Source organism: Streptomyces sp. DSM 118878 (genome assembly GCF_052936595.1).
In genome coordinates this window covers 5,842,146-5,899,816 of record NZ_CP193622.1, presented here as the reverse complement: position 1 = coordinate 5,899,816, position 57,671 = coordinate 5,842,146, and the positions used below count along the sequence as shown (strand labels likewise).

The following is a 57,671-nucleotide window of genomic DNA, read 5'->3' as shown; positions in this document are numbered from 1 at the left end:
CCGCCGAGCGTGTCGATGAGCTTCTTGAAGCCCGAGAAGTCGACTTCCAGGTAGTGGTCCATCCTGATGCCGGACATCTTCTCGACCGTCTTGACGGCGCATACGGGGCCGCCGACCTCGTAGGCCGTGTTGAACATCTGGCGCTGCGCGCCGGGCTCGGTCCCGCCGTCCTCGGTCGCGCAGTCGGGCCGCGATATCAGGGTGTCGCGGGGGATCGAGACGACACTGGCCTTCTTGTGGCCCTTGTACACGTGCACGATCATCGCGGTGTCCGAGCGGGCGGTGCCCTCGTCCTTGCCGTACTTGGCGTTGTCGCCGGAGCGCGAGTCGGAGCCGAGCACGAGGATGTCCTGGGAGCCGTTGTCGACGTCCGCGGGCCGGTCCTTGAGCGCGCTGTTGATGTCGACGCCCTTGAGGTTGCCGTTGAGCTTGAAGTACACGAAGCCGAGACCGGTGCCCCCGACGACGGCCACTCCCGCGGCGGTCCATGCCGTGACGACGAGCGCCTTCCTGCCCGTGCTGCGCGGCTTGCGGCGGCGGCCGCGCTTGCCACGCCTCGGCGCGTCGGCGGCCCTTCTCTCGTCGGTCATGCGCCCCTCAGTCCTCGTCGGTCGATTACCCCCTGCTTTCAGGGTCTGGCGTGGCTTTCCGTCACTTCTCAGACGTGAAATCCGAGAGAAGGGTTGCACGCCACCCTGTGTGCGCCCCGGGGTCCGGCCACTACACAGAGTTCGGGCCGTCCCCGATTTCTGGCCTCTCACCTGCGCTTTCACGCAGAGAAGCGCTACCGGCAGTGACCGTGAGAACGTACAGGGTGTGTGGTCAAGGTCTCGGCAAACGGAAGGGGCCGGTCCCGTCGGATGACGGGACCGGCCCCTTCCGGTCACTCTTCTCCAGGCTCGGACTTCAGGTCCGGACGGCGATCAGTCGTTGCCGTTGCCCGGCGCCGGCGTCGTCTTCTGGATCTGAAGCAGGAACTCGGCGTTCGACTTCGTCTGCTTCATCTTGTCCAGGAGCAGCTCGATCGCCTGCTGCTGGTCGAGCGCGTGCAGCACGCGGCGCAGCTTCCAGGTGATGGCGAGCTCGTCGCTGCCGAGCAGGATCTCTTCCTTGCGGGTGCTGGACGAGTCCACGTCCACCGCCGGGAAGATCCGCTTGTCGGAGAGCTTGCGGTCCAGCTTGAGTTCGAGGTTGCCGGTGCCCTTGAACTCCTCGAAGATCACCTCGTCCATGCGCGAGCCGGTGTCGACCAGCGCGGTGGCCATGATGGTCAGCGAGCCGCCGTCCTCGATGTTGCGCGCGGCACCGAAGAAGCGCTTCGGCGGGTACAGCGCGGTCGAGTCGACACCACCGGACAGGATGCGGCCGGAGGCCGGGGCCGCGAGGTTGTACGCACGGCCGAGGCGGGTGATCGAGTCGAGCAGCACGACGACGTCGTGGCCCAGCTCCACCAGGCGCTTGGCACGCTCGATGGCGAGCTCGGCGACCGTGGTGTGGTCCTCGGCGGGACGGTCGAAGGTCGAGGAGATGACCTCGCCCTTCACCGACCGCTGCATGTCGGTGACCTCTTCCGGACGCTCGTCGACCAGGACGACCATCAGGTGGCACTCGGGGTTGTTGACCGTGATCGCGTTGGCGATCGCCTGCATGATCATGGTCTTGCCGGTCTTCGGCGGGGCCACGATCAAACCGCGCTGGCCCTTACCGATGGGCGCCACGAGGTCGATGATGCGGGTGGTCAGCACGCCCGGGTCGGTCTCCAGGCGGAGCCGGTCCTGCGGGTACAGGGGCGTCAGCTTGCTGAACTCCGGTCGCCCGCGGCCGGATTCGGCCGCCATGCCGTTCGCCGAGTCCAGGCGCACGAGCGCGTTGAACTTCTCGCGGCGCTCGCCGTCCTTGGGCTGACGGACCGCACCGGTGACGTGGTCACCCTTGCGCAGGCCGTTCTTGCGGACCTGGGCGAGGGAGACGTACACGTCGTTGGGGCCGGGGAGGTAGCCCGACGTACGGATGAACGCGTAGTTGTCGAGGATGTCCAGGATGCCCGCGACGGGGATCAGGACGTCGTCCTCGGAGACCTGCGGCTCGTTGCCGAAGCCCTGCTCGTCGCGGCCACGACGCCCACGGCGGTCGCGGTAGCGCCCGCGGCGGCCGCGGCGGCCACCCTCGAAGTCGTCGTCGTCCTGCGGACCGTTGTCACGCTGACGGTCCTGGCGGTCCTGACGGTCCTGGCGCCCACCGCCCTGCTGGCGGTCCTGACGCTCCTGGCGGTCCTGACGGCCGCCGCCCTGCTGGTCGTCGCCCTTGTTGCCGCGGCGGTCGCGGTCACGGCCGCGGCCCTGGCGGTCACGGCGCTCACGGCGGCCGTCGGCGTCGCCACCGGCGTTGTCGCCGCCCTTGTCGCCGCCCTTGTCGTTCCTGGCCTCGGAGGCGTCGCCCTTGGCCTCGGCCTTGGGCTCGGTCCTCGCCTCGGCGGTGACGGTCTCGGGGCTGCCCGCGTCGGCCGTGGCGCGGCGCCGGCGGCGCTCACCGGCGGGCTGCTCGTCTCCCGCACGCTCGGCCTCACCGGCGCGGACGGGGCCACCGGCCGGCTGGCCGGGGATGTCGATCTGCTGCTGAGCGGCGGCCTTGCCGGCCTTGCCGCCATCCGCCTTGTCCGGCTTGCCCGCCTTGGCGGTGCTCTCCGCGGCGTCCTCGTCCGTACGGGTCTTCGAGGTGGCCCGGCGCTTGGGCTTGGTCTCGCCCGCCTCGGCGGCGGGCGCGGCGCTCTTCGCCGGGGCTCCGCCCCCGGCCTGCGCCTCCTTGATGACCTCGATCAGCTGGCTCTTGCGCATGCGCCCGGTGCCCTTGATTCCAAGGCCCGATGCGACCTGCTGCAGTTCCGCCAGCACCATGCCATCGAGGCCGGTGCCGCGGCGCCGCCGGGACCCGGCCGAAGCACCGGTGGCAGGCGCCGCGGAGGCGTCCGTGGCGGGCGTGTCGGCAGTCACGCCCATCAGATCGGTGGTGTCGCTCACGAAGGGTCCTTCCCTGGAGCGGACGTCGGCCTGTCTGGCTCGGCGACCGGTTGTGCTGTCCGGCGATCGGTCCTGGCTGTGTGCTGTGGACCGTGCCGTGGCGGTGGTCCGCCTAAGCGGCGGAAGAATTCATTGGTGATGGCGATTCCCGGCGCGGTGTCACTGAAGTGCGGTGTCACCCGGCTCGGTCACGCCGGTTCCGGAGCGTGCTCAGGACTGCTCAGCGCGGGGCACGAAGCAGTTTGGGAGGCTCCCGGAAGAATGGTTGTCCCGGACGGGGACACAAAGCACCTCGCCATGGTGAGGTCGGGTGCAGACTTGAGATTAACACTACCGGATCCAACAAACATTCCCCCTCTCGGAATCGGGACACCCCGAAACCCTGTATTCACTGCCTCACGGCGCAAGCGGCAGCACACTCGCCCCGGCGGCGTCGAGTTCCAGACGGTTGGCCGCCCAGCCCTCTCCCGCCAGGCGCGCGACCTTGTCGGCCGCACTCTCTTCGGCCAGCGCGAGGACCGTGGGGCCCGCGCCGGAGATCACCGCGGGCACGCCGTCGGCGCGCAGCCGCTCCACCAGGGCGGTGCTCTCCGGCATGGCCGGGGCACGGTACTCCTGGTGCAGTCGGTCCTCGGTGGCGGGGAGCAGCAGCTCGGGGCGCCTGGTCAGGGCCTCTACGAGCAGGGCCGCCCGGCCCGCGTTGGTGGCCGCGTCGACGTGCGGGACGGTGTGCGGGAGCAGTCCGCGCGCCGTCTCGGTGAGGACGGGCTTCCCTGGTACGAAAACCACCGGAACGATGGAACCGGCCGGTTCCATCCTGATCGCGCGGGCCGCTCCCCCGTCCATCCAGGACAGGGTGAATCCGCCGAGCAGACACGCGGCGACGTTGTCGGGGTGGCCCTCGATCTCGGTGGCGAGTTCGAGCAGGGCCGTGTCGTCCAGCCTGGCTTCGCCGCCTATCGTCACGGCGCGCGCGGCGACGATGCCGGCGCAGATGGCGGCGGAGGACGAGCCGAGCCCCCGGCCGTGCGGGATGCGGTTGGCGCAGACGATCTCCAGGCCGCGCGGCTGCCCGCCCAGCAGGTCGAAGGCGGTGCGCAGGGACCGTACGAGCAGGTGGGACTCGTCGCGCGGCAGGGTGTCGCTGCCCTCCCCCGCGATGTCGATGTTCAAGCCGGAGTCGGCCACCCGGACGACCACGTCGTCGTACAGACCCAGCGACAGGCCCAGGGCGTCGAAGCCCGGACCGAGGTTGGCGCTGGTGGCGGGGACGCGCACCCGGACGGCGGCGGCGCGGAACGCTGGACCGGCCATCGCTCGATGACTCTCCTTGAGCTGCGTGTTTTTCAGGCTGCGTAGTTTGCTACGTGCCACATTTTGTTACGTGCCACATATACAGAACACCCGGAGGCCGCGCACAACGGCGGCGCCCCGACCCGCACAACGGCGGCACCGCGGCATATGCGGCGGGGTGGGTTCGGTACAGCCTATCGAAGGAAGGTTCTGTGGCGACATAGGGCGCACAGGAGGCGCACGATGCGTGTCGTGGGCCCCCCGTGCCACCCCCGTGACGGTTACGCCAGGCCGAGGCGCTCGGCGGCGGCGGCCGAGTCGACCGGGACGGTGACCGGCTGCGGAGCACCGGCGACGGCCCAGTCGGGGTCCTTGAGGCCGTTGCCCGTGACCGTGCAGACGATCCTCTGCCCCTTGTCGACCTTGCCCTGCTCGACGGCCTTCAGCAGACCGGCGACCGAGGCGGCCGACGCGGGCTCCACGAAGACGCCCTCCTGCGAGGCCAACAGCTTGTAGGCGCGCAGGATCTCACGGTCCGTCACCTCGTCGATGAAGCCGCCGGACTCGTCGCGCGCGTCGAGCGCGTGCTGCCAGGACGCGGGGTTGCCGATGCGAATCGCGGTGGCGATCGTCGAGGGGTCCTTGACGATCTCGCCGCGCACGATGGGCGCGGAACCGGAGGCCTGGAAGCCCCACATCCGGGGGGTGCGCGTCGACACGGAGTCGGCGGCGTACTCCTTGTAGCCCTTCCAGTACGCGGTGATGTTGCCCGCGTTGCCGACGGGAAGGACGTGGATGTCGGGGGCGTCGCCGAGGGCGTCCACGATCTCGAACGAGGCGGTCTTCTGGCCCTCGATGCGGAACGGGTTGACCGAATTGACCAGCGCCACCGGGTAGTTCTCGGAGAGGGCGCGGGCCAGGTTCAGGCAGTCGTCGAAGTTGCCGTCGACCTGGAGGATCTTCGAGCCGTAGACCAGCGCCTGGCCCATCTTGCCGAGCGCGATCTTGCCCTGCGGCACCAGGACCGCGCAGACCATGCCCGCGCGCACGGCGTAGGCGGCCGCGGAGGCCGACGTGTTGCCGGTGGAGGCGCAGATGACCGCCTTCGCGCCCTCCTCCTTGGCCTTGGTGATGGCCATGGTCATGCCGCGGTCCTTGAAGGACCCCGTGGGGTTGGCGCCCTCGACCTTGAGGTGGACCTCGCAGCCGGTGCGCTCGGAGAGCACCTGCGCGGGCACGAGCGGTGTGCCGCCCTCGCCAAGCGTCACGACCGGCGTGGTGGCCGAGACCGGAAGCCGGTCCCGGTACTCCTCGATGATTCCGCGCCACTGGTGGGTCATTACTGCCTACTCCCCTTCAACCCGCATGATGCTGGCGACACCACGCACGGTGTCGAGTCTGCGCAGCGCGTCGACGGTGCCGGTGAGGGCGGCGTCGGGCGCGCGATGGGTGACGACGACGAGGGAGGCCTCGCCGTCCTTGCCCGTCTGACGGACCGTATCGATCGATACGCCGTGCTCGGCGAAGACCGTCGCGACCTGGGCGAGCACGCCCGGCTTGTCGGCCACGTCGAGGCTGATGTGATAGCGCGTGACGACCTCGCCCATGGAACCCACGGGCAGTTGCGTGTACGCGGACTCGCCGGGTCCGGTGGACTCGGCGAGCTTGTTGCGGCAGACGGCGACGAGGTCGCCGAGGACGGCCGAAGCGGTGGGCGAGCCACCGGCGCCGGGCCCGTAGAACATGAGCTGCCCGGCGGCCTCGGCCTCGACGAAGACGGCGTTGTAGGCCTCGCGCACGGACGCCAGCGGATGGCTGAGCGGAATCATCGCGGGGTGCACGCGCGCGGTGACGGACCCGCCGTCGGCCGCCCGTTCGCAAATGGCAAGGAGCTTGATGGTGCACCCCATCCGTTTCGCGGAGGCGAAGTCGGCGGCGGTCACCTCGGTCATGCCCTCGCGGTACACGTCGTCGAGGCGCACGCGCGTGTGGAAGGCGATCCCGGCGAGGATGGCGGCCTTGGCCGCGGCGTCGAAGCCCTCGACGTCGGCGGTGGGGTCGGCCTCGGCATAACCGAGCGCGGTGGCCTCGTCGAGGGCTTCCTGGTAGCCGGCCCCCGTCGTGTCCATGGCGTCGAGGATGAAGTTGGTCGTCCCGTTCACGATCCCGAGTACGCGGTTGACCTTGTCCCCGGCCATCGACTCGCGCAGCGGCCGGATGAGCGGGATGGCACCGGCGACGGCGGCCTCGTAGTACAGGTCACGGCCGTGCTCGACGGCGGCGGCGTGCAGCGCGGCGCCGTCCTGCGCGATCAGCGCCTTGTTCGCCGAGACGACGGAGGCGCCGTGCTCGAAGGCGGTCGTGATCAGCGCGCGGGCGGGCTCGATGCCCCCGATGACCTCCACCACGACGTCGATGTCCCCGCGCTTGACGAGCGCGGTGGCGTCGGTGGTGACGAGTGAGGGATCGATTCCCTCACGCACCCTGGAGGGGCGTCGGACGGCGACCCCGGCGAGCTCCACCGGGGCGCCGATCCTCGCTGTGAGGTCGTCGGCGTGCGTCGTCATGATGCGCGCCACCTCTGAGCCGACGACCCCACAGCCCAGCAGCGCCACCTTCAGCGGACGCGTACGCATCATCCGACCTCACTTCTCATACATCTACGATGGGACCAGTCTCACCCACCGGAATGGACTTTCAGACCATTGTCCGAATCATGAGACATGGATTTCATTATCCGATGCCACACGGCACCGGAGCCAGAACCTTCATGCGGCACCGGGGCCAGCACCTTGATGTCACCCGACGTCGAGACGCAGCAGGTCCTCCTCCGTCTCGCGGCGGACGATCACCCGCGCGGCGCCGTCGTTCACGGCGACGACCGGCGGGCGGAGCGCGTGGTTGTAGTTGCTCGCCATCGAGCGGCAGTACGCACCGGTGGCGGGCACGGCGATCAGATCTCCGGGCGCCAGGTCCGCCGGCAGGAAGGCGTCGCGTACGACGATGTCACCACTCTCGCAGTGCTTGCCCACCACGCGCACCAGCATGGGCTCGGCGTCGGAGGAGCGGGAGACCAGGGCGACGGTGTACTCGGCGTCGTACAGCGCGGTACGGATGTTGTCGGACATGCCGCCGTCGACGGAGACGTAGGTCCGCAGCCCTTCGAGGGGCTTGACGGTCCCGACCTCGTACAGCGTGAAGGCGGTGGGCCCGACGATGGCGCGCCCCGGCTCGACGGAGATACGAGGCGTACGGAGATCGGCGGCGGCGCACTCCCGCGTGACGATCTCGTTCAGCGCCTTGGCGATCTCGTGCGGCTCGCGGGGGTCGTCGTCGGAGGTGTACGCGATGCCGAGGCCGCCGCCGAGGTCGATCTCGGGCAGCTCGACGCCGTGCTCGTCGCGCACCTCGGCCAGCAACTGCACGACGCGCCGGGCGGACACCTCGAACCCGGCCATGTCGAAGATCTGCGACCCGATGTGCGAGTGAATGCCGATGAGCTCAAGACCGTCCAGCTTCAGGGCCCTCCGCACGGCCTCGGCGGCCTGCCCGCCGGCCAGCGCGATCCCGAACTTCTGGTCCTCGTGCGCGGTGGCGATGAACTCGTGGGTGTGCGCCTCGACGCCCACGGTCACGCGGATCTGCACGGGCTGACGCTTGCCGAGCCGCTCGGCGATGTGCGAGACGCGGGCGATCTCCTGGAAGGAGTCGAGCACGATGCGCCCGACTCCGGCTTCGACGGCGCGCTCGATCTCGGCCGGGGTCTTGTTGTTCCCGTGGAAGGCGATGCGCTCGGCGGGCATGCCGGCGGCGAGGGCGGTGGTGAGCTCCCCGCCGCTGCACACATCGAGGTTGAGCCCCTCCTCGTGCAGCCACCGCACGACGGCCCGGGACAGGAAGGCCTTACCGGCGTAGAAGACATCGGCCTCACTGCCGAAGGCGTCGCGCCAGGCCCGGCAGCGGGCGCGGAAGTCGGCCTCGTCGACGAAGTACGCCGGCGTACCGAACTCCTCGGCGAGCCGCGTCACCTCGATCCCGCCCGTGCTGACGACACCCTCGGCGCCACGGGCGACCGTACGGGACCAGACCTTGGGGTCCAGGGCGTTGAGATCGGCGGGCGGCGCGCTGTAGTGCCCCTCGGGCAGCACGTCGGCGTGGCGGGGTCCGGCGGGGTGTGCGGAACGGCTCATGACTCGCGTGTCTCGTCTCTCACGGGGTGGCACCCGCCTCTCGGGGGTGTCACAGGTATTCGGGTGCGCTGATGCCGAGCAGGGACAGGCCACCGGCGAGCACCGTCCCGGCGGCTTCGGCGAGCGCGAGCCGGGCGCGGTGGGCGGCCACGGGTTTCTCCTCACCGCGCGGCAGGACGACGTGCTGATACGCGAGCAGTGCGTCAGCGACCACGACAAGCTGCCGGGCCACCCGATCAGGCGCCCGGTGCCGCGCGGCGGCGGCGAGGACGGGGGGGTAGCCCGCCAGGGCGGTCAGTAGGGGGGCGGGGTGCGGGGTGGGGAGTGGGGGTGTGCCGCTGGGGCTGGGGTCGCCGGGGGCGGGGTGCGGGTCACCGGGGCTGGGGTCGCCGGGGGCGGGGGTGAAGCCGAGGGCGGTGGCGTTGCGGGTGAGGGCGCGGCAGCGGGCGTGGGCGTACTGGACGCGGAAGAGGGGGTTGCCCTCCCGCTGCACGAGGTGCTCGTCGCCGCCGTGCTCGGGGGCGATGCGGGCGCGGTCGTGCGGGGCGGGGTGCAGCAGGGCCCAGCGGGCGGCGTCACGGCCGAGCCGGAGGGGGTCGCCGGGGGCGGGGACGGGCCGCAGGGTGACCTGGGCCGACTGAACGGCCGGCTGGAGCTGGGGGGTGGGCGAGGCGGCCGGGGGGCGGCCGGGGGCGTCGGCGCGCACCCCGAGGACGTCCACCCACGCCGCCTCGGGCGCGGCGTCGCACGTGACGCGGACGGGGATGCCTTGGCTGCGCAGAATCCGCCGGGCACTGTCGGCGACGACGAGGGCGCGGACTTCGTGCGGTACGTGGATGTGGACGAGCTGCCCGGAGTCGCGGGGGGCGTGCCCGTAGCGGAGGCCGCTCTCGCTGATCTCCCGCACGAGGGCTTCGGAGGGCGCACCGGCGAGCGTGACGTTGAGGAAGCCGGGCCCAGTGACGTCGACCCCGGCGATGCCCGGCTGGGCGGCGATCCACGGCGACAACGCTTCGGCCACGTCCCGGGGCCGCATCCCCGCATCGCGGGCGACCCGCAGGGCAACGCTGGTGGCGTAGTCCCCGCACCCACCTGGCCGAGGCCGCTCGACCCGCACACTCCCGACATCCTCCGGCACGCGCACCCTGAGCTCCCCGGCATCAACGGCGGCACGCATGGCGCGCAGCACGGTGCGGGAGAGCTCGACGGGGGTCACGGGCCAAGCGTATGGGAGGAGGGGGGTGGGTCCGCGAATTGGTTTAGGACCGGGTCCGGGATGTGGACGGGGCGGACGGGAAGCGGACCGGATGTGGACGAACCCATTGGCCGACGAACACCCAACCCCGGCCCCCACCGCGACGACCCCCGACCCACGACCCCCGACCCACGCCAAGACGAGGTACACACATCCGCATCCCACAAAAATCCCGCCCGCCGCCCAGCGAGACGCTCGTGACCTGGGGTTCCCTGACGACGGTCCGGGACTTTCCCGCAATCCACCGCTGACCGACCGACGACGGGGGCGAGCGAGGCGGATCACCCCCGGGCACTGGCCCGGTCAGCCACCGGCCTGAGCGGCACGTTCCGCACGATCCGCACGCTCGGCGGGCTCGGCACACTCGGCGCGCTCAGCAAGTTCCACTTCAGCCTCGGCCCCGGCCTCGCTGGCCTTGCCGACTCCCCCGCGCCCACGCCCGAGCTCGACCAACTGTCGTACGACCGCCACGAGTTCGTTCGGCTCGAAGGGCTTGGCGAGGAAGGCGTCGACACCCACCTCAAGCCCGTTCTCCACCTCGTACTGAGTACAGGCGCTGATGACGACGATGGGCAGATGCCGCGTGCGGGCATCGGAACGAAGAAGGGCGGCGGTCCGCAGCCCATCGAGCCGGGGCATGACGACATCGAGAGTGACGAGGTCGGGCTGCACCTGCTGCACGACGTCAAGGCACTCGGCACCGTCAGCCGCGGTCACGACCTCGAAGCCCTCCAGCTCGAGATTGACCCTGATCAGTTGCCGAATGACCTTGTTGTCGTCCACAACAAGCACTCGGCCGGGCATGCCTGGCACAACTCGAGAGTAGGTCCGCCCGCACCACCGCGTCCCGGTTTTCCCTACTTCCCACGCCGGAGGGCACCCGCCGAAGCCCCGCCGCGTGGCCCACGGCTCACGGAAATACCTGTTCACGAGAGGCTCCGGAGAACTGGTAGGGTTCTACCCATCGCCGCGCAGCGGATCGATACGCCCCCGTAGCTCAGGGGATAGAGCAACGGCCTCCGGAGCCGTGTGCGCAGGTTCGAATCCTGCCGGGGGCACCTTGCATGAGGTGCCCAAAGACCCCGTCACCAGCGGAAACGCTGAGGCCGGGGTCTTCGCGTATGTGCAGGCGGATGCAGCCCGGAGCGACCGTATGTCGGCGTCTGTGGACGAGGCGTGGACGGGATCTTGGGGCATCGCCGCAGGTGAGTCACGCTCGCGGCGGTCGGTCTGGTCAAGCAGCCGTCTGCCAGACACGAACCTGCGGTGTCAGAGGCGTGCGCTTGGATGAGCGGGTGACCGTTCAAGACGTTGCTCGGCAGCTGCCCGAGATAGCCGTCCTCCGTGAGCATTGCCGTTCCATGGCCACTGTGGAGGCGGTCCTGAGCCCTGAGTGGGCCGACCGGTACCACTCCTTCAACGACCACTGGTCCGAGAAGGAATCGATGGCCTCGATGCGCAACGGATCGGGTGACGAGTACTCCATCGTTTTCTCGGCCGCGGGCGCCTACATCCGTGGATTCGATCATGAATCGCCCATGAGCCCCTATGCAGAGGACGGGCCATGGCCGGGAGTGCTCGACGAAGTACCGGATGCCTTCCGGCCGTGCGTCGAGGAGCCCGCGTTCTCGGATGAGGACGGAATGCCTGTTGTCACTGCGTGCATATGGCGAGAGACGGGAGACGATGCCTGGAAAACAGGGACGATCGACTTCCCTGAGCGAGCAACGGACGATCCGGACGGCGCCGGGTACCTCTTCCAACTTCTGATCGATCGCTCACCGGAGGCGTTCCAGCGGTGGGCCGAGGACTACTACGAAGTCCCCGTCGACCTGGAGGCCGTTCGTCACGTCTTCTCCTCGCGTCCTCTGACCGAAGAGGTGGTAAGCGCGTTGAACTCAGAAATCGCTCTGGCAGATCTCGTAGAGGACATAGCGGAGATCGGCTATCTGACGAGCTGAGATAGCCAGCAATGACGAGGCCCCTGGACGCGATGCCAGGGGCCTCGGATGCGGGCAAGCGTGTCACTCGTACTCGCGAAGCAAGTCCTCGATACGCCGGTTGGCGACGTCCTGCCGTCCGTCGAGGCACTTCGCGTAGCGGGTCAGAAGGACCTCCACACTGTTGCCTGCGCGCTCGGCCACCTCGGTGGGGTCAACGCCGGCGTTGAGCCACGTCGACAGCGCCGAGTGACGGAGGTCGTACGGCCGACTCGCGAGCGGCGAGGACGCGGCGGCCGGCGGGAGCGCGAGGAGCCGCGCCTCCTGCCACACGCGGTAGTAGGTCGAGGACGGAACGACCGAACCCTTCTCGCTGAAGAACAGCCGTCCGTCGTCAGCCGTACCAAAGGTGGCCAGATGCTCGCGGAGCACGGCGACGAGGTGAGGCGGGATCGGCACCCGCCTCACGTCCTCGGTCGGTCGGTTCTTCAGCCCGCGGTCGTCATGGGTCTCCCCCGAGTCGGTCCACTGCTTGCCGACCGACGGGCGGGTCCGGTGGAGCAGGGCCGAGCCCCAACCCCGTTCGGGAAGGATCAGGTCCGTCTCGACGAGGCCAACCGCTTCCGCCGGCCGGAGACCGCCGAAGTACATGGCGGCGAACAGACCCACGAGACGACGGCCGCGGGCACGCCGGTATCCGCCCACATAGGAGACGGCCGCCAGGAGGTTGCGAGCCTGCTCCGGGTTGGCGACGACGCGCGGGTCCACCTGGTTGGACACCTTCGGTTTCTGCCAGCGGACCGCCGTGACGGGGTTCTCCCGCAGCTCCCCCAGGTCGACCGCGTAGTTCGCGGCGTTGACCAGCGTCCGACGCTTACGCCGCACGGTTTCCGCCGCGGCTGCCGTGCCGTCGAGCTTGAGTTTCAGCGAGTCGAGGACCGCGCGGGCCGTGGCGGGCTCAGCGAGGTCGGCGAGCGGTCGAGAGGCCTTGGACACCCAGTGGAGAACGTTCCGCACGTCGTCCGGGACTTCCCGATCGTCGGGCCCCGGCAAGACGAAGGCCCAGTTGCGGAGCGCCTTGCGGATCGCCTCATCGGACGGACGTCCGGCGCGGTCGTCGAGGAGCTCCACCGTCACGCTGGTGAGCGATTCGTTGATGCCGTCCCGTGTGTTGGGGGCGGCATGAGGCCACTTCATGGCGAGGTACCTGAGGGCGAAGGCGTACCACGACACGGCCGACTTCTTCTCTTCCATCGAGGCCGGAAGGCCCGACTCAGTGTCGAACTCCTCGCCATCGCGCATCGCCCGCATCAGCTTCGTGCGGTAGTGGTCGGCGAGCGCCTTGGTGCGGAAGGACTCGGAGAAGACATTGCCGACCACGGACCAGCGGACGCCGTACGAAGGCGTTTTGGTGTCCCGTTTTCGGACGCCCCAGACCTTCACGTCGAGGGACTTCACGCCGCCGCCTCCATTTGTCGCAGCCACGTGGCGAAGTCGCTCCGCCAGATCCGGAGCTCTCCGTTGGGGAGCTTGAACGCCTCAGGCCCCAACCCCAGCTCCCGCCAGCGGTAGAAGGTCCGTCGAGAGACACCACCCAGTTCGTCGAGCACCTGGCGGACAGTCATCAGCTCGTCGTGGCGGTGGTCCATGTCGGTTCTCCTTCCGTTCCGATGGCAGGTTCGAGAGACGCGGTGAGCCAGCTCTCCGCAGCACTGAGGCCGGTGCCGGCGAACACCCAGTGGGCGAGGACGAGCGTGCTGTCGCCGTCCTGCGGGACGGGCGGAGCCGTCTGGGCCCGTCGCCAGTCGGCGCGGGCGGTGCGGAGAGCGCCGAGGGTGGTGGAGTAGCGGCGGGACTTGGTGGAGAAGTGGCCGCGGAAGCCGAGCATGTGAGCCCAGGCACGCAGGCGGAGGTGTTCGAGGTCCTTGCGTGCTCCGAGGGCCCAAGCGGTTCGGATCAGGCGGCGGGCGTGCTCGCTGATGTCGAGCTGGGCCAGCTCGGCGGCAAACTTCAGCGGCCGGTCCAGAGCTCCCGTCGCGGTCTCGGCGCCCTTGGTGGCGTACTTGGCGATGTAGGCCGCTACGGCCCGCTCGGTCAGCTCCTGGCCGCCAGCGAAGTCAGCCGAGCGGATCGTACGGACGTCGAGCTGACGCCCGAAAGCGAAGGTGTGGGACCGGCCGTCGACGACCGGCCCGTCGACGCGTGCGGCGGTCGCGGCCGCGTGGATGGCGTCGGTAAGTAACTCGGCGGTGGCCCAGCCGGGCGGCGGGGTGTCGCCGCTTTCCGGGCCATCGAGGCGGATGACCGCGTGGAAGTGGACGGCCCCGCGCTTTTGGTACTCGGCGACCTTGGCGAAGGAAATACGCGCGTGGTCCTTGAAGGTGCGCTGGGTGAGACCGGCGCGCTTGGCGACCTCCCGGCGGAGGTAGATCGAGAAGCGCCGCCACAGGGCCCCGGCATGCGCGTTCCAGAGCACAACCGCCTCGTAGTCGTAGCGGTCCGGATCGAGGGGGGTGCCGAGGGCGTCGTCGTCCTGGTCGTGGTGGGTGCCGCAGCGGCAGGGGCGGCCGTCAGTGCGGCGGTTGTGGACCGGGCCGAAGCCCGGGGCGGTGAAGGTGGCGAAGACACGCGGGTGCGTGGCGACCTGGCCGGGGGTGCCCTTGCCGCCGCGCAGTCCGGCGGTGATCAGGTGGTAGGTGTCACGGCGGTAGACCTCGGCACAGGCCGCGCACCGGGTGGCCCGGCGGTTGTTGCAGCGGACCAGGAGATGACCGGCGGGCAGGGCGGCCGAGTCGAGGTGGTGCAGGACGCTGCCGATCTCGCCCGTACGGGTGTCGACGTCGTATTCGGTGCGGTGGCCGTCGAGGCGGACGGGGTGGGTGCAGCCGCCCAGGCCGGAGAGTTGGCGGGCCAGTTCGGGCAGGGTGCCGAGGGAGGCCAGCGTGGAGAGTTCCGCCAGCGGGGGCGGAGTCTGCCGGGTGATGATGGGACTTCCTTTCGACTGTTTCGGCGGTGGGAAGGGACGGCCCCGGGGCGGCGGGATGCTTGGCGGCTTGTTGCCGCCCCGGTGGCCGGTCAGCGCCTGGTGGCGCCGGTGACGAGGGAGCGCAGGACCACGGCGGCGATGGCCACGGACACGGCCGTGACGGCGACCGCGGCCAGGAGCGCGGTGAGGACGACGCCGACGACGACCACCGCGGCGACCGCACCCACATAGGGGGTGAGCGGGCGGCCGGCGGACGGCACCGGAGCCTGCACCTGGTGCTGCGCGGTGACGGCCGTGGGCGCGTGCGGGGATTCGGGCAACTGCGGGCGGAACAACACGGCGTACCTCCTGGTCACTTGTCGGTGCCGTCGACGACGTCGACCCCGGTGCGGGTGCCGGTCTCGATGGCGGGGGCGAGGAAGGTGTGCGAGAGCCAGAAGCCGAACAGGGCGATCACGACGGCGACCCAGAGGCGGACACCGAGGAACTTGATCGCGGCCCAGGCGACGACGCCCAGGACGAAGACGAGCGGGAGCGAGACGGTCATGGCGTTCTCCTCAGCGGATCAGCGGACGCGGCAGCGGTGGGTGCGGGCGGCCAGCTCGGCGGCGGTGCGGCTGTCGTAGTCGGCGGAGAAGCCACAGCGCGGAGCCGTGCACACGGCGGCGTGCTTCTCACGGCCCCGGCCGTCGTAGTACGTGCCGACCTGGACGGGGCCGATGCGGACGACACGGCGGAAACGCGGGTTGGCGGGCATCAGGGCAGCTCCTTCGAGTCGGGGTGGTTCTCGCCGGTGAAGTCGGCGACGTGGTCGAGCAGCCACTGCCGGATCTCCTCGCCCTCGTACTCGTCGGCGGTGATGATCACGGGTTCGGCGATGAGCATTGCTTCGGTGAGGCGGTTCTGGCGGGTCAGCTCGGCGGCGCGGTTGAGGGCGCGGCGCGTGGACGGACGCATGGGCGGAAGTACTCCCGGTTCAGGTGAGTTGGGCGGCGATGGCTTCGGCGAGCGGTAGGGGGACGCCGAGTCGAGCGCGAAGGGTCAGGGTGTCGATGGGGGTTCCGGTCCGGGCGCGGTGGTCGTCGGCGACCTTGCGGGCGTGGGTGACGAGGGCCGGCGGAACGGGAGTGGCGGGCGACGGAGCAGGTTCGGGTGCCGCTTCGACGGCGGGCAGCTCAGGCTTCGGAGCCGGAGCCGGAGCCGGGGCCGCTTCAGGCTCTGCGGTCGAGCCGTGGACGAGGAGCGTGCCGCCGAGGAAGGCGACCGCGGGCCATCCGGCGACGAGGATCCGCAGCCAGGCCGGTACGGCGCCCGGGTCGAGCAGGCCGGCCGTGGCGATGTTGGCGCCGAGCGACGCGGTCAGCGCGACGAGGAACCAGCACCACCCGGCCGCCTTCGACCCACCAGAGCGCAGTCGTCGCCAGGCCGCCACCAACAGCAGGTCGACGGAGACCGGGTAGGCCCACGCCTTCCAGCCGTCCTGTCCGGCGGCTGCGGCCAGGTCGTGCAGGTGGGCGAAGGACAGCGCGGCGGCGATCAGGGCTTGGACGAGTACGGCGTCGAGGCGGACGGGCAGGGAACGCACGGCGCCACTCCTTCCGGTTACGGGCATGGCGGGGTAGGGACTTGGCGCGGTACGGCCACGCCGGCCGATGGGTTGCGTACGGCTACTCGGTCACCGGGCGGGGAACGGTCGCCGTCCCCGACGCCTCTACGGGCACGGGCGGGACGTACGACCGGAAGGGCGTGAGCGCCGGTATGTCCGGGGCGAGGTGCGCCGATTCCCGGCAGGTGGCCGCAGCGTCGGCGAGGGACAAGTACGGGGTGCGGATGCGGGACCAGCCGCCGGAGGTGTCGCCGACGACGGCGAGGCCGGGCAGTTCGGGGGCGATGGAACAGGCAGCGTCGACCGCTTCGGGCGCGATGTCGCCGAGCGCCATCTTGGCGGAGGCTTCGTCGTTCACGCGGTGACAGACCCGCCCGGTGAGCTGGGCCCGGAGCATGGTCGCGCCCTTGCCGAGTTCGGCGCCGAAGCGCTGTCCGCACACTTCGAGGTAGATGCCGGCCGCGCGGCCGAGCTGGGCGAGGCGGATGAGCTGGGTGACCATCTCGTCCCGTCGTTCCTCGTCCTTGCGGGTGGCGACGAGGAAGAGTTCCGCCACCTCGTCGACGAACAGCACGATGGGAACGGGACGTTCACCGTCGGGCAGGCCCCAGATGTCCGAGGTGATCTCCTCGTCCCGGGTGCCGGGCGCGATGCCTTGCCGGGCCTTGATCAGGTCGTATCGATCCTCCATTTCCTTGACCAGGACCGGCAGCAGCTCGGCCGCCTCGTCCGGGTCGGTCGCCAGCGCGGAGAGCCGCGAGGCGAAGGGCGCCAGCTCGACACCGCGCTTGCAGTCGATGCCGACGAGGGCAACGGGTTGCGCCGCGAGGCTGGTGATGAGGTGGCGCAGGTACATGGACTTGCCGGACAGCGTTGCGCCGAGGACGAGTTCATGCGGTACGGCACGGTAGTCGCGGACGAACGCGGTCGCGTCCTCCCGCAGGGCCACCGGCACCCGCAGAAGCCCACTGTCGACGCGGCGCGGCATGCGCACCTTGCGTAAGACGTCGTAGCCGACGAGCCGGAGTTCGACGACACCGGGCTTGACGTCCCGCACGTACACGGCGTGAACACCCCAGGCGTGCCGGAGCCGTTCGGCCGAGGCGGCCACGTCCGCCGGTTCCTGCCCGGGGGCGAGCCGCAGCCTTACGCGGAGGCCCGTCGAGTTGGGCCGGATCACTCCGCGGCGCGGGGGAACCGGCCGAATCTCCCGCCGAGTGGTGGCCCGGACGGCCAGCGCCCGCCAGCGGGACGGCTCGACGGTCAGCCCACACGCGTCCATGGTCGAGGAGTACGAGGCCACCAGCCGGGCCACCGAGAGCGGCAGCCCGACCGTGGACCAGTACGCTGCCGGGTGGGCGTGCCGGGCGTAGGCCGCGCCGCCTATCGCAGCGAGCGGTCCGCCCAGTTCGGCCAACGTCACCAGGTCGGTCACGTCGATCAGCCCGCCTGAGCCATCTGGAACGCGCCGGCCATGACGGCCGTGGCGCGGTAGGCGATGCCGTGACGCTCCCGCCCGTTGAACACGCTCTGCCAGGGCCGGGCGACGAGCCCCGGCAGCGAGACCGGGGCACCGACGGTCAGGCCGTCCGTCACACCGCTCTCGGGGATGGTGACCTGGATCAGCGACGACTCACCCTCGTCGATGTAGACGACGCCGATGGTCATCAGCGCCTCACCGCTCACGGCGTCCTTGGCGATCTCGCCGGTCTGCCGGTCGCGCACCTTCGGCGCCGGCGCTTCGGTGAGCAGGATCGTGGCGGTCGAGGCATCAACACGGATCACACGCACAGAGGTTTCTCCTTCTGAGTCGATCAACTCGCCACCTGACAAGTTGACTTAGCAAGTTCGAAGTTAAGGATGCCAAGTTGACTTGTCAAGCTTGATTCACAAGTGATTTGAGGCCCCGTCAGGTGGCTCAGTTCAGGCGGTAGGTGTCTTCCAGTTCATGCCCGTCGGCGGGAAGCAGCACGTCAGTGACTTGCAGTGCCCGCCCGGAGGCATCGCAGGCGATGACGAGGACGCTCAGGACAGGGACATCATCAGGCAGTCCCCCGAGCAACTCGGCTTCAGCGGCATCGGCCAAACGTGCGGACACCCGCTCCGTCACGTGGTCGAAGCGGACCTTCTTGCGCGCCTCCAAGTGCTCGCGCACGCCGGAGGTCAGCGCGTCCTCGTCAGCCAGGTCGGTACCGTCGACAAGGTCGGCAGGGAAGTACGACGAGGTCAGCTCGACCGGTTCGCCGTCCTCTTCCACCACGAACCGGCGCCTGAGCACCTTGGCCCCCTTGGGCAGCCCCAGAGCCGAGGCCACGCGCGCCGGCACGGCCACTTGACCGACGTCGACCAGGCGCCCAGGGGTCCGCGACTCATCGCGCGCCAGAGCTTCGAGCCCGCGTCGATCCTTCTCTTCGACGACCGCAGGGCGCCCGCGCACGATCGTTCCGTACCCCTGCCGAGACTCCAGCCAGCCGTCCCGCTTCAGCAGCTCCAAGGCCCGCACGACCGTGGGGCGGGACATCCCGAACGACTGCACCAGCTGGTTCTCGCTGGGGACCCGCGTGCCAGGCGCGTACGTCCCGTCCTCAATGCGACGTTGAATCGTCTGCGCGAGGCGCACGTACTTGGGTGCCTCCACTTCATACGCCATGAACGCCGCCGCCTGTCAGGATTGGCCAAGTCAACCGGTCAACCAGACTAGCGACATTCCTACTGTGACAGTAGAAGCAGGGCATCCCTCCCTCAGGAAGGCCAGGCATCGGCCACCACGAAGGAGACCACCGTTCCACCGAAGCGACTGGGCCCGGAGTGCCACGACTCGGCGATGGAGTCGACGAGGAGCAGCCCGCGCCCGTGCGCGTCATTGGCGTCCGGCCGGCGAAGACGCACGCTCGCCGGGAATCCGGGGTTGTGCACCTCCACACGGAGTGAGGTTCCCTCCCGGAACCACTCCACGCGTACGACCCATCCCTCGTCCGACCGCCCGTAGAGGATCGCGTTGGTGACCAGTTCCGAAATCATCAGCGTGCAGTCGTCGACCGAACAGGCCGGGTTGTAGGGGGCGATGAACTTCCGGAACCAGCGCCGGGCCCGCGGTACGGACTCCGCAGTGGGGTGCAAGTTCATCGCTCCCAATCGCGGCGAGTCCTCGCAGGGATAGCGGTCGATCGTGTAGGTCATCCGCGCTCACTCCTTGCCGCTGCCGTCGCAGTCGAGGCAGCGCCGCTTCGATGTGGCACGGGTGCGGTCGTTGGCCGTCGAGAGCGCCAGCGCCGTACGGGAGCCGACGCGCTTCCATCCGCGCCCTCTGCATCCCCGGCAGTTGCTGAGCGTCCCCTCGTCCGGCCGCTGACTCGTCACGCCATGCCCCCTCTCCTCCAAGTGGCCTTAGCCACTTTGTGGATAGTGGCATTGGCCACTCTGGGTATGCAAGCGGTTCAGCGGAACCACCGCTCACTTCAGGTCAGCGGGTAACCCTGCTCGAAGGCCCAGCGGTGCGGCGGATAGGTGGCTTCGGCGAACTCCAGCGGCCGGTCCTGGAGGTCGTAGACGACGTGGTGGACGATCAGCACCGCCGACCCCGGGGCGAGGCGGAGTTCCTCCGCTTCCTCGTCCGTGGCCTGCCGCGCACACATGCGGTCCTCGGCGTAACTCCCCTGTCGACCGGTCATGTTCTCGACGTACATAAGAGTCCCCTCCTGGATGCGCTCGGCATCCAGGAGCTTGGGCGCCCGCTGGCCGACGTCCGGCGCGAACCACGAGGTGGACAGGTTGATCGGCCCATCCTGGTTGTTCGTCACGCGACGCCGGTGGACAGCCCGGCGGTCCTTGACCAGCCCCAGCGCTTCGGCCACATGGTCCGGCGCATCCAGCCAGCCGGCCGACGTGATCACCGCGTATTCACCGGCGGTGTAGATCTTGCCCGTCTGCCGTGCCCGTCCGTACAACTCCCTTGCACGTCGGTTCACTTCGAGGCTGCGCACGTAGGTACCCGAACCCTGACGCTTCTCGACCAGGCCCTGATGACTCAGTGCCTCCAGGGACCGGGCGGCCGTCGGCCGGGAAACGGACCAGTCGGCCGCCAGCTGCCGCTCCGAAGGAACCTCGTCCCCCGGCCGCAGATCACCACGCAGGATCTGGTCACGGATGTAATGAGCGATCTGGAGATACTTCGGCTGAGTCTCCTCGATCTGCGGCATGTCCCCTCCTGGGTCGACAAGTGGCTATAGCCTCTGGCCACTATAGGGTGAGTGGTCAACCCCGGAACCCGTAGGCTGAAGGCATGACGCGGTTGATCGTCGCAGCGGGAGGCGGAGGCGACACGGTCGCCGCCGCGATGCTTGACGCGGGTCTCTACGGCGAAGAGGACCGGGCGGTGATCCTCACGTACGCGTGGGACCGCCTGCTGATCGACCCGGTACCGGGACCGCGGGGAGCCGACAACTTCACCGGCCTTCTCCCGATGACTCCCGCTGTACGGCGGGTACCAGCAGAGGCTCGCCCTGTCGCTCCAGCAGGCTCGACCCTCCCCAGACTCGCGGCAGAGCTCCCACACACCTTCGCCCTGCTCGACCCGCACCACGGCGTGGAAGGCGTCACCCACCAACTCGAAGAACTCATCAGCCACTTGTCCCCCACGTCGATCGATCTCCTGGACGTGGGCGGCGACATCCTGGCCCGGGGCGACGAGCCCACGCTGAAAAGCCCCCTGGCCGACGCGCTCACCCTCGCGGCATGCTGCCAGGTCAACACCCCCGTCCGGCTCCTGGTCGCTGGCCCCGGGCTCGACGGCGAACTCCCCCCAGACGACTTCCGCGACCTACTCGGCCCCCTCGTCCACACCTTCACCGCAGCAGATGTGGACAGACTCGGCCCGGTCCTGGACTGGCACCCCTCCGAAGCGACCGGGATGCTCGCAGCCACCGCCCGAGGTGTCCGCGGAACCTGCGAGATCCGAGACGCCGGCCTGCCCGTCCACCTCACGGACGAGAGCCCGACGGTCCACGAAGTCGACCTGGACGACGCTGTCAGCCGCAACCAGCTCGCCCGCGCCATCATGACGACCGAGACACTCGACGAGGTCGAGGCCCACAGCCGCGAGGTCTGCGGCTACTCGGAAATCGACTACGAACGCAACAAGGCCACATGGCTCAAGGACCAGCCGCCGGCGGACCTGAACCCGGACACCGTCCTGGCCCAACTCGCAGTGTTCGAGGCGGAAGCCACCAGCCGCGGAATGACCCACACGACGTTCCGCCGCATCACCGAAGCCCTCAATTACAGCGGCACCCAACGCGAGAGCCTGCGTGAACTGCTGATCAGTAACCGTCCGGAGCAGTACGAGGCACCCTTGTGGCGCATGGCCAACTGAGCTGAGTAACAACCTTCTTTACGGGTTCAAGGCGGCTCGCTTCGCTCACCGCGCGGCGGCGGGCGCTGCGCGGGCCGCCGCTCCTGCCTCCGTCCCGCTCCGGCCCGCGCTTCGCCCGCCGCCGCTACGTTCCACAGCACCGAGCTGTAAGCACATGCACCGTCCCTCCTTGGGGCTCCGCCCCAAACCCCGGCCCTCCCTTTGGGGAGGCAGGGCGCATGTGCACACAGTGCGGATTTCGTCGGGGTGGACGGTGGGTGAGTCGCGGGCCACTCCCCATCGGCCGGCCACCCGGAGGGCATACCCAGAACCTCCGAGGGGCGCCAAGGCCAAGCCCAAAGGGTCACGTCGTGAGCCTTGGCGCCCCTCGGAGAACCCGGGTGTGGCAGAGCTGCCCGACCGACGGGGAGCACCCCGCTCAGGAACGCTGTGAGACCAGGCGTAGCTGGCACTGCCACTGTCGTGCGCGGCACAACGGCTGACCGTACAGGTGAGATCCCGTAGATTTAGCCCAGTTTCCAGGTCGCCTGCCACTCCGCAGGCGATGACGTAACGCTAGGAACGTGGTTCAGTGACCGAAGACGAGATGCGTTCAGCCGCGCGCTACCTGCGCACGTCGTTGGACGTCCCCCTGAGCCTGAGCGAGCTCGAGAACTACCTCGCCAGGGGCGCTGACCTGCTGCGCGGATCGGTCGACCAGGCGGACTTCAAGGCCTACATCTTCCCGCTGATGTTCTTCAAGCGGATCAGCGACGTTTACCTCGAGGAGTACGCCGCAGCCCTCGACGAGTCCGACGGCGACCACGAGTATGCCTCCTTCGCCGAAAACCACCGTTTCACTATCCCCGACGCATGCCTGTGGGACGACGTGCGGGAGCGCACCGAGAACATCGGACAGGCCCTGCAGACCGCGTTCCGCGAGATCGAGAGGGCCAATCCCGACACGCTCTATGGCATCTTCGGCAACGCCGGGTGGACCAATAAGGACAAGCTCTCCGACGCCAAGCTCGCCGATCTGATTGAGCACTTCTCTACCCGTACGCTGTCCAACGCGGCCGTGGCGCCGGACGTGTTCGGCAATGCTTACGAGTATCTGATTAAACGGTTTGCTGACCAGTCCAACAAGAAGGCCGGCGAGTACTACACTCCCCGTTCCGTGGTTGGCCTGCTGGTCAATATCCTCGACCCGGGCGAAGGCGAGACGATCTACGACCCTGCTTGCGGGACAGGCGGCATGCTTATCGAGGTCATCCAACACATCAAGGCAGCCGGCGGCAGCCCCAAGACCCTCTGGGGCAAGCTCTACGGCCAAGAGAAGGTCCTGGCCACTTCTGCGATCGCACGCATGAACCTCCTGCTGCACGGCGTGGAGGATTTTAACATCGCTCGCGAGGACACCTTGCGAGCCCCGGCCTTCTACACCGGAAACCACCTGGCCAAGTTCGACTGCGTCATCGCCAACCCACCTTTTTCGCTTGAAAAATGGGGCGAAACCGAGTGGACCTCAGACCCCTGGGGGCGAAACCTCCTTGGCGGGGTCCCGCCGAAGAAATATGCCGACTGGGCCTGGGTGCAACACATGATCACCTCCGCCAGCCCTAAGACGGGGCGCGTCGCGGTTGTGCTGCCCCAGGGCGCGCTGATCCGACAGCAGGGAGCCGAAGCCAAGATTCGCTCCCACATCCTGAAGTCCGACGTCGTCGACGCCGTCATCAGCCTAGCCCCGAAACTGTTCTATGGCACCGGCCTGGCCGCGTGCGTACTGACCCTCAAGCTCAACAAAGAGCCCCGGGAGCAGGGCAAGGTCCTGTTCATCAACGCCGAAGATTTGCACAAGAAGGGCCGCAATCAGAACACACTCGAGCCCCAGCACGCTGACGAGATCCTGGCCGCCTACGAGCTCTACCGCGACCGCGAAGGACGCTCCCGCGTCGTCGACCTCCATGAGATCAAGGCCAACGACTACAACCTCAACAGCCACCTGTACGTCGCTCCCTCTGACGACGGTGTGAAGATCACGCTTGCCGAGGCTCTGGCCAACCTTGAAGCCGCTCAGGTAAGGGCTCATCAGACGAGTGCGGCCCTGGAGGTCGAGCTGGCCAAGTGGGGTCTGGGCCAGGACCAGATCAAGGAGGTAGGCGCATGAGAGTCCGCATCACCCAGCAGGAGCTGGAGTCCTATCTGTGGGGTGCCGCGACGGTACTGCGTGGACTCATTGACGCTGGCGACTACAAGCAGTACATCTTCCCGCTCGTCTTCCTCAAGCGGATTAGCGACGTGTATGACGAAGAGCACGCTGCCGCGATGGAGACCTACGACGACGAAGAACTCGCCAACCTGCCGGAGAACCACCGCTTCGTCGTCCCCAACGGCTGCCACTGGGACGACATCCGCGAGACCAGCATCAACATCGGCACAACGCTCCTGAAAGCGATGCGCGCGATCGAGTCCGCCAACCCCGATACCCTGCCTGGCGTGTTCGGCGACGGCGACTGGGGCAACAAGAATCTCCTGCCTGACTCCACCCTGAGCGACCTCATCGAGCACTTCTCCACCAAGACGCTCTCCATCGCGGCCCTGCCTGAAGACGAGCTCGGCAACGGGTACGAGTACCTCATCAAGAAGTTCGCCGACGACTCCGGCCACACCGCCCAGGAGTTCTACACCAACCGCACCCTGGTGCACCTGATGACGCTCATGCTTGAGCCTCAGCCCGGGGAGTCGGTCTACGACCCGACCTGCGGCACGGGCGGAATGCTCATCTCCACCGCCGCAGAGGTCAAGCGCCAGGGCAAGGAGTGGCGAAACTTGCGCTTGTACGGGCAGGAGCTCAACTACGGGACCTCCGCCATCGCCCGCATGAACCTGTTCCTGCACGGCATCACCGACAGCCGCATCGCGCACGGCGACACGCTCAGCAAGCCTGCCTTCCTCGACGCCCAAGGCGGCCTGCAGACCTTCGACGTCGTCCTGGCCAACCCGCCCTACTCCATCAAGGCATGGAACCGTGATGCGTTCACCAAGGACCCTTACGGACGCAGCGATTGGGGTGTACCGCCCCAGAACGCCGCGGACTACGCCTTCATCCAACACATCGCCAAGAGCCTCGACACAAAGACCGGGCGCGCTGCGATTTTGCTGCCCCACGGTGTCCTGCACCGAGTAGCTGAAGCACGCGTGCGCCAGGCAATGATTGAGTCCGATCTGGTTGAAGCCGTCATCGGTCTCGCGCATGGCCTCTTCTACAACTCTGGGATGGAGGCGATTATCCTCGTACTCAACCGCAACAAGCCCGTAATGCGGCAGCGCAAGGTGTTGTTTGTCGACGCCAAGAGGGAGTATTACCGAAGCGGAGCACAATCATTCCTCGGAGAGGGACATCAGAAGAAAATTCTGGAGGCCTACCGAGCGTTCAGAGATTCGCCGGGGTTTACTGCGGTTGCAAGTCTTGACGAGATTGCGGCGAAGCGGAACACCCTCTCAATTGCCGCGCATGTAGTCGGAGATGGGCGTGAAATCCTCGGAGGAACCACTGAGAGTATTACGGTAGCTACTGAGGCATGGCGACTCACTACGGCAGCAACCGAAAGCGCGATCAGTGAGGTTTTGGAGAAGATTTCTACTGGGGTGACCGAGTGACTTTGCTTCTGGACAAGCCCTCCTGGAAGCGCGTCCGACTTGGCGACGTGGTCAGGCGCTCTCGTAAGCAGGTCGACCCGCTCGAAGCTGGCACCGATCGCTACGTCGCTGGGGGACACATCGATAGCGACGCGGTCACCGTTGAGCGCTGGGGTGACCCGAGTGATGGGCAGATGGGTTCGACCTTCCGATACGCATTTGAGCCCGGGCAGATTCTCTTCGTATCTGCTCGGCCGTATCTACGGAAGATGGGAGTCGTCAACTTCTCGGGAGTGGTCGCTGATAAGACGTACGTTCTCGACGCAGTACCCGAGAATGGGCTGCTTCAAGAGTTTCTTCCTTTCATCCTCTCTTCTGATCGATTTGTCGATTACGCAACGTCGGAGGCGACGGGGTCAATGAACCCCCGACTTCTGTGGGGTCCTTTCCAGAGGTATGAGTTCGACCTCCCGTCCCTCGATGAGCAAGAGCGAATCGCTGACCTGCTCTGGGCCATCGAGCGCCACCGCCAAGCGGTCACAGGATTGGATGATCCCTTGTTGAGTTGCCAAGCGCCCCTACTGGAGGTGGAGGCTGAGTCGTACCTGACTGTCGACGACGTCGTGCTTACAGCCCGGAGCGGAGCAACGCCCTCGCGGTCGAACAAAGAGTTCTACGGTGGGGACATCCCGTGGCTCAAGTCCGGGGAAGTAGTCGGCGATGCTATTTCGACAACGGAAGAGTTCATCACTGAGGCCGGCCTTGCGGGCTCATCCACGTGGCTCGTGCCGGAGGGCGCAGTTGTCGTTGCAATGTATGGCGACGGTAAGACTAGGGGGCAGGTCGGGCGTCTAGCAGCCCCGATGAGCACAAACCAGGCAGTTCTTGCACTCGTTGCCGATGCATCCAAGGCTGATCCTGATTTTCTCTATTACTGGCTGCGCTCTCGGCAGGAGGAACTTCGAGGGAAGGGCGCGGGCGCCGCACAGAAGAACCTCTCGAAACAGCTTGTTGTAACAGAGCCGTTCCCGGATCTCCCGGTAGCCGAACAAGCAGCCGCAGTCGAACAGGTCATTGAAATTGACCGGGTCCGGAACCGGGTCATTGATGAATCCAAGGCACTCAGCACGCTGCGTTCTTCAGTACTAGCAGAGATCTTCGGAGGCAACTGATGGCTCGGTTCAACGAAGCCAACTCGGTGCGTGATTTCGTTCGAGATAGAGTGGCCTCGCAGGGTATTCGGTTCGTCCCAGGCGTCGAGCTCCCGCGTACCGCGGGCGAGGTGATACTGGAGGACGCGGTAAAGGCTGCGCTCGTGCGACTTAACCCGGAAATCGCCGCAGCCCAAGACAAGGCCGACGAGGTCATCTACGCCCTACGCGCGAATTTAATCTCTGCCCGCACGACCCCGCACCCGGTTGTGCTGAACGAAGCGTTCATGGCGTGGCTGACCGGACAGAAGTCGATGCCCTTTGGCCCCAGCGGCGAGCACACCACGGTTCGGCTAATCGACTTTGACGACCCGTCGGCGAACGAGTGGGTGATCTCTACGGAGGTCACCATGCGGCAGGGCAGGGTCGAGAAGAGGTTCGACCTGGTGCTGTGGTGCAACGGTTTCCCGCTTGTCGTTGGTGAGGCCAAGTCGCCCACGCGGCCGGCCTACACGTGGATCGACGGCGCCGCCCAGATCCACGACGACTATGAGCAGAGCGTTCCGGCGTTCTTCGTGCCGAATGTGTTCTCCTTCGCCAGTGAGGGCAAGGAATTCCGATACGGCACCGTGGGCATGCCCGTGGAGCTGTGGGGGCCCTGGCGGGATGAGACTAAGGAGAACGACGTCCCGGCCAAGCAGGGCCTGGCTGTCGTGCGCGAGGCTGTCAAGGGGGTGCTCGATCCGGCCACGGTGCTGGACTTCATGCGGTTCTTCACGCTGTTCGCCACCGATTCCAAACACCGCAAGATCAAGCTGGTTGCCCGCTTCCAGCAGCTGCAGGCGACCAACCTTATCGTCGAGCGCGTCCTGGGGGGCACCGAGAAGCAGGGCCTGATCTGGCATTTCCAGGGCTCGGGCAAGTCCCTGCTAATGGTTTTTTCCTCGCTCAAGCTGCGCGCCATGGCACGCTTGGCCAGCCCGACGATTCTGATCGTGGTCGACCGCATCGACCTTGACACCCAGATCACCGGGACCTTCAACGCTTCGGACGTGCCGGGCCTGGTATCCACCGACTCCCGTGAGCATCTGCAGGAGCTCCTGACCGCGGGCGCCCGGAAGATCATCATCACGACGATACACAAGTTCGGCGAAGCCGATGGCCTCCTGGATCCGCGCCGGAACATCATCGTGATGGTTGACGAGGCCCACCGCTCCCAGGAAGGTGACTACGGTGCCAAAATGCGCGCAGCTCTGCCCAACGCGTTTCTGTTCGGCCTGACCGGTACCCCGATCAACAAGCGTGACCGCAACACCTTCAGGTGGTTCGGTTCGGCCAACGACGAAGGTGGCTACTTGTCGCGGTACTCCTTCCACGACTCCATCCGCGACGGCGCGACCTTGCCATTGCACTTCGAGCCGAGGCTGTCGAGCATCCTGATCGACCAGGACGCCGTCGACGAGGCCTTCGACGAGCTAGCACAGACCAACGACCTGGGCGAGAACGAGAAGATCAAGCTGTCCAAAAAGGCGGCCTCGATCGAGGTTCTCATCAAGGCTCCCGAGCGTATCCGACAGATCGCTGAGGACATCGCGCAGCACTTCACCACGAAGGTGGAACCGGAGGGATTCAAGGCGCAGGTTGTGGCCTACGACAAGACCTCCTGCGTGGCCTATAAGGACGAGCTTGACAAGATCCTGGACCCGGATGCCTCCACGATCGTGATGTCCAAGACTCGCACAGACCCAGCTGACTGGACCAAGTGGACCCCGGATGCCAGCGAACAGGAACGTATTTTGGCCCGGTTCAACGACCCGGCCGACCCGCTTAAGATCCTGATCGTCACGGCCAAACTTCTGACCGGATTCGACGCCCCGATTCTGCAGTGTCAATACCTGGACAAGCCTCTCAAGGACCACACTCTACTGCAGGCCATCTGCCGTACGAATCGCGTCTACCCGCCGAACAAGACCTATGGTCTGGTTGTCGACTACCTGGGCCTGTTTGACGACGTCGCTAAGTCCCTCGCCTTCGACGAGGCGTCGGTGAAGAACGTCATCTCCAATATCGAACGACTCAAAGCCCAGCTGGAGCCGGCCATGAAGGCCGCCCTAGCCTTCTTCCCCGGTGTGGATCGCAGTGTGGGTGGATATGAGGGGCTGATCCAGGCGCAGTCCGCAATCGCGGACAAGGAGATCAAGGACGCCTTCGGCCTGGCCTACAGCACCGCCTCTCAGCTATGGGAGACCCTCAGCCCCGACCCGATGTTGAGCGAGTACCGCGACGACTACCGGTGGCTGACCGATGTGTATCAGTCGGTGCGCCCCTCGGACATCTCCGGCCGACTGGTCTGGCATGCCTTGGGTGCCAAGACCATCAAGCTGATAAACGAGCACGTCCAGGTCGAGGTCCCCGATAGTAGCGAGACCATCGTCCTGGACGCGACCACGATCGAAGACCTAATGCGTACCGGGAATATCGACCAGGTCGACCCGGAAAATGTCGAGAAGTTCATCACCGGGCGCATCGCCCGGCACCTGAACAACCCGAAGTTCGTCGCCTTGGGACAGCGTCTGAACGACCTGCGCGTGAAGTATGCCGACGCCCAGCAGGCCAGCTTGGATTTCCTGCGCGACCTACTCAGGCTCGCTCGCGACACCGTGGCAGCCGAGAAGGAGATCGCCGACGTCCCCCGTGAGGAAAGAGGCAAGGCCGCCTTGACCGAACTGTTCGAGGCCCTCAGGGCTGACCAGACCCCGGCCATCGTGGAGAACATCGTGGCCCGGATCGACGAGGTCGTGCGCGCGGTGCGGTTCGAAGGATGGCAGGGCACTCGGGCTGGCGACCAGGAAGTGCGCCAAGCCCTACGTAAGACGCTGTACGTGCAGTTCAAGATCCGCAACGACGGTGTCTTCCAGCAGGCCCTGGAGTACATCCGCGAGTACTACTGATATGCAGTGGCCTGCTCCAGGGTGTTCAGGGCTCGCCGGGCTCAGCGACAGTACAAGCAATGAGGTACAGCAGCTTGCGTCACCTGCGAGTCACTTCCAGGAGCAACGCTGACTGTGCTGCATGTGGACCAGCCGTGGACGGCTTGCCCGGCAGCGTCCGCTGATAGCACCGTGACCAGGAGCAAGAGCAATCATGTGAGCGGCCTCCGGAGCCGTGTGCGCAGGTTCGAATCCTGCCGGGGGCACCTTGTATGAGGTGCCCGAAGACCCCGCCATCAGCGGTTTCGCTGAGGACGGGGTCTTGGCGTATGTGGGGGTAGATGCGAACGTCGCGTGACCCGCCGCTCTTCTCGGCGCCCTCACTGTGGGTCAGCGGTTCCCCGCTTCCCGTTCTGCCATCCTCTGGAATTCGCCCAAGTCGTAGTTGGCCAGCGTCTTGTCCAGGTTTGTCAGTGCTCCCAGGTGTTCCACGAAGCCCCGCGGGTCGTATTCGATTTGCAGGGTCACTCGGCTTTCCGTGTCGCTGAGGCGGTGGAACGTGACCACGCCCGCGTGGTGGACCCCCTCCGTCGTGCGCCACGCGATGCGTTCCCGGGGAATCACCTCGGTCAGTTCCGCCACGAACTCCTTGTCCGCCCCGGGAAGTGACACCTGCCATGCGAAGGTCGACTCGTCCACGCGCTGCACGTGCTTCACGTGGCTCAGGAAAGCCGGCCAGCGTTCCACGTTCTCCCACAGGGACCAACTCACCGCCACGGGTGCCTTGATGTCCACGGCTTCCAGCAGTGAGGACGACATCACGTCTCTCCCTTCGTTTCGTTGTTCGTTGGCTTTGCTCAGTCGGTGCTTCGTTGGCCGGGTACCCCCGGGGCCGGAGTTCATCGGTGCGTCCGCCACTGGCCGTGCCGTGCGCGTCACAAAACTGCCCCGTGGCCCCCTGCGTCCGGCATGCTGGCCAGGTCAGGCCGTCGGTCGGCGGCGGCTGCCGTAATGGAAGGAGGGCGCGCTCGTGGGCGACTGGATACGTTGCAACCACCCCGCACCCGATGCCGGGACCCGTCTGCTCGTCTACCCTCACGCCGGCGGTTCCGTCAGCGCCTATCACGGGCTCTCGGCTGCCGTGTCGGGGATCGTCGAGCCGCTGGTCGTGCAGTATCCGGGCCGGCAGGACCGGTACGGCGAGCCGTTCGCCGCGGGGGCGGACGAGATCGTCGACGCCGTGCTCGACGAGTTGCCTGGGGGGCCCGACGCCCAGCCGACCGCCCTGTTCGGGCACAGCATGGGGGCGCTCCTCGCGTTCGAGACCGCGCGGCGCATGGAGGCCGCGGGGCAGCCGCCCGTGGCGCTGATCGTGTCCGGGCGCATGGCGCCCTCGCTGCCGCGCATGGCGGCGGGCAAGAAGCGGGTGCGCGACATGACCGACGACGAGCTCGTCGCGGACATGCGCAAGCTCTCCGGCACCGCCGAGGAGCTCTTCGCCTCCCCCGAGCTGCTCTCCCTCTTCCTGCCTCCGATGCGGGCCGACTATCAGATCGTGGACGAGTATGTGTACCGCGGCGGGGAGCCGCTCCGGTGTCCTCTCGTCGTGCTCACCGGCGACAGCGATCCGCGCGTCACCGTCGAGGGCGCACGGGCCTGGGAGAGCGAGACCCGGGGCGGGTTCTCCTGCCATGTCCTGGCCGGGGGGCACTTCTTCCTCGACGCGCACATGCCGTACGTCGCCGGAGTCATCGCCTCCGCGATCCCCGGCCGTAGGGCGGCCGTCACCACTTTCTGACCGCCTCCCCTGTTCCGCCCGCTCTCCGTCTACTCCGCCTCGAGCTCCGCCAGCAAGGCGTCCAGCGAGTCCTCCGCCGCGTCCTGCTCCCTGGAAGCGACAATGCGCTTCGCCAGTTCCTGGAGGGGCAGCTCCTCCAGGAACACGGTGATCGGCACGTCGATGGCGAAGTCGTCCCGCAGCCTGCCGACCAGGTGGACCGCGGTGAGCGAGTCGCCGCCCGCCGCGAAGTACGTGGTGTCGGGGCCCACCGGGCCTTCCAGGCCCAGGGCCTCCGCGAGCAGCGCCACGACGCCGGCCGTCAGATCGGGGTCGTCGTCGGTGGTGGTGGCGGCTGCCGGGGCCGTCTCCAGTTGGGTCGGCTGGGTCGGCGTGTGCGTCAGCGTCAGTGCGCCGAAGCTCTCCCCCGCGAACGGGTACGTCGGCAGGCTCACCCGGCGGCCCTCGCCCTCGCCCGGGTTTTCCGGCCACGGGGCCGAGCCGCCCTTCAGCCACAGTTCCCCGAGGCCGCGCAGGCTGTCCAGGTCCGGGCCCTCGCCGCCGTCGCTCCACGCCTGGCCCTCCGCCAGCGCGGTCAGGCGGTCGGCCGCCTCCGCCGGGTCCGACGCCAGGACGTAGGCGCGTACGTCCATGGGGGTGCGGCCCATGCGCAGGGTGTACGCGGTGTCCGCCAGGGAGGGGGCCTCCGGAGCCCGCAGCGCCTTCGCGAGGCGTGCCGCCAGCGCCCTCAAGGCCGTCTCCGTACGGGCCGACAGGGGCAGGATCTCGGCGCCGGCAGTCGGCGTCGCCGTCGCCCTCGCCGACAGCGAACGTGTGGGCGCCTCCTCCAGGACCACGTGGACGTTCGTACCGCCGATGCCCAGTGAGCTCACTCCCGCGCGGCGCGGGCCCTCGGGCGGGAGCGGCCACGGGGTCGCGCGGTCCACCACGTGGAACGGCGAGGCGTCCAGGCTCAGGTCGGGATGCGGGCGCGAGACGTTGACCGTGGGGGCCAGCGTGGCGTGCTCCAGCATCAGGACCGCCTTGATGAGCGACGCCACTCCCGCCGCCGCGTCGAGGTGACCGATGTTCGACTTGACCGAGCCGATGCCCGTGCCCGCGGGTGGGGCCGACGCGAACGCCGCTGTCGCCGCCGCCAGTTCGATGCGGTCGCCCAGTTCCGTCGCCGTGCCGTGCGTCTCCACGTACTGGGCCGCGGACGGGGCGAGGCCCGCCGCCGCCCATGCCTCGACGATCGCCGCCGTCTGCTGTTCGACGCCGGGCGCGGTGAAACCGACCTTCGTTGCGCCGTCGTTGGTCAGCGCGCTGCCGCGTACGACCGCGCGGATCGGGTCGCCGTCGGCCAGCGCGTCGGAGAGGCGGCGCAACACGACCACGCCCACGCCGCTGCCGGGCACGGTGCCGCCCGCCCGCTCGTCGAAGGGGCGGCAGCGGCCGTCCGCCGAGAAGATGCCGCCCGTGTGGTGGACGTAGCCCTGCCTGCGGATCGTGTCGATGCTGACGCCGCCCGCGAGCGCGGTGTCACACTCGCCGAGGAGCAGCGCCTGCGCGGCGAGGTGGACTGCGGTGAGCGAGGTCGAGCAGGCCGTCTGGACGGTCAGGCTCGGTCCCTCCAGGCCCAGGCGGTAGGAGATCCAGGGGGCGAGGAACTCGCGGTCGGTCAGGATGCGGATCTGCATCGCGCCGATGGACGCGGCGAGGCGGCGGTCCGTGTGCGCGGCCAGCATGTGCTCGGTGGGGCTGCCGCCGACGTACACGCCGGTACGGACGGGCACCGCGAGCGGGTCGTGGCCCGCGTCCTCCAGCGCGGCCCAGGCGGTCTCCAGGAGGACGCGGTGCTGGGGGTCGAGGGCGGCGGCCTCCGTGCGGTTGAAGCCGAACAGTTCGGCGTCGAAGCGGTCCGCGTCGGCGAGGTATCCCTTGGCGGGGACGTGCTGGGCGCCGCGCAGCTCCGCGGGGTCCGCGCCGTCGGCCAGGAGTTCGGCCTCGGTGAAGTCGGTGATGGTGCAGACGCCGTCGCGGAGGTTCGCCCAGTACGCGTCCAGGTCGGGGGCGCCGGGGAACCGGCCGCTCATCCCGACGACCGCGATCGCCGAGTCGTGTCCGGGATCGGCGTCGAGGCCTTCGGCCGGGTCGGACGCGGGGTCCCGGGGTGCTGGGTCGGTCATCGTGACGTGCCCTTTCTGGAGCGGAGCCGTTGTGCGGCGGCGTTCTGTCGTGCGCGGCGGTCGCCGCCCCTGCGTTCGGCCGCCGTGGTGGTGGCGGGCTCGCCCGCGGTGGCGGGCGTTCCGTCCGGGGCCGGGTCCTGGGTGCGGTCCCGGGCACGGTCGAGGTGGGCCGCGATGGCGGCCACCGTGGGGTGGCGGAACAGGTCGACCATGGTGAGGTCGGGGACGGAGGGGACGGAGGGGACGGAGGGGACGGAGGGGACGGAGGGGACGGAGGGGACGGAGGGGACGGAGGGGACGGAGGGGACGGAGGGGACGGAGGGGACGGAGGGGACGGAGGGGACTGTGGGGGCGGACGGGGCGCGCCCGTTCTCCGGCTCCTGACGGCCGCCCCCCGACTCGGACAGGGTCGCCGGAGCCGAGTCCCGCAGGGTTGCCGGGGCCGAGTCCGGCAGGGCGGCCGGGGCCGAGTCGCCTGGTGTGGCTCCCGGGCCCGGTTTCCGCAAGGCGTCCAGGACGTTCAGCAGGCGGACCGAATTGCCGCCCAGGTCGAAGAAGTTGTCGTGGACGCCGACCCTGTCCAGGGTCAGGACGCGGGCCCAGATGTCCGCGACGTGACGTTCCGTCGCCGTGCCCGGGGCCGTGTACGAGCGGCCCGCCTCCTGGCGCCCGGTGGCCGGGTCAGGCAGCCGGGTCCGGTCGATCTTGCCCGAGCGGTTGAGCGGCAGTTCGTCGAGGTGGACGTAGAGCTCCGGCAGCATGTAGCCGGGGAGCCGGTCGGCCAGGTGGGTGCGGAGGGCCTCGTCCGAGGGGGCCGCCCCGTCCCGGGGTACGACGTACGCGACGAGCCGCTGCTCCGCCCCGCCACCGCGCACGGCCGCCGCGGTGACCGCGACGTCCGGGTGGCCCGCGAGCAGGGCCTCGATCTCGCCGAGTTCGATGCGGATGCCGCGCAGCTTGACCTGGGAGTCGGAGCGGCCGAGGTAGTGCCTTCGGCCCCGGGCGTCGATCCTGGCGAGGTCGCCGGTGCGGTACATGCGGGAGCCGGCCGGGCCGTACGGGTCGGCGACGAAGCGTTCGGCGGTCATGCCGGGGCGGCCGATGTAGCCGCGGGCCAGCGAGGCGCCCGCGATGTACACCTCGCCGGTCACGCCGACGGGCACCGTGCGCAGGCGGGCGTCGAGGACGTGGACGCGGGAGCCCGGCACGGGGGCGCCGATGACCACCGGCTCGCCGGGTTCGAGGTCGGCGGTGGTGGCGTAGACGGTGGCCTCGCTCGGCCCGTACGCGTTGACGATCCGGCGGCCGGGCTCGCTGAGCCGCTCGACCAGTTCGGCCGGGCAGGCCTCGCCGCCGACGGCGAGCGTACGCAGATGGGGCAGCCGCCCCGCCACGTCGGGCAGCAGCATCGCGGCGGACGGCGGCAGGAACACGTACGTGATGCGGGAGTCCCGCAGCCGGGCGGCGAGCGCGTCGCCGAGCCGCTCGTCGTCCCGCGCGATGTGCAGCTCGGCGCCCGCCACCCAGGGGAAGAACAGGTCGGAGACGGCCACGTCGAAGCCGAACGACACGAACTGGAGCACCCGGTCCTCGGCCGTGACCGGGAACGTCGGGCGCACCGCCGTGGTGAGGTTGAGCAGGGCGCGGTGCTCGACCGCGACGCCCTTCGGGACGCCCGTGGAGCCGGACGTGAAGAGGACGTAGGCGAGGTCTTCGGGGGCGGGGGCCGGAGCCGGAGCCGGGGCGAGCCCTGACCTCGGCTCAGGAGCCGCGTCCCGGCCTTGGCTGTCCGCCCGCAGGCATCGCACCGCCAGCCGCACCCCCAGCCCCTCCCCCTTCTCCGCCGTCCCCGCGGCCGTGACGAGCAGGCCCGTGCCGGAGGCCTCGATCATGTGGGCGAGGCGGGCGTGCGGGTGGGCCTGGTCGAGCGGTACGTACGCGCCGCCCGCCCGCAGCACCGCCAGGGCCGCGATGCCCATCTCCACCGAGCGGGGCAGCAGCAGCCCGACCCGGAAGCCGGGCCGGACACCCGCCGCGCGGAGGCGGGACGCCAGCGCGTCCGCGCGCTCCAGCAACTCCCGGTAGCTGAGGCGGACGTCTCCGCAGACCAGGGCCGTGGCGTCGGGGCGGGCCGCCGCGACGTCCGCGATCAGGTCGGGGACCAGGCGGTCCGTGGGCGCCGCCTCGGCCGTGCGGTCGCCGGCCGCTACCGCGCGACGGCGCTCGTCGTCCGGTACCGCGTCCAGGGCGGAGAGCGGCGCGTCCGGGTGCGCGACGGCCGCGTCGATGAGCGTGCGGAAGTTCCGCGCCCAGCCGCGCACGGTGGCGGCCTCGAAGAGGTCGCTGCGGTAGATGAACTGGGCGGACAGGTCACCCGCCGCGCCCCAGCGTTCGACGTGCAGGTGGAAGTCGAACTTGGCGGTGTCCAGGTCGAGTACGACGCGCTCGACGCGGGCGCCGGTGAGCGCGAGGGACAGCTCGGTGTCGTCGTCGTAGGCGAAGACCAGTTGGACGACGGGGTCGTGGCTGGTGTCGCGGGCGGGGGCGAGACTGTTCACGACGGACTCGAAGGGGGCGTCCTGGTGGGGCTGTCCGGCGAGCAGCTCGGCACGGACGCGATCGATGAGCTCGCCGTACGAGGGGTCCCCGGACAGGTCGACGCGCAGGGCCAGGGTGTTGGTCAGCATGCCGGCCGTCTCCTGGAGCTCCGGCCGGTCGCGGCCGGACACCGGGAAGCCGATGACCAGGTCCTCGCGGCCGGTCAACCGCCCGAGGAACGCGGCGTACGCGGCGAACAGCGCCATGAACGGCGTGGCCCCGCGGCCCCGGGCGACCTCGCCGAGGCGCTCCCGCGGCCCGGCTCCGAGCGGGAACCGCTCGCTGCCGCCCGCCGCCGTCCGTACCGCGGGGCGCGGCGCGTCCACGGGCGGCGAGACGACCTCGGGGGCGCCGCGCAGCCGCTCGGCCCAGTGGGCGACGGCTTCGGAGTAGGCGCCGGCGGCCTGGCGTTCGCGCTGCCAGGCGGCGTAGTCGGGGAACTGGAGGGCCGGTTCGGGCAGGTCGGCGCCCGCGTACGCCGTGGAGAGGTCCCGCAGGATGACGCCGAGGGACCAGCCGTCGCAGATCAGGTGGTGGGCGACGAGCAGCACGCGGTGACTGCCGTCGTCCACGCCGTACACCGTGCACCGCAGCAGCGGTCCCGCCGCCGGGTCGAAGGGCCGTGCGGCGTCGGCCCGCATCCGCGCGTCCGCCTCGCCGGCGCGGACGTCCTTCTCCACCGTGAGGTGCGCGCGCCCGCTCGCGCGGACGATCTGCGCCTGCGTGCCGTCGGCCGCGGTACGGAAGACGGTCCGCAGGGACTCGTGCCGGGCGACGACGGCGTCGAGCGCGCGGGTGAGCGCGCCGACGTCGAACGGGCCGTGCACGGCGAAGGCGGCGGGCACGTTGTACTGGGCGGTGCCCGGGTTCATGCGGTCGAGGACCAGGAGGCGGCTCTGGGCGTCGGAGACGGGGAACTCGTACTCCTCGATCTCCTCGTACGCCTCGTACGCCTCGGTCTCCTCGGTCTCCTCCAAGGGCGCTGCCGGAGCGGCCGGTTGCTCTGCGTCCACTGTTCTCACTCTCCCTGGAGGGGGACTCGGGGGCCCTGCGGGAGGGCGGCTTCGACGGCGGTTTCCAGCGCCTCGGCGATCTGTGCGGCCGGCGCCGGGTCGAGCACCTCGGCGTGGGCGCAGGCCAGTTCGTGGACCTCCACCGCCGCGGCGGCCCGGCGCCAGGCCGCCGCCTTGGTGCCGGTCGGGACGGCTTCCGGGTCACGGGTGGCGGCGAAGAGGGTGACCGTGCCGTCGTAACGGGACGGAATCCAGCTCCGGCCCAGCTCCACGTGGCGGGCGATGGCCCCGGCCAGGGCGGTCAGGCGTTGCTCGCCCAGGCCGTCCAGGGCGGCGCCCTCCTCGCGGAGGATGCGCCTCGCCTCCTCCTTCACCACGGCCTCGGCGAGCGGGGTGCGCGCCGTCTCCGGCGGCTTCGGCATGGCGTCCACCACGGCGAGCAGCGCGACCTCCTCGCCGGACGCCCGCAGCAGGACCGCCATCTCGTGCGCCACGGGTCCGCCGAAGGACCGCCCGAGGAGCAGGTAGGGGCCTTGCGGCTGGACCGCCCTGACGCGAGCCACGTAGGCGGCCGCCAGTTCCGTCACGTCGGCGGGGAGCGGGTCGCCGGCCCCCGACAGTGCCGGTGCCTGGAGGGCGTGGACGGGGCGGGACGGGTGCAGGTGCGGCAGCAGGGCTCTGTACGCCCAGCTCACGCCGAGCCCGGGGTGCACGCAGAACAGCGGGGTACGGTCGCCTCCCGCGCGCAGGGTGAGCAGCGGGGCCAGGCTGTCCTGCCCGGCGGGGGCGGAGCCGTCCAGGCGGGCGATGAGCCCGGCGGGGGTCGGCGCCGCGAAGAGCGCGGCCACGGGTACGCGTACCCCCCAGGCCGCCTCGATCCTGTCCGCCAGGCGCAGCGCGCTCAGCGAGTGGCCGCCGGACGCGAAGAAGTCCGTGTCGGGGCCGGTCTCCGCGAGGCCGAGGACCTCGCCGAACAGCGCGCACAGCTCCTTCTCGCGGACGGTGCCCGGCGCGCGCGAGGCCTGCTCGGCGGCGGCCGGATCGGGCAGTGCGGCCCGGTCGGCCTTGCCGTGGGCGGTGACCGGCACGGCGTCGACGCGCACCCAGGCGGTGGGCAGCAGGTGGGCGGGCAGCAGCCCCGCGGCGGCGTCCCGCACCCGGGCCAGGGGGTCGGCGGCCTGGGCACCGGCCAGGGGATCAGCGGCATCCCGCGCCCCGTCCGACAGGTCACCGGCGCCCCGCCCCTCGTCCAGCAGGTCACCGGCGTCCCGCACCCGGGCCAGGGGATCGGCGGCCTGGGCACCGGCCAGGGGATCAGCGGCATCCCGCACCCCGTCCGACAGGTCACCGGCGCCCCGCCCCTCGTCCAGCAGGTCACCGGCGCCCCGCGCCCCGTCCGGCAGGTCACCGGCGGCCGGTCGCGCCGTCGGCACGATCCACGCCACGAGCCGGCTGCCGCCGCCCGGCGCGGGCCTCGCGGCCACGACCGCGCGGGCCACCCCGGGGCAGGACTCCAGGGCCGCCTCCACCTCCGCGGGTTCGACGCGGAAGCCGCGGATCTTCACCTGGTCGTCCGCGCGGCCCGCGAAGGCGAGGCTGCCGTCGGGGTTCCTGCGTGCCAGGTCCCCGGTGCGGTACATACGGGCGCCGGGGTCCCCGTACGGGTCGGCGACGAAGCGTTCGGCGGTGGCCGCGGGGCGGCCGAGGTAGCCGTGGGCGAGTCCCGCTCCCGCGAGGTACAGCTCGCCCGCGCAGCCGTCGGGCACCGGGCGGAGCCGTGCGTCGAGCACGTGGGCGCGGGTGCCGTCCAGGGGCGTGCCGATCGGCAGCGGGCCGCTCGGCAGGGGGCTCGGGACGCGGTGGGCCGTGGCGAACACCGTGGCCTCGGTGGGGCCGTAGCCGTTCACCACGGCCGTGCCGGGGCAGGCGTTCCGGACGCGGCGCACCGCTTCGGGGTCCACCACGTCGCCGCCGGTCCACACCTCGCGCACGCCGCGCAGCGACGCGGGCGCCAACTCGGCGACGGTGCGGAACAGTTCGGCCGTGAGCCACAGGGCCGTGACGCCCCGCTCGGGCAGGACGCGGGCGAGGAGGGCGGGGGTGACGGGCTCGTCGGGGCAGATGACGACCGTGCCGCCGGTCAGGAGCGGGACCCACACCTCGTAGGTGGCGGCGTCGAAGGTGTGCGGGCTGTGCAGCAGCACGCGGCGGTGCGGGCCGCCGCCGGCCTCCGGTACGGAACCGGCCCCCCGTACCGGACCGGCGGTCCCGAAGCGGCTGTCCGCCGCCAGTTCCGCGATGGCCCGCTGCGGGACGACGACCCCCTTGGGCTCCCCGCTCGACCCGGAGGTGTACATCACGCAGGCCGGGGACTCGGGGTGGGCGTGGTCCCCGAGGCCCGCCGCCACCTCCGCCACCGCTTCCGCCGCCCCCGGCGATCCAGCGGCCAGGTCCACGTGGCGCAGCCCGGGCGGGAGTTCGGCCGTCGGCTCCCCGTGGCTCACCACGACGCGCGCCGACGCCGCCTCAAGGAGCCGCCGCAACCGCTCCCCCGGCTGCGCCGGATCCAGCGGCAGCCAGCACGCCCCCGCCTTGAGCACCGCGAGCTGGGCGACGATCAGGGACGGCGAGCGGGGCAGGAGCAGGGCGACGGTGGAGCCGGGCGTGACGCCCGCCGCGACGAGCCGCCGGGCCACCCGGTCCGACTCGGCGTCGAGACCCGCGTACGTGAGGACCTCGCCGCCGCTCTCGACGGCGGGCGCGTCCGGGGTACGGGCGGCCCGGGCGGCGAACCGCCCGGTCACCGTGGCGGGCCCGGGCACCGCGGCCGCCGGGGCACCGGCCGCACGCGCGAGCAGCTCGCGGTGCTCGTCGTCCGGGAGTACGTCGATACGGTCGACCGGCGTGGCCGGGTCGCCCGCGAGCTGCTCGAAGGCGCGGACCACGCGGGCCGTGACCGCCGCCGCGGAGAGGCCGTACCGGCAGCCCACGGCGAGCAGCATGCGCTCCCCGGCGACGACGGCCAGCGTCACGGGGTAGTGCGTGGCGTCGCGGACATCCCGTACGCGCACGGCGTACGGGTCGTCCGGCGGCTCCTCCGCGCCGCGCGGGAAGTTCTCGAAGGCGAGCACCGAGTCGAAGAGCTCCCCCGCGCCCGCACCGCCGGGCAGGCCTCGCCGTACCTCGGCGAGGCGCACGTGGTGGTACGGGACGAGCCGTGACTGCTCGTCCTGGACGCGGGCGAGGAGCTCCCCGGTGGTCTCCCCCTCGCGCAGCCTCACCCGCACCGGCAGCGTGTTGATGAACAGGCCCACCATCTCCCCCGCGCCGGGCAGATCGTGCGGGCGGCCAGAGACGACCCCGCCGAAGACCAGGTCGCGGCCACCGGTCAGCCGGGCGAGCACCAGGGCCCAGGCGGTCTGCGTCAGGGTGTTGAGTGTGACGCCCGCATCGGCGGCGCGCCGGGTGAGGGCGGCGGTCAGCTCGGCGCTGAGGTGCAGCCTGCACGTGTCGGGCTCCGCGGTGTCGTCCTGGTCGCGGGGCACGAGTGGCGCCGGTGGTGCCAGGCCGGCGAGGGCGTCGCGCCAGGCCGCCTCGGCGCGGCCCTGGTCCTGGCGGCTCAGCCAGAGCGCGTAGCTCCGGTAGGGCACGGCGGGCGGCAGGCCGCGCCCGGTGACCAGCGCCGCGAGGTCCCGTTCGATGACGGGGACGGACCAGCCGTCGAGCAGGATGTGGTGGAAGGTGAGGACGAGTTCGCCGCCGTCGGCGTGGCGCAGGAACAGGGCGCGGACCAGCGGCGGACGCGCCAGGTCGAAGCGGTGGGCGCGGTCATCGGCGAGCAGCGCGTCGGTCCTGGCCGCCGCGTCGGCCGATGGCAGCGTTGTCAGGTCGGCCTCCGTCCAGGGCAGCGTGACCGCGTGCGGGATGACCTGCACCGGGCGGTCCAGGCGTGCGTGCCGGAAGCAGGCGCGGAGGTTCGGGTGCCGCTCCAGGAGGGCGGCGAGCGCGGTGCGCAGCGCGCTCGCCGTGACCGCGGGGCCGACGCGGAACCGGGCCTGGACCAGGTACGGGTCGGGGCCCTCCGCGTCCCGTACGGCGTGGAAGAGCAGGCCCTCCTGTACGGGGGTGAGCGGCAGGACGTCCGCGATGCGCCCGCTCATCGCCCGCCCTCCGCGGGGCTCCCGAAGCCGCCCGGGTCACCGCCCGGCCCGTCCAATCCGTCCAGGCCGTCCAAACCGCCCTCCAGGAGCGCCAGTTGCTCCGCCGACAGGTTCACCAGCGGGAAGTCGGACGGAGTGGCGCCGACCGGGCCGCCCTCCTTGGTCTCGCGCGCCAGCAGGGCGAGGGCCTCGCGCCACTGTCCTGCGAGTGCGCGCACCTCGTCCTTGGCGAGGACCCCCTCCGCGTACGAGAAGGTCACCTCGATCAGGAGCCCGTCGGCGCCGTCCTTGGCGAGGGCGTCGATCTCCAGGGCGTGGCCCAGCGGCACGGCCCCGGCGCCCCCGTCCAGGAGTTCGCCGCCCGCCGCGTCGCCCGCGGTGAGCCGGCCGAGGTAGTTGAAGCGGACGTCGGGCACGGGCAGTTCGGCCAGTTCCGCCGCCGTCCCGGGGTTGAGGTGGCGCAGGAGGCCCCAGCCGATGCCGCCGTTCGGCACGGACCTCAGCCGCTCCTTCACCGCCTTGAGCACCTCGCCCGCCGGGGTCTCCCCCGGCCGCCCGACGTCGAGCAGGACCGGGTACTGCGTGGTGAACCAGCCGACCGTGCGGGAGATGTCCGTGGGCACGGACAGGGCCTCCCTGCCATGGCCTTCGAGATGGACGAGCAGGCCCGTACCCGCGCCCCGGTGGCGTACGGCCGCCGAGGCGAGCGCGGAGAGCAGGACCGCGTCGGCGCCGCAGTTGTAGGCGGCGGGCAGTGTCGTGAGCGCGGCCTCGGTGAGGTCGGCGGGCAGTTCGACGGTAAGGGTCGCGCGGCGGGCCCCGGCGCCCTGCCCCTCGGCGATCCTGGCGTCGGCGGCGTCGGCGAGGGCCGTGCGCCACCAGCTCAGTTCGGCGGTGAGCTCGGGCCGCTCGGACTCCTCGGCGAGGAGCAGCGCCCAGCGGTGGAAGGAGGTGCCGGGGGCGGCCGGTGCGGAGGTGCCGGGGGCGGCCGGTGCGGTGCCGCCGCCGGGAAGCGCTCCGGTGGGCTCGGCGAGCGCGGCGGCCAGCTCCGGCCCGATCACCCGCCACGAGACACCGTCGACCGCCAGGTGGTGCAGGGTCAGCAGGAGCAGGCCCGCGCGGTCAGGACCCGCGTCGAGCCAGACCGCCCGCATCATCTCGCCGTCCTCGGGCGCGAGGCGCGTCCTGGCCGCGAGCCGCCGTGCCTTCGCCAGGGCGTCGCCGTCGGCGGGGACCTCGACGCGCACGAGTCCGGCCCCGGCCGGTACCGCCCGCGCCACCTCGGCCTGGAGGTCCGGCGCGAGGAGCCGCATGCGCAGCACGCCGTGCCGCTCCGCGAGGCCCCGTACGGCCGCCTCGACGCGCGCCGGGGCCGTGCCGGTCGGCACGGGGAACACCATGGACTGCGTGAACGCCCAGGTGTCGCCGCCCTGGCCGAGCCACCACCGCATCACGGGCGTGAGCGGGAAGCGGCCCACTCCGGGGTCCGCGGCGTCCGGGCCCGCGCCGGTCGACGTGTGTGCGTGGACTGCCAGTTGGGCGGGGGTGCGCAGCGTGAACACGTCGCGCGGGGCGAGGACCAGTCCGGCCGCCGAGGCCTGTCCGGTGAGCTGGATGGCCATGATGCTGTCGCCGCCGAGCCGGAAGAAGTCGTCGTCGGCGCCCACCTCCGCGACGCCGAGTACCTGCTCGAACAGGCCGCACAGCTCCTTCTCGCGGGCGGAGACGGGTGCCCGTGACGCCGTGGCGGCACGGGGCGCCGGGAGAGCCGCCCGGTCGAGCTTGCCGCTGGGGGTCAGGGGGATCTCCGCCAGCTCCACGACGTCCGACGGCACCATGTGGGCGGGCAGCCGGGTCGCCGCGTACGCGAGGAGGCCGTTCGGGTCGACGGTGTGGCCGGGGACGGGGACCGCGTAGCCGGTGAGCTGGGGGCGGCCCGTCCCGTCGGCCCGGACGGCGGCCACGGCACGGGCCACCGAGGGATGCCCGGCGAGGACCGCGGCGATCTCGCCCGGCTCGACGCGCAGACCGCGCAGCTTGACCTGCTCGTCGGTGCGGGCCAGGTAGTGCAGGGTGCCGTCGTCGTCGCGGTACGCCAGGTCGCCCGTGCGGTACATGCGGGAGCCGGGGGCGCCGTACGGGTCGGCGACGAAGCGTTCGGCGGTGGCGGCGGGGCGGTTCAGGTAGCCGCGGGCCAGGCCGGCCGAGGCCAGGTACAGCTCGCCCGAGACGCCGGTCGGCACCGGGCGCAGCCGCTCGTCCAGGACGTACACGGCGGTGCCCGCGACGGGGGTGCCGATGGGCGGTGCGGTGCCGTCGCCGGCGAGCGGGTCCGAGAGGGTCGCGGCGACGGTGGCCTCGGTGGGCCCGTAGGCGTTGTGGAAGCGGCGGCCGCCGACGGCCCAGCGTCTCACCAGGTCGGGCGGGCAGGCCTCCGCGCCGACCGCGAGCACGCGCAGCGCCGGGTAGGGGCCGTCGGGCACGCTCGCCAGGACGGAGGGCGGCACCATGGCGCAGGAGATCCGCCGCTCGGCGAAGACCCGGCCGAGCCCGTCCCCCGCGAGGGGCCCGGGCGGCGGCACGACGAGGGTGCCGCCGGGACCGAAGGCCATGCACATCTCGGCCACGGAGATGTCGAACGCCGGTGAGCCGAGCTGGAGGACCCGCGCGCCGGCGTCCAGCGCGAAGCGTTCGACGAGGCTGTGCGTGAGCGCGGCGACCCCGGCGTGGGTGACGACGACGCCCTTGGGGGTGCCGGTGGAGCCGGAGGTGTGGATGACGTAGGCGGGCCGGTCCCGCGCGCACGGCATGTCCCGCAGGGGCTCGCCTTCGTAGGCCCCCCGGTCGAGGACCAGGCGCGGCACGTCCGCCTCGGGCAGTACCTCCGCCGAGCCGGTGACGAGCAGCACGGGCGCCGCGTCGTCCAGCGCCGCGCGCAGGCGTTCGGCCGGGTAGTCGGGGTCGAGGGGCAGGTACGCGGCGCCCGCCCGCTGCACGGCGAGCGCGGCCACCGTGAACTCCGCGCCGCGGCCGAGGGCGAGGGCCACGGTCCGCTCCGGGCCCGCGCCGCGTCGGGCGAGCAGCCCCGCGAGGCGGTTCACGCGGTCGTTCAGTCCGGCGTACGTGAGGCGCAGCCCGTCGGCTTCGACGGCGGGCGCATCGGGGGTGCGGGCGGCGTGCCGGGCGACGGTGTCCGGGAGCGCCTCGGCGGCGGGGGCGGCCGGGCCCCGCGCCAGGGCGAGCAGGCGGTGGCGTTCGGCCCCGGGCACCATGTCGAGGTCGCGCAGGAGCGCGGCCGGGTCGGCGGTGACCTGCCCGAGCAGGGCGAGGTAGCTGTCCGCCCAGCGGGTGACGGCCTCGGGCGAGAAGAGGTCCGTGCGGATCTCGAAGCTGCCGTCCATGCCGTCGCCGCTGTCGCGGACCACGCCGACGAGGTCGTGCTCGCCGCCGGTGTGGATGCGCTCGGGCTCGGCGAACTCCCGTACGGCCGAGACGCTTGGCTGCTCCGTGAGGTGCATGAACACCCACTGGAACAGCGGGGAGCGGCCCGCGCTGCGCTCGGGGGCCGCGGCCGAGACGATGCGGCCCACCGGCAGGTCGGCGTTGGCCATCAGGCCGGGGAAGTCGGTGCCGAAGCGGGCGAGGACGTCCGCGAAGGAGTCGTCCCGGGCGATGCGCCAGCGGGTCGGCACGGCGTTCATCACGTACCCGATGACGTGTTCGAGGCCCTTGGCCGAGCGGTTCGCGACGGGGGTGCCGAGCACCAGGTCGTCGGCGCCGGACACGCGGTGCGCGAGGACCGCGAAGGCCGTCATCAGGACGACGTACACCGAGGCGCCGCGCTCGCGGGCCAGCGCACGCACCGCCCGCGTGGTCTGTGCGTCGACGCGGAAGCGGATCTGGACGATGCCGTCCTCGCCGGCGTCCGGGCTGCCGTGGCCGGGCACGGTCAGCGGGCCCGGCGGCTCGGCGAGGTAGCGGCGCCAGAAGTCGAGGCGGGCGCCGAAGACCCCGGCGGCCTCCAGCTCGCCCTGCCAGGAGGCGAAGTCGGCGTACTGGATCGCCGGGCGGCTCAGCTTCGGCTCGGTGCCGTCGCGGACGGCGCGGTACGCCTCGGCGAACTCCGTCTGGAGGACGTCGAAGGACCACCAGTCGGTGATGATGTGGTGCAGGCTCAGCATCAGCGTCGTACGTGTGTCGTCGACGCGTACGAAACGGCCCCTGATCAGGCGTTCGGCGCCCAGGTCGAAGGGGCGGCGGCGGAAGGCCCGGAAGGCCTGCCCGATGGTGGTGCCGGTGCCGCGCAGGTCCTCGCGCTCCAGGACGAAGGGGCCCTCGTCGGGGAAGTCGACGTGCGGGGCGTCGGCCGTGCCGGAGATCCGGGTGCGCAGGATGTCGTGGTGGCGCTGGACCAGGGTGAGCGCGGCCTCCAGGTGGGCGGGGTCGACCGGGCCGCGTTCCGCGTCGAAGTGGTAGGCGCAGCAGAGGTTGAGTGCCGGGGTGCCGGGATACAGCGACTCGTACACCCACAGGTCCCGCTGGGCGGGGCTGAGCGGCACCGTGCCGCCGGCGTCGCGCGGCGGCACGGCCGCGGGGATCTCCCGGGCCCGGTCGGCGTCGACGAGGCGGCGCATCAGCCGCACCCGCTGCTCACCGCTGAGGGCGCCGAAGCGGTCGGCCATGGAGGGCTGCCGGCCCGGGGTCGCGGGCTGGTTCGGGGCCGGAGGCTGGTTCGGGGGCGCGGGCTGGTTCGGGGTCGCGGGCTGGTTCGGGGGCGGGGTCACAGTGCGGCCTCTTTCAGCTCGGCGAGGCGGTGCAGCCCCGCGAGTACCTCGTCGCGTCCGATGCCGAAGTCGATGAAGCAGGCCACCTCGTCGACGCCCAGGTCGCGCAGGTCGGCCAGCATCTTGGCGCAGTGGCCGGGCGAGCCGAGCAGGCTGCCCCAGTTCAGATAGCGGCGGTAGGCGAACTCGGCGAGCATCGCGTTCTGTTCGTCCGTCAGCTCCGCGCCCGCGCGGGCGTCCGCGGCCCGGTTGGCGGCGGTCTGCCGCAGGTAGGAGCCGAGGTACGCCTTGAGGGGCTCGGCGGCGAGGCGGTGCACCTCGGCGTCGTCCGCGCCGACGTAGGTGTGCGCCATCAGCGTGACGCGGCCGTGCGCGTCGGTGCCCGCCTGGTCGGGGACGGCGGCGCAGGCCGCGCGGTAGCGGGCGATCTTCTCGGCCAGCTCGTCCCTGCTCTGCCCGACGGTCGCGCCGAGCACCCCGGCGCGCAGCCGCCCGGCCGCCTCCCAGGTCTCGGGGTTGCCGGACGTGGTGATCCACAGCGGCAGCTCGCGCTGCACGGGCCGGGGCTGCGGGACGACGCTGACCGGCTGCCCGGTGCCGTCCGGGTACTCGGCCGGCTCGCCCGCCCACAGGCGCCGCAGCTCGGGGACGGTCCGCAGGGTGCGCTCCCTGCGGTCCTCGTAGTGGCCGGGGGCGAGGGTGAAGTCGGTGGAGTGCCAGCCGGTGGCGACGGAGAGGCCGACCCTGCCGTGCGAGAGGTTGTCGACGACCGCCCAGTCCTCGGCGACCTTCAGCGGATGGTGCAGGGGCAGGACGACGCTGCCCGCGCGGATGCCGATGCGCTCGGTGGCGACGGCGAGGGCGGCGCCGAGCACGGGCGGGCTGGGGAAGACCTGGCCGACCTGCTGGAAGTGGCGCTCGGGGGTCCAGATGGCGTGGAAGCCGAGGCGGTCGGCGGTACGGGCGACGGTGAGGATGTCCTCGTACGCCCGTGCGTGGCCCCCCGTCCCCGCTTCCGGAGCGGTCCCCGGCGCGGCGCCGTTGTCCGCGCCGAAGAACATCACGCTGAGGTCCACGGTCTCTCCTCCTGCTGCCTGCTGAGGTGGCTCTGCTGGGCCTGCTGCCGGGGCACGCGCGGGCGCCGGGGTATGGGGGCCGGGGCGGGCGCTGCCGTGGCAGGGGCGCGCTCCAGTTCGGCCGCGAGGGCGGCGACGGTGGGGGCGGCGAAGAGCTGCGCGGCCGTGGTGGGCCGTGCGGCCGTGGTGAGCCGGGCCGCGACGCGCACCGCGCGCAGCGAGTTGCCGCCCAGGGCGAAGAAGTCGTCGGTACGGCCCACTTCGGGTACGCCGAGGACGTCGCGCCAGACGGCGGCGATCTCGCGCTCCAGCGGGGTGACGGGTCCGGCCCCCGGCGTCTTCACCGTCGCCGGTGTCGGTGCCGGTGCGGCGATCATGTCGCTCTCGTCCGCCGCACGCGGTGGTCCGGTCGTGATCAGCTCCGAGAGCCGTGTGTCCGGTGCGGCGGCGGCCGCCTCCAGGGCCTCGGGCAGCGCGTCCGCGAGCCACGTCACGAAGCGCTCCTCCAGGCTGTCGGAGCGGTACTCGAAGGTGAACGTCAGGCCCTCAGGGGCGCCGCCGGGGCCGGTCGCCTCGGTGACGTCCACGAGCAGTTCGAAGCGGGCCTCGCCGGTGCGCACCACCTCGACCCCGGCGTCGGCCCCGGGCAGGCCGACCTCGGCGCGCGCGTTGTTCTGGAGGGCGAGGACGACGTCCGTGAACGGCTGTCCGCCGGGTGTGCGCACCGGGTTGAGCTCGCTCACCACGTCCTCGAAGGGCACGTCCTGGTGGGCGAAGGCGCCGAGGTCGGCCTCCTTCACCCGGGCGAGCACCTGCCGCGCGCCGGGATCGCCGGAGAGGTCGGTGCGCAGGACGAGCATGTTCACGAAGAACCCGACGGCGTCCTCGACGCCGCCGTCCCCCGCGCGCCCGGCCACCGGCGCGCCGATCGCGAGGTCCTCGCCCGCGCCCGCCCGTACGAGGGCCGCGGCGAGGGCGGTGTGCAGGGCCATGAAGAGGGTGGCGCCCTCGGCCCGGGCGGCGTCGAGCAGCCGGGCGTGGGCCTGCGCGCCGAGCCGCCGCACGACGGTGGCCGCGGCCTGGCCTGGCGTGGAGGGGCGGTCCTGGCGCCTGGGGAGGAGGGGGCCGCCGGGGGCGAGCCCGCCCAACCGGTCCCGCCAGTACGGGATCTGCCGCGCCACGAGGGACGCCGGGTCGGCCGGCGTGCCGATGCGGTCCGCCTGCCGGCGGGCGTGTTCGGCGTACGGGACGGGGAGGGGCGGCAGGACCGGCTCTGCCGGGGCGGGGGCGGACGGGGCGGGGGCGGACGGGGCCGGGGTGGTGCGTGCCTCGTAGGCGCGTGTGAGGTCGCGGAAGAGCGGGGCCAGCGACCAGCCGTCCCCCGCGATGTGGTGCACCAGGACGAGCAGCGCGTGCTCGCCGGGCCGCTCGCGCACGCCGAACAGGGTCGCGCGCAGGGGAGGTTCGCCCCGCAGGTCGAAGCGGTGCCGGGCGGCATCGCGTACCGCCGCGTCCAACTCCACCTGCCGCACGGCTACTTGACGGAACGGCGGCCGGGCCTCGGCACCGGACAGCACGCGCCGCACCGGGGCGCCGTCCACCTCGTCGAAGACGGTACGGAGTACCTCGTGCCGCTCGGCCACGTCACCCAGCGCGTCGGCGAGGGCGTCCGCGTCGACCGGGCCCCGCAGCCGCACCAGCATGGGCAGGTTGTACGCGACTCCGGCGCCGAGCCGGTCGAGGAACCAGAGGCGGTGCTGGGCGGGCGAGACGGGCAGCGGGGCATCGGCGTCCGCACGCTCGCGCGGCGGCGGCCCGGGGAGCTTGGGTGCCTTGGCCGCCGCCTCGACGTGCGGGGCGAGCGCGGCGGGGGTGGGCGCGTCGAAGAGCGTACGCAGGTCCAGCTCGGCGCCCAGCGTGGCGCGGACGCGGCCGAGAACCCGGGCGGCCAGCAGGGAGTGGCCGCCCAGGGCGAAGAAGTCGTCGCCGGCGCCGACCTCCGTGACGTGCAGGACATCGGCGAACAGGGCGCACAGCGCGCGGACCGTCTCGCCGTGGGCGGGCCCTGCGGCGGCCCCGGCGGCGGTCGTGGCCGCGCGGGGGGACGGCTCGGGCAGCGCGGCGCGGTCCAGCTTGCCGCTCGGGGTCAGCGGCAGGGCGTCCAGGACCACGAAGGCCGCGGGCACCAGGTAGTCGGCGAGTTCCCGCTCCGCGTGGGACCGGAGCTGGGTCTGCGAGGGCGGCCGGTCGGGGTCGCCGCCGGGCACCACGTACGCGACGAGCTGCCGCTCCCCGTCCGCGTCGGCGCGGGCGGCCACCACGGCGGCGCGGTCGACCGCGGGGTGGCGGGTGAGCGCGGCCTCGACCTCGCCCGGCTCCACGCGGAAGCCGCGGATCTTGACCTGGTCGTCGGCACGGCCGAGGTACTCGAAGACTCCGTCGGGGCGGCGGCGGGCCAGGTCGCCCGTGCGGTAGAGGCGTTCGCCGCCGGCTCCGAAGGGTTCGGCCACGAAGCGTTCGGCGGTCAGGGTGGCGTCGCAGTAGCCGCGGGCGACACCCGCGCCGGCGGCGTACAGCTCGCCCCGCTCACCGTCGGGGACCGGCCGCAGCTTCTCGTCGAGCACGTGGAGGCGCTTGCCGTTCAGCGGCGTGCCGATCGGTACGGGACGGCCGTCGCGGACGTCCTCCGGGGTGATCCGGTGGACGGTGAGGAAGACCATGCACTCGACGGGGCCGTAGCCGTTGCTCAGCCGGAGCCCGGGCTGCCGCTCCAGGGCACGGGCCACGTGCGGGGGCGACAGCGCCTCCCCGCCGACGATCAGCTCGCGCAGCCCGGCGATGGCCTGGGGATACTCGTCGACGATGACGTTGAAGAGCGACCCGGACAGGTACATCGACGTCACGCCGTGCGCCGCGACGAGCCGCGCGATCACGACGGGGTCGGGGCGCCGCCCCGGGTGCAGTACGCAGGTGCCGCCGCCGAGCAGCGGCCCCCACAGTTCCATCGCGAACGCGTCCCACGACACGGGCGCGCACTGGAGCCAGACCGCGCCGGGCCCGAAGGAGGCGAAGCCCTGGCCGCTCAGCGTGGCGGTCACGGCGCGGTGCGGAGCGACGATGCCCTTGGGCCGCCCGGTGGACCCGGAGGTGAACATCACGCAGGCCACGTCACCGCCGCCCACACCGACGGCACCACGGGGCAGCGGGGCGGCTTGGGCGGCGTCTTCCACGGGGATGAAGGCCGGCTCGGCTTCGGCGCCGGGCAACGCATCGTGGGCGGTCCACCACCGTGGCATCGCGTCACGCCGTGCGAGGACCGTCGTCACGCCCGCGTCCGCCGCCATGCCGCGCAGCCGCGCCGCCGGGAAGCCGGGGTCGAGCATCACGTACCCGGCCCCGGCCTTGAGCGTGCCGAGGACCGCCACGGCCAGCTCCGTGGAGCGCTCCAGGTAGATGCCCACGGTGTCCCCGCGCGTCACCCCGTGCGCCACGAGGAGACCGGCCAACCGGGCCGCCGCCGCGTCGAGTTCGGCGTAGCTCAGCCGTTCGTCCCCGTACACCAGGGCGGTCGCGCCGGGTGTCCGTACCGCCTGCTCCTCGAAGAGCTCATGCACGCACCGCGTCGTCATCCTTCTCACCGCCCTTGGCTTCCGGATCGTCCGGCCCGTCCGGATCATCAGAGGTGTCCTCGATGTCCGGCAGCAGTACGTCGATGTCCCTGATCGAACGGCTCGCAAGACCCCACAGCGCCACCGCGAGCCCCGCCACGCCCGCGAGGAAGAGCATCCCGGCCATGCCGCTGCCGGGACCGTCGCCGAACAGCGGGCCGATGAGCGCGAAGACACCGGACCCGTCGGCGGCCTGCGGCTCGAAGACGTGGTCGGCGAGCGGCCCGGAGACCGCCGTGGCGAGCGGCACGGAGATCTGCGACAGGAACATGACGGCGCCGAAGACCCTGCCCTGCCACTCGTAGTCCACCTTCGTCTGCACGATGGCCTGCATGGAGGCGTTGACGAGCGTCATGAGCAGCGATCCGAGCAGCATGGCCGCGCACCAGCCGGCGACGCCGCCGACCAGGGACATGCCGAGCTGCGCGGTCAGGCACATGCCGACGATGCCGAGCATCATGCCCCGGCCCCGGTTCTTCGGCCCGCCCCAGGCGGCCATGAGCAGGCCGCCGACGACACCGCCGACGCCGATCGCGCTGTTCACGGCGGCGAGCGCGCCGTTGCCCGACTTGAGCAGCACCATGGGCTGGATGACGGCGAAGCCGAAGACCATGACGAGGTTGACCGTGCAGAAGTTGACGGTCATGTCGCGCAGGCTCGGCTGCCGGAAGAGGTAGCGCAGGCCGTCGACGGCCTCCGCGGTGATCCTCGTCCGGGGCGCTCCCGCGCCCGCGGGGACCTTGTCGCCCCTCATGCGCACGATGCGTACGCCGATGAGCGCGAAGGCGTAGCTGACCAGGTCGATGACGAGGACGGCGCCGATGCCGGAGACGGCGACCATGATGCCGCCGAGCGCGGGGCCGCAGATGCCCGCGGCGCTCCTGGCCCCGGCCAGCAGGCCGTTGGCGCGCCCCAGTTGGTCCTTGCGCACCAGGAGGGGCACGGCGGCGGTGAGCGCGGGGAGCTGGAAGGCCGCGGAGATGCCGAGGAGGACGGTGGCCGGATAGACCTGCCACGGTTCGAGACCGCCGCCGAAGAAGTGGATGACGGCGAGGATGCCGACGGTGAGGAGTCCGCCCACGTCGGCGATCTGAAGGGCCGACCGTTTGCGGATGCGGTCGATTATCGCGCCTGCGAACGGGCTGAACAGCGCCTGGGGAAGCAGGGCGCAGAGAGACAGCGCGGTGACGGCGGTCGCCTGCTCTCCGGTGGACCAGACCTCGATAATGAAAGCGAATCTGAGAACGGCGCTTCCGACCAGTGAGACGGCCTGTCCCGACCAGACGAGCAGCAAGGGTCCCGCGTCACTGAAACGCCCCGGCTGCCCCTTTTCGCCTTTACCTGCCACCGTTTTCGCTTTTCGCCCCGCTCCGGCGCCCGCGGTCATGTCAGGAGCCGGATATCAGGCTCGCCGGACGCATGTCAGTCCAGTTTTGCTCCACATAAGCCAGCGAATCGGCCCGTGAACTCGCCTCTTGTGCCACATTCCAGCCTGCGGGCACGTCGAGCCGCGCGGGCCAAAGGGTGTGCTGGTTCTCGCCATTGACGAGCACCAGATATTGACCACCCTCATCTTCGAATGGATTCCCCGCCATTTACCTTAAACCCCCCGGTAATCCCAAAGAATCCCTTTGTGTCCGCAGGAATCCTCGCGCGGAGGACGCAATTCCATCAAGGCTTTGTGACATTGATCACAAGGTGGAGGAGGGGGGAGAGTGTGTGTTTTGACCAAATTGAGGGACGGGTCAAATCCGGCCCGCTCCGCGCCGCGTCCGTGGCGGCCCCCGCCCCCGCGCTCCGGGCTTTGCAGTTTGCCGTTCCGCGTCAACCGCGGGGCGGAGTGCCCCGGGTTCTCTCCGGCGTCACGCCGAGGTGCGGCGCTTGGCGGCGCCCTTCTTCGCCGGAGCCGCGTCCTTTCCGGTCGCCTTATTCCCGGATGCTTTCTTGGCGGTGGTTTTCCTGGCGGGGGCGCCTTTGGCGGAGGCCTTGCTCCCGGCCGCCGTCTTGCGGGCGGGAGTCTTGCTTCCGCCCGCCTTCCCGCCGGAGGCAGTCGCCTTCCCCGCAGCCGCCTTCTCCGCAGTCGCCTTCCCCGCAGTCGCCTTCCCCGCAGCCGCCTTCCCCGCAGCCGTCTTCTTGGCGCGCCGTGCCGGAAGCCGGGTCACCTCCGCGACCGAGCCGTCCTCCCGGGGCGCCCCTGATCCGCCGCCCCCGCCCTGGGCCGATCGCGCCGCCCGGACGCTGTTCTCCAGGGCGGCCATCAGGTCGATGACCTTGCCGCCGTCCGCGTCGGCGGCGGGGGCCCGCTCCGTCGTCGTACCGCCCTGCGCCTTCACGGCGACGAGTTCCTCGACCGCAGCGCGGTAGTCGTCGTGGAGCGTGGCGATGTCGACCTCGCCGAGGGTGTCCATCAGGGCGTCCGCCAGGTCGAGTTCGGCGTCGCGGACCGTGACGCGGGCATCGGGCGCCGCCCCTTCCGGCTGCCGGATCTCGTCGGGCCACAGCAGCCCGTGCATGGCGATCACGTCGTCGACCACGCGCAGCATGCCGAGCCGCTCCCGGCCGCGGAGCGCGTAGCGCGCGAGGGCGACCTTGTTGCTCCGTTTGAGTGCCTCGCGCAGCAGCGTGTACGGCTTGGTGGCGGGCACGCCGTTGGCCGAGAGGTAGTACGCGGTGTCCATCTGGAGCGGGTCGACGCGGTCCGCGGGGACGAAGGCGACGATCTCGATCGTCTTGGCCGTGGGGATCGGCAGCGCGGCCAGGTCCTCGTCCGTGATCGGGATGATCGAGCCGTCCGCGTCCTGGTAGCCCTTGCCGATCTCCGCCGACGTCACCTCGCGGTCCTCCGCCTCGCACACCTTGCGGTAGCGGATGCGGCCGCCGTCCTCCGCGTGGACCTGGCGGAAGGAGACCGAGTGGTTCTCGGTGGCGTTCACCAGCTTGATGGGGATGCTGACCAGACCGAAGGAGATCGCGCCGTTCCAGATCGACCGCACGTCCGGCACCTCTCATTCCGCGTCGAGGGTTTCGTCATGGTTCATGCACGTTTTGTGCGACTCTCATCGTATGACGCCGATCACAGAGGTGGAGGGGCGAAGGCTCTCGCTCAGCAACCTGGACAAGGTCATCTATCCCGCGAGCGGCTTCACCAAGGGCGAGGTGCTGCACTACTACGCGGCCACCGCCGAGGTCCTCCTCCCCCACCTCCGCGACCGCCCCGTCTCCTTCCTGCGCTACCCCGACGGGCCCGACGGGCAGAGCTTCTTCGCCAAGAACGTGCCGCCGGGCGCCCCCGACTGGCTGCCGACCGCCGAGGTACCGCGCTCCGCGGGCAACACCCGCCAGGTCCTCGTACAGGACCTGGCCTCGCTGATGTGGGCGGCCAACACGGTGACGGAGTTCCACACCCCGCAGTGGCGGGCCGAAGCGCCCGCGCGGGCCGACCGGCTCGTGCTCGACCTGGACCCGGGCCCCCCGGCCACGATCGTGGAGTGCTGCCGGGCCGCGCTCTGGCTGCGCGACCGGCTGCGGGCCGACCGGTTCAACGTGTACGCGAAGACGTCCGGGAGCAAGGGCCTCCATCTGCTCGTACCGCTGAAACCGACGCCCTCGGAGCGCGTCACCGCGTACGCGAAGGCCCTCGCCGTCGAGGCCGAGCAGGAGTTCCCCGAACTCGTCGTGCACCGCATGACGCGGAGCCTGCGCCCGGGCAAGGTCTTCGTCGACTTCAGCCAGAACGCCGCGGCCAAGACGACCGCCACCCCCTACACGCTGCGGGCCCGCCGGGAGCCGACCGTCTCCGCGCCCGTGACCTGGGAGGAGGTCGAGGCGTGCGAGGAGCCGGGGCAGCTCCTGTTCACCGCGGGGGACATCGCGGCCCGCGTCGCCGAGCACGGCGGCGACCTGCTGGCCCCCCTCTTCGACGGCAGACGGGCCAGGGCGCTGCCCGCGGGGAGCGCGCGGTGACCCTGCGCCGGCCCGTACGGGTCGCCCTGGCGGAAGGCGTGACCGCGCTGCCCGAGGGGGACGGCTGGGCCTACGAGCCCAAGTTCGACGGCCACCGCATGGTCGTCCTCCTGGACGAGGCGGGGCAGGTGACGCTCCAGGCCCGCTCCGGACGGAACGTCACCGCGGCCTTCCCCGACCTGGAGCGCGCCGCGGCCCGGCTGCCCGCGGGCACCGTCCTCGACGGCGAGGTCGTGGTCTGGTCCGGCGGGCGCATCGACTTCGCCGCCGTGCAGCAGCGGGCGGCGGCGACCCGCATGCGCGCGGGCGTCCTCGCGCGCACCCTGCCCGCCTCGTACGCGGCCTTCGACCTGCTGGCGGAGGGCGGCGAGGACTGCCGCCGCCTGCCGTACGAGGAGCGGCGCGCCCGCCTCGTACGGCTGCTCGCGCCCTGGGGGCCGCCGCTCCAGGCGGTGCCGTCCACGACCGACCGCGATCTCGCCCTGACCTGGTACGAGACGCTGCCGGCGACCGGCGTCGAGGGGCTTGTGGTGAAGCGGCTCGACGGGGCGTACCGCAGCGGCACGCGCGCGTGGCTGAAGCTGCGGCACAGCGACACCCGGGACGCCGTGGTGATCGGCTGCACCGGAAGCCCCGCGCGGCCCCAGGCCCTGGTCCTCGCCCTGCCCGGCGACGGCACGCCCGTGGTGTCCTCGCCGCTCTCCCCCGCGGTGCGCTCGGAGGCCGCCCAGGCACTGCCGGACCCGGTGGGCGAGGGGACGGCCACGGCGATCGGCATCGGCGAGGTCACGTACGCGGCGATGCCCGAGGAGCCGGTGGTGCTGGTCGAGGTCCGGCAGAACACGACGCGGCACGCGACGGCGGTCGTGGTCCGCTTCCGCTGAGCGGGCGGACACCGGCGCACGGTGCGTGTGACCGGCATCACGCTTAATCAAGTTTGACTAGTAGCCTCGCGAGGCATACCTTCTCTGCCATTAGTCAAACTTGACCTCCCCGTACGAAGGAGACCGCATGACCGTTCTGCCCGAGACCGGATACGTCCCGACCGACGAGGACCGCGCGAGCCTGGACGCCTGGTTCGCCGAGTACGACGCGCACAGCGCGAAGCGCGATGTGGAGCGCATGGCCGACCTGGCCGTCTTCCCGCTCAACCTGGTCAGCGACGACTCCGCGGGCGACGGGCGGGCGGCGCAGTGGGACCGGGAGCAGTTCGTGCGGACGATGACGCACGTGATGGGGGACGGCAGCGCGGACATCACCTTCGAGTCCACCCGCACCCCCGTCTTCCTCTCCCCCGCCATGGCCGTCGTGTTCACCGACTCGGTGATGACGACGGACGAGGGGACACAGCGTCTGCGGTACGCGGACATCCTGATCAGGCGCGGCGGCGCCTGGGGCTTCCAGACCATGATCCAGGGCGGCTGGGGGGACAACCTGTGAGTGTGACCGGCGGCTGAGAGCCTGTGTCATAACCCCGGTCGGATCAGCGCGCGGCGTCTGGTGCGTGCGATCGCAAGGCGCCGGAGCGCCCTCGTAGCGGAGCTACTAGGGCGTTTTGGCAACGCCGCGAGCGTGCGTGCCAGGCGTCGCGCGCCCGGCCGGGGTTATGACACAGGCCCTGAGAGCCTGGGCTCCGAGGGGACGTCTCAGACGCGCCGCCAGGTGTGGCGGTCCCTGGCCAGGGCGTGCAGGGCCTCCACATCGGCCGGTTTGAGCTGGCCGCCGAGGCGGGCGAGGGAGGTCAGGTCGCCCTCCCGCAGCACCCGCACGTCACGTGGCGGCGCCGCCACGTCCAGATCGGCCGTACCCGTGCCCGCGAGCGCCAGGACGGGGCGGACCTCGGCCGTCAGCGCGAAGGAGGCGCGGCCCGCGTCGGAGCGGAGCGTGCGCAGCAGCGGGGCGGGCTCGCCCCGGCCGACGGTGACCATCGGGTCGGCGATGCGCACCCGGCGCCTGCGCGCGGCGAGGGTGGCCACGCAGAACAGGCCGCCGGGGCCGATCAGCAGGTGGTGGATGCGGGCGCCGCCGGGCAGCGGCACCGAGTGCAGTACCCGCCAGCCCGCCCCTTCCAGCTCGTCGAGCGCCTCGCCGACCGCCCGCTCGGCGGTGAGCGCGCGGTGGCGGGCGTCGGAGCGCAGCTTGCGGGCGGGCAGGGCCTCGCGTTCCAGGGCGATGTGCAGCGCCTCGCCGGGGCGGTTGGGGGCGAGGTCGTCGTCCGGGTGGAGCGCGAGCCCGGCCATCTCGGCGGGGGTCGGCAGCGGCGGCGGGCCGGCCGTGACGTGGCCGGTCAGGAAGGGTGCGAGGGCCCGCAGGACGTCCTCTTCACGGTCCGCGCCGATGAGGTTGACGCGGGACGAGTCACGGTCGTACCACGCCACGCTCCTGCCGTCCGCGCCAAGGACGTACAACCGCTCCTGCCCGTGCCGCCAGGCCGGTACGACGCGCAGTCCGCTCATGCCGCATCACCCCTCGACCATGGGAACAGGCCGTGCGCCGCCGGGGCAAGAACCCGGCGGCGCACAGCCGGAGTTGAGGCGTGTTCGCGCCGGCCTCGGCCGGTCGGGCGGCGTGTCGCTCCCGCCGCGGGAGAGCCGGCAGGTGGACAAGAGGGACTTCACCCCCAATAAGGTGTATGCGGCGAGCGCCTGACCCGCGTCGCCTGCTCACCCGCGGCGGCCGACGGCGGGCGGGCACCGCTCTGACAACATCGACCTCTACGCCGGCCGGACGACGTGACGGCAGGCCTGGTGCCACGACAGGCCGCGCCGCGCGGCAGGCAGGAGTGCAGTGAACCGCAGCAGGACCGCGCTCGCCGCCGCCTTCGTCACCGTCGCCGCCCTGCTGGCCGGCGGCTGCGGTGATCCGGGCGATCTGCGCGGCGCCGGTCCCACGCCCACCGCCCAGAGCCCCACGCGCCTCTGGCCCGACCTGCCGCCGCCGTCCGCGCCCGCCGAGGACTACGGCGCCATAGAGGCGGTGAAGGTCAAGGGCGTCGAGGTGCCCGGCGGTGATCTGCGCAAGGTGGACCCGGTGGACGTCGTCCGCGCGGACTTCGAGGAGAACCCGGGGACGTACGAGAACTCCGA

44 protein-coding genes and 1 tRNA gene (2 of these 45 cut by a window edge) are annotated in these 57,671 nt (G+C 71.0%); 12 read left to right on the top strand and 33 right to left on the bottom strand.

What is annotated here, in order from left to right; translation table 11 throughout:
- The 8 genes from ACRAKF_RS26335 to ACRAKF_RS26300 all read right to left on the bottom strand — a co-directional run.
- Nucleotides 1-590, bottom strand: the 5' portion of a protein-coding gene (locus ACRAKF_RS26335) for an LCP family protein (protein ID WP_447040018.1). The gene continues 520 nt to the left of window position 1, outside the view; 590 of the gene's 1,110 nt are visible here — the first part of the coding sequence; it begins with the start codon at nt 588-590; the stop codon falls past the left edge of the window.
- A gap of 333 nt (nt 591-923) precedes the next feature.
- Nucleotides 924-3,017 (bottom strand): transcription termination factor Rho, encoded by a 2,094-nt coding sequence (rho, locus tag ACRAKF_RS26330; protein ID WP_447040017.1) that lies wholly within the window; start codon nt 3,015-3,017, stop codon nt 924-926.
- A gap of 396 nt (nt 3,018-3,413) precedes the next feature.
- Nucleotides 3,414-4,331, bottom strand: a complete 918-nt coding sequence (gene thrB, locus ACRAKF_RS26325) for a homoserine kinase (RefSeq protein ID WP_447040016.1) — start codon at nt 4,329-4,331, stop codon at nt 3,414-3,416.
- Nucleotides 4,332-4,591: 260 nt separating this feature from the next.
- Nucleotides 4,592-5,650, bottom strand: coding sequence for a threonine synthase (thrC, locus tag ACRAKF_RS26320; RefSeq protein WP_447040015.1), 1,059 nt, complete (start codon nt 5,648-5,650; stop codon nt 4,592-4,594).
- Between the two features lie 6 nt (nt 5,651-5,656).
- Nucleotides 5,657-6,949 carry a homoserine dehydrogenase gene (locus tag ACRAKF_RS26315; RefSeq protein ID WP_447040014.1) on the bottom strand — a complete coding sequence of 431 codons (1,293 nt, stop codon included), beginning with the start codon at nt 6,947-6,949 and terminating at the stop codon, nt 5,657-5,659.
- Between the two features lie 159 nt (nt 6,950-7,108).
- Nucleotides 7,109-8,500, bottom strand: a complete 1,392-nt coding sequence (lysA, locus tag ACRAKF_RS26310; protein WP_447040013.1) for a diaminopimelate decarboxylase — start codon at nt 8,498-8,500, stop codon at nt 7,109-7,111.
- A 49-nt stretch (nt 8,501-8,549) separates the two neighbouring features.
- A complete protein-coding gene (gene nrtL / locus ACRAKF_RS26305) occupies nt 8,550-9,716 on the bottom strand; it encodes an ArgS-related anticodon-binding protein NrtL (protein ID WP_447040012.1) in 1,167 nt (388 codons plus the stop codon).
- Nucleotides 9,717-10,058: 342 nt separating this feature from the next.
- Entirely contained in the window at nt 10,059-10,547 is a 489-nt protein-coding gene (locus ACRAKF_RS26300; RefSeq protein ID WP_447042184.1) for a response regulator, read from the bottom strand.
- Between the two features lie 194 nt (nt 10,548-10,741).
- On the opposite strand from ACRAKF_RS26300, the gene ACRAKF_RS26295 reads away from it, so the two are divergent.
- Both ACRAKF_RS26295 and ACRAKF_RS26290 read left to right on the top strand, forming a co-directional pair.
- A tRNA-Arg gene (locus ACRAKF_RS26295) sits at nt 10,742-10,813 on the top strand.
- Between the two features lie 303 nt (nt 10,814-11,116).
- A complete protein-coding gene (locus tag ACRAKF_RS26290) occupies nt 11,117-11,716 on the top strand; it encodes a hypothetical protein (RefSeq protein WP_447040011.1) in 600 nt (199 codons plus the stop codon).
- A 63-nt stretch (nt 11,717-11,779) separates the two neighbouring features.
- Here the strand turns inward: ACRAKF_RS26290 and ACRAKF_RS26285 are convergent, their stop codons facing one another.
- From ACRAKF_RS26285 to ACRAKF_RS26220, 14 genes are all read right to left on the bottom strand, one after another.
- Nucleotides 11,780-13,153, bottom strand: a complete 1,374-nt coding sequence (locus tag ACRAKF_RS26285) for a tyrosine-type recombinase/integrase (protein WP_447040010.1) — start codon at nt 13,151-13,153, stop codon at nt 11,780-11,782.
- Nucleotides 13,150-13,344, bottom strand: coding sequence for a helix-turn-helix transcriptional regulator (locus tag ACRAKF_RS26280; protein WP_447040009.1), 195 nt, complete (start codon nt 13,342-13,344; stop codon nt 13,150-13,152). The genes ACRAKF_RS26285 and ACRAKF_RS26280 overlap by 4 nt, the downstream gene beginning before the upstream one ends.
- Nucleotides 13,320-14,654 (bottom strand): replication initiator, encoded by a 1,335-nt coding sequence (locus tag ACRAKF_RS26275; protein ID WP_447042183.1) that lies wholly within the window; start codon nt 14,652-14,654, stop codon nt 13,320-13,322. Before ACRAKF_RS26275 ends, ACRAKF_RS26280 begins: the two co-directional genes overlap by 25 nt.
- A gap of 116 nt (nt 14,655-14,770) precedes the next feature.
- Nucleotides 14,771-15,016, bottom strand: coding sequence for a SpdD protein (locus ACRAKF_RS26270; protein ID WP_447042181.1), 246 nt, complete (start codon nt 15,014-15,016; stop codon nt 14,771-14,773).
- Between the two features lie 17 nt (nt 15,017-15,033).
- A complete protein-coding gene (locus ACRAKF_RS26265) occupies nt 15,034-15,228 on the bottom strand; it encodes a hypothetical protein (protein WP_130438825.1) in 195 nt (64 codons plus the stop codon).
- An 18-nt stretch (nt 15,229-15,246) separates the two neighbouring features.
- Nucleotides 15,247-15,438: a mobile element transfer protein gene (locus tag ACRAKF_RS26260; RefSeq protein WP_360246300.1), complete on the bottom strand. Its 192-nt coding sequence runs from the start codon at nt 15,436-15,438 to the stop codon at nt 15,247-15,249.
- On the bottom strand, nt 15,438-15,638 hold the full coding sequence (locus tag ACRAKF_RS26255; protein ID WP_447040008.1) for a hypothetical protein: 201 nt from the start codon (nt 15,636-15,638) through the stop codon (nt 15,438-15,440). Before ACRAKF_RS26255 ends, ACRAKF_RS26260 begins: the two co-directional genes overlap by 1 nt.
- Nucleotides 15,639-15,657: 19 nt before the next feature.
- A complete protein-coding gene (locus tag ACRAKF_RS26250; RefSeq protein ID WP_447040007.1) occupies nt 15,658-16,266 on the bottom strand; it encodes a DUF2637 domain-containing protein in 609 nt (202 codons plus the stop codon).
- A gap of 82 nt (nt 16,267-16,348) precedes the next feature.
- On the bottom strand, nt 16,349-17,722 hold the full coding sequence (locus ACRAKF_RS26245; RefSeq protein ID WP_447040006.1) for an FtsK/SpoIIIE domain-containing protein: 1,374 nt from the start codon (nt 17,720-17,722) through the stop codon (nt 16,349-16,351).
- 5 nt (nt 17,723-17,727) lie between these two features.
- A complete protein-coding gene (locus ACRAKF_RS26240) occupies nt 17,728-18,078 on the bottom strand; it encodes an SCO3933 family regulatory protein (protein WP_447040005.1) in 351 nt (116 codons plus the stop codon).
- Nucleotides 18,079-18,205: 127 nt separating this feature from the next.
- Nucleotides 18,206-18,937: a GntR family transcriptional regulator gene (locus ACRAKF_RS26235; protein ID WP_447040004.1), complete on the bottom strand. Its 732-nt coding sequence runs from the start codon at nt 18,935-18,937 to the stop codon at nt 18,206-18,208.
- A gap of 92 nt (nt 18,938-19,029) precedes the next feature.
- Complete coding sequence (locus tag ACRAKF_RS26230) at nt 19,030-19,467, bottom strand: ATP-binding protein (protein WP_447040003.1); 438 nt, start codon at nt 19,465-19,467, stop codon at nt 19,030-19,032.
- 6 nt (nt 19,468-19,473) lie between these two features.
- Nucleotides 19,474-19,647, bottom strand: coding sequence for a hypothetical protein (locus ACRAKF_RS26225; protein ID WP_402159407.1), 174 nt, complete (start codon nt 19,645-19,647; stop codon nt 19,474-19,476).
- Between the two features lie 98 nt (nt 19,648-19,745).
- Nucleotides 19,746-20,486 (bottom strand): GntR family transcriptional regulator, encoded by a 741-nt coding sequence (locus ACRAKF_RS26220; protein WP_447040002.1) that lies wholly within the window; start codon nt 20,484-20,486, stop codon nt 19,746-19,748.
- Nucleotides 20,487-20,569: 83 nt separating this feature from the next.
- On the opposite strand from ACRAKF_RS26220, the gene ACRAKF_RS26215 reads away from it, so the two are divergent.
- The 5 genes from ACRAKF_RS26215 (at nt 20,570) to ACRAKF_RS26195 (ending at nt 29,378) form a co-directional block, all read left to right on the top strand.
- Complete coding sequence (locus tag ACRAKF_RS26215; protein WP_447040001.1) at nt 20,570-21,658, top strand: DUF1152 domain-containing protein; 1,089 nt, start codon at nt 20,570-20,572, stop codon at nt 21,656-21,658.
- Between the two features lie 571 nt (nt 21,659-22,229).
- Nucleotides 22,230-23,804: an N-6 DNA methylase gene (locus ACRAKF_RS26210; RefSeq protein WP_447040000.1), complete on the top strand. Its 1,575-nt coding sequence runs from the start codon at nt 22,230-22,232 to the stop codon at nt 23,802-23,804.
- Nucleotides 23,801-25,297 carry a type I restriction-modification system subunit M gene (locus ACRAKF_RS26205; RefSeq protein ID WP_447039999.1) on the top strand — a complete coding sequence of 499 codons (1,497 nt, stop codon included), beginning with the start codon at nt 23,801-23,803 and terminating at the stop codon, nt 25,295-25,297. Before ACRAKF_RS26210 ends, ACRAKF_RS26205 begins: the two co-directional genes overlap by 4 nt.
- On the top strand, nt 25,294-26,448 hold the full coding sequence (locus ACRAKF_RS26200) for a restriction endonuclease subunit S (RefSeq protein WP_447039998.1): 1,155 nt from the start codon (nt 25,294-25,296) through the stop codon (nt 26,446-26,448). Before ACRAKF_RS26205 ends, ACRAKF_RS26200 begins: the two co-directional genes overlap by 4 nt.
- Nucleotides 26,448-29,378: a type I restriction endonuclease subunit R gene (locus ACRAKF_RS26195; protein WP_447039997.1), complete on the top strand. Its 2,931-nt coding sequence runs from the start codon at nt 26,448-26,450 to the stop codon at nt 29,376-29,378. Before ACRAKF_RS26200 ends, ACRAKF_RS26195 begins: the two co-directional genes overlap by 1 nt.
- Nucleotides 29,379-29,747: 369 nt before the next feature.
- On the opposite strand, the gene ACRAKF_RS26190 is transcribed toward ACRAKF_RS26195, so the two are convergent.
- Entirely contained in the window at nt 29,748-30,176 is a 429-nt protein-coding gene (locus tag ACRAKF_RS26190; protein ID WP_447039996.1) for an SRPBCC family protein, read from the bottom strand.
- A 211-nt stretch (nt 30,177-30,387) separates the two neighbouring features.
- On the opposite strand from ACRAKF_RS26190, the gene ACRAKF_RS26185 reads away from it, so the two are divergent.
- Entirely contained in the window at nt 30,388-31,155 is a 768-nt protein-coding gene (locus ACRAKF_RS26185) for a thioesterase II family protein (RefSeq protein WP_447039995.1), read from the top strand.
- A 29-nt stretch (nt 31,156-31,184) separates the two neighbouring features.
- Here ACRAKF_RS26185 and ACRAKF_RS26180 read toward each other — a convergent pair whose 3' ends face one another.
- From ACRAKF_RS26180 to ku, 9 genes are all read right to left on the bottom strand, one after another.
- On the bottom strand, nt 31,185-33,323 hold the full coding sequence (locus ACRAKF_RS26180) for a beta-ketoacyl synthase N-terminal-like domain-containing protein (RefSeq protein ID WP_447039994.1): 2,139 nt from the start codon (nt 33,321-33,323) through the stop codon (nt 31,185-31,187).
- Complete coding sequence (locus ACRAKF_RS26175) at nt 33,320-36,934, bottom strand: non-ribosomal peptide synthetase (RefSeq protein WP_447039993.1); 3,615 nt, start codon at nt 36,932-36,934, stop codon at nt 33,320-33,322. Before ACRAKF_RS26175 ends, ACRAKF_RS26180 begins: the two co-directional genes overlap by 4 nt.
- A 5-nt stretch (nt 36,935-36,939) precedes the next feature.
- On the bottom strand, nt 36,940-41,094 hold the full coding sequence (locus ACRAKF_RS26170) for a non-ribosomal peptide synthetase (protein WP_447039992.1): 4,155 nt from the start codon (nt 41,092-41,094) through the stop codon (nt 36,940-36,942).
- Complete coding sequence (locus ACRAKF_RS26165; RefSeq protein ID WP_447039991.1) at nt 41,091-45,878, bottom strand: amino acid adenylation domain-containing protein; 4,788 nt, start codon at nt 45,876-45,878, stop codon at nt 41,091-41,093. Before ACRAKF_RS26165 ends, ACRAKF_RS26170 begins: the two co-directional genes overlap by 4 nt.
- A complete protein-coding gene (locus tag ACRAKF_RS26160; protein WP_447039990.1) occupies nt 45,875-46,954 on the bottom strand; it encodes a MupA/Atu3671 family FMN-dependent luciferase-like monooxygenase in 1,080 nt (359 codons plus the stop codon). The genes ACRAKF_RS26165 and ACRAKF_RS26160 overlap by 4 nt, the downstream gene beginning before the upstream one ends.
- The gene (locus ACRAKF_RS26155; protein ID WP_447039989.1) at nt 46,939-50,568 is read right to left on the bottom strand and encodes an amino acid adenylation domain-containing protein; all 3,630 of its coding nucleotides are present in this window, start codon (nt 50,566-50,568) and stop codon (nt 46,939-46,941) included. Before ACRAKF_RS26155 ends, ACRAKF_RS26160 begins: the two co-directional genes overlap by 16 nt.
- Complete coding sequence (locus ACRAKF_RS26150) at nt 50,561-51,916, bottom strand: MFS transporter (RefSeq protein ID WP_447039988.1); 1,356 nt, start codon at nt 51,914-51,916, stop codon at nt 50,561-50,563. The genes ACRAKF_RS26155 and ACRAKF_RS26150 overlap by 8 nt, the downstream gene beginning before the upstream one ends.
- 94 nt (nt 51,917-52,010) lie before the next feature.
- Nucleotides 52,011-52,217: an MbtH family protein gene (locus ACRAKF_RS26145; protein ID WP_447039987.1), complete on the bottom strand. Its 207-nt coding sequence runs from the start codon at nt 52,215-52,217 to the stop codon at nt 52,011-52,013.
- A gap of 267 nt (nt 52,218-52,484) precedes the next feature.
- Complete coding sequence (ku, locus tag ACRAKF_RS26140) at nt 52,485-53,615, bottom strand: non-homologous end joining protein Ku (protein ID WP_447039986.1); 1,131 nt, start codon at nt 53,613-53,615, stop codon at nt 52,485-52,487.
- Between the two features lie 70 nt (nt 53,616-53,685).
- Between ku and ligD the strand changes: the two genes are divergently transcribed.
- The 3 genes from ligD (at nt 53,686) to ACRAKF_RS26125 (ending at nt 56,025) form a co-directional block, all read left to right on the top strand.
- Nucleotides 53,686-54,585, top strand: coding sequence for a non-homologous end-joining DNA ligase (gene ligD, locus ACRAKF_RS26135; protein ID WP_447039985.1), 900 nt, complete (start codon nt 53,686-53,688; stop codon nt 54,583-54,585).
- Entirely contained in the window at nt 54,582-55,469 is an 888-nt protein-coding gene (locus tag ACRAKF_RS26130; protein WP_447039984.1) for an ATP-dependent DNA ligase, read from the top strand. The genes ligD and ACRAKF_RS26130 overlap by 4 nt, the downstream gene beginning before the upstream one ends.
- 127 nt (nt 55,470-55,596) lie before the next feature.
- A complete protein-coding gene (locus tag ACRAKF_RS26125; protein ID WP_447039983.1) occupies nt 55,597-56,025 on the top strand; it encodes a nuclear transport factor 2 family protein in 429 nt (142 codons plus the stop codon).
- A 206-nt stretch (nt 56,026-56,231) separates the two neighbouring features.
- On the opposite strand, the gene ACRAKF_RS26120 is transcribed toward ACRAKF_RS26125, so the two are convergent.
- Complete coding sequence (locus ACRAKF_RS26120) at nt 56,232-57,041, bottom strand: nuclease-related domain-containing protein (RefSeq protein WP_447039982.1); 810 nt, start codon at nt 57,039-57,041, stop codon at nt 56,232-56,234.
- A 331-nt stretch (nt 57,042-57,372) separates the two neighbouring features.
- Here ACRAKF_RS26120 and ACRAKF_RS26115 point away from each other — a divergent pair, with 331 nt between their 5' ends.
- Nucleotides 57,373-57,671: the beginning of a hypothetical protein gene (locus ACRAKF_RS26115; RefSeq protein ID WP_447039981.1), read on the top strand. The gene runs 454 nt beyond the window's last position; only the first 299 of its 753 coding nucleotides appear in the window; the start codon lies at nt 57,373-57,375; its stop codon lies off the right edge, out of view.

Coding starts and splice junctions, on each gene's coding strand:
- thrB (WP_447040016.1), bottom strand. CDS start 4,331: ATGGCCGGTCCAGCGTTCCGCGCCGCCGCCGTCCGGGTGCGCGTCCCC.
- thrC (WP_447040015.1), bottom strand. CDS start 5,650: ATGACCCACCAGTGGCGCGGAATCATCGAGGAGTACCGGGACCGGCTT.
- ACRAKF_RS26315 (WP_447040014.1), bottom strand. CDS start 6,949: ATGATGCGTACGCGTCCGCTGAAGGTGGCGCTGCTGGGCTGTGGGGTC.
- lysA (WP_447040013.1), bottom strand. CDS start 8,500: ATGAGCCGTTCCGCACACCCCGCCGGACCCCGCCACGCCGACGTGCTG.
- ACRAKF_RS26290 (WP_447040011.1), top strand. CDS start 11,117: ATGGCCACTGTGGAGGCGGTCCTGAGCCCTGAGTGGGCCGACCGGTAC.
- ACRAKF_RS26280 (WP_447040009.1), bottom strand. CDS start 13,344: ATGGACCACCGCCACGACGAGCTGATGACTGTCCGCCAGGTGCTCGAC.
- ACRAKF_RS26265 (WP_130438825.1), bottom strand. CDS start 15,228: ATGACCGTCTCGCTCCCGCTCGTCTTCGTCCTGGGCGTCGTCGCCTGG.
- ACRAKF_RS26260 (WP_360246300.1), bottom strand. CDS start 15,438: ATGCCCGCCAACCCGCGTTTCCGCCGTGTCGTCCGCATCGGCCCCGTC.
- ACRAKF_RS26255 (WP_447040008.1), bottom strand. CDS start 15,638: ATGCGTCCGTCCACGCGCCGCGCCCTCAACCGCGCCGCCGAGCTGACC.
- ACRAKF_RS26235 (WP_447040004.1), bottom strand. CDS start 18,937: ATGGCGTATGAAGTGGAGGCACCCAAGTACGTGCGCCTCGCGCAGACG.
- ACRAKF_RS26230 (WP_447040003.1), bottom strand. CDS start 19,467: ATGACCTACACGATCGACCGCTATCCCTGCGAGGACTCGCCGCGATTG.
- ACRAKF_RS26220 (WP_447040002.1), bottom strand. CDS start 20,486: ATGCCGCAGATCGAGGAGACTCAGCCGAAGTATCTCCAGATCGCTCAT.
- ACRAKF_RS26215 (WP_447040001.1), top strand. CDS start 20,570: ATGACGCGGTTGATCGTCGCAGCGGGAGGCGGAGGCGACACGGTCGCC.
- ACRAKF_RS26205 (WP_447039999.1), top strand. CDS start 23,801: ATGAGAGTCCGCATCACCCAGCAGGAGCTGGAGTCCTATCTGTGGGGT.
- ACRAKF_RS26195 (WP_447039997.1), top strand. CDS start 26,448: ATGGCTCGGTTCAACGAAGCCAACTCGGTGCGTGATTTCGTTCGAGAT.
- ACRAKF_RS26190 (WP_447039996.1), bottom strand. CDS start 30,176: ATGTCGTCCTCACTGCTGGAAGCCGTGGACATCAAGGCACCCGTGGCG.
- ACRAKF_RS26180 (WP_447039994.1), bottom strand. CDS start 33,323: ATGACCGACCCAGCACCCCGGGACCCCGCGTCCGACCCGGCCGAAGGC.
- ACRAKF_RS26170 (WP_447039992.1), bottom strand. CDS start 41,094: ATGAGCGGGCGCATCGCGGACGTCCTGCCGCTCACCCCCGTACAGGAG.
- ACRAKF_RS26145 (WP_447039987.1), bottom strand. CDS start 52,217: ATGGCGGGGAATCCATTCGAAGATGAGGGTGGTCAATATCTGGTGCTC.
- ligD (WP_447039985.1), top strand. CDS start 53,686: ATGACGCCGATCACAGAGGTGGAGGGGCGAAGGCTCTCGCTCAGCAAC.
- ACRAKF_RS26125 (WP_447039983.1), top strand. CDS start 55,597: ATGACCGTTCTGCCCGAGACCGGATACGTCCCGACCGACGAGGACCGC.
- ACRAKF_RS26120 (WP_447039982.1), bottom strand. CDS start 57,041: ATGAGCGGACTGCGCGTCGTACCGGCCTGGCGGCACGGGCAGGAGCGG.